Genomic DNA, 55,314 nt, shown 5'->3' on the forward strand with positions numbered 1-55,314 from the left:
TGTCGCCCCGCCACAGGGTGAAAAGCGCGGCCAGGTCGAGCACGCGGTTGAAGTCCACGGCCGGGTCGTGGCTGGCCAGCTCCAGGCTCAGGCGAAAGGGCTGGGACAGGCCTTCCTCGAGGCGGAACTCGACCACTTCGAAGGCGTCGCCCTGCAGGGGCTCGAAGGTGAAGCGCAGGTCGCTTTGGCGGGGCATGGGGGGCTCTCTTGACTAGACCGGCAGATGACGGGATGCCATGCGGGCAGCCCCGGGAAATCTAGGCAGGTGCTAGCTCACGCCTCAAGGGATGAGCTGCAATCAAGAGAGGTCCTACGGCGTCCTTCGCCTTTGTCTGTCAGATGTGTCGGACAGATACCGCTGATTCAGATCACCGGATCCCAGCGCTGAGACCAGTCGCTCTCACCGGCGACCACTTCGCGCAGTACCCTGAACGCCTGTTGCAGCGCCTCGCTGTCGCGCTCGCGGGCATACACCAGGTAGGTGGGGTAGGTGAACTCCGGTGCTTGCGGCACGCGTTCGAATACGCCGCTGTCCAGGTAGGCCTGCACCACGCGGGTACGGAAGTAGCCGCTGCCGCCGTGTTCAAGGATGTATTGCAGCGCCAGCGGCCCGAGGTTGAAGCTCAGCGCCGGGCGCGCGCATTCGGGCAGGGCGGCGTCGTGACGGCGGCGAAAGGCCTGGCCCCAGTCGATGTACACGTAAGGCTCGGGTTTGTCCTTGCGGCGGATGCGGATGAGCTTTTCTTCCATCAGTTGCTCCACCTGCAAGCCCGGGCCGTAGGTGGGCTGGTAGACCAGCACGGCGTCGAGCACGCCCATTTCCACCTTGTGCAGCAACGACTCGCCGTCGCTGACTTCGCTGCGAATGGCGTGGCCGGGCATTTCCCGGTGCAGGGCGCTGACCCAGCCAAGCACCATGGGGTTGCCGAGGCTGACTTCGCCGCCGATGTGCAGCACCTGGTGGCAGCCTTCGGGCAACGGCAGGTCGCGGCGTGCGGCCTCCCAGGTTTGCACCAGCTGGTTGGCGTACACCACGAAGGCCTCGCCGTCGGCGGTGAGGCTGGCGCCGCTGCGGCTGCGGATGAACAGCTGGCAGGCGAGTTGCTGTTCGAGCTTTTGCACCCGGGCGGTGATGGCCGTCTGGGTGACGTGCAGGCGCTCGGCGGCGGACACCAGGCTGCCGGTACGGACGATTTCCAGAAAGGTGCGGGCGAGCTCGATATCCATGGGGCAGCCTGGTGTTTGTGGTGGCCTATTCTAGTGGCTTTGCACGGGTTTGGGGCGTGGTTGTGGTGGCTTTTGTCCCGGATTGCGAGCCCTGTGGGCTCGATCGCTGGCAAGCCAGCTCCCACAGGTACTGTGTACATCTGACCTTGTGGGAGCTGGCTTTGCCAGCGATGGGCTGCACAGCAGCCCCGAAAAATCAGTCGTACAGCACCGGCTGGCGATCCCGGTGCACATTGTTCAAGGCACTGATGCGCTTGTCTCGCGCCTCGCTCAGGTCGAGGCGGGCGTGGATGATTTGCGTGCCGGCCGGCGCTTCATGCAGCGGCCCGGCCAGCGGGTAGCCGTTGGCATCGACAATCACCGAGCCACCGACCCAATCCACTTCGCGCTCATGGCCGTTGCGGTCACAGGCGGCGATGTACAAGCGGTTGACCGAAGCATTGGCCTGCACCCGTACCACTTCCGCGGGCCGCTCGCCGAGCGGTCGCGGGCCGTCCGGCCAGTTCACCGGCGCGCACAGCAGTTCGGCCCCGGCCAGCGCCGGCAAGCGCACCCACTCGGGGAACTCGAGGTCGTAGCAGATCATCACCGCAATGCGTCCGAAGCGCGTATCGATCACCGGCGGCGGTTGCCCACCGGCGCTGAAGATGCGCTTTTCGTCGTTCCACAAATGCGCCTTGCGGTACACCGCGCGCACGCCGTCGGCATCGACCAGGGCGGCGCTGTTGTACAACTCGTCGCGCTCGGTGCGCTCGCAAAAGCCGCCGACGATGACGATGTCCAGCTCCGCCCCCAGCGCTGCCCACTGGCGCAGGGTTTCGCCGTTGGGGGTTTCGGCCAGGCTCAGGGCTTCGTTGCGGTCGGCGAACACATAGCCGCTTTGCACCAGCTCCGGTAGCACCACCACCTGGGCGCCTTGCCCGGCGGCGCTGCGGACAGCCTGTAGGGCGCGCTCGCGGTTGTATTTAAGTTCGCCGACCTGCGGCGCCAGTTGGCAGCAGGCGACCTGGATCAGGGCTGGATTCATGCGTGGGCTTCCTCAAGCTGGCGCTCGCTGGCCGCCGCCAGGCGATGTTCGCCAGGCAGGTCGAGCGAGCGGCAGAGCAGGGCGTAGAGACTGCCGGTGACCAGCAGACCAATGACAAAAGCAATGTCGGCACCACCCAGCGCGGCGGCTGCGGGGCCGGTGTAAAAGCTCAAGGCCATGAACGGCACCATCGCCAGCAAACCCAGGCCGTAGGCGATCAGCCCGGGCTTGCCCCAGGCACCGTAGATGCCGTCGGGGTTGAAGATTTCGCTGATCACGTAGTGGCCCTTGCGCACGCAGTAAAAGTCCACCAGGTTGACCGCGGTCCACGGCACCAGGAAGTACAGCATCAGCAGCACGAAGGTGTTGAAGCTGCCCAGGTAGCTCTCGGGGATGGCCAGGGCGACGATAAAGACGATGGTGGCAATCACGCTGATGCCGGCCACGCGGATCTTCAGCGACGGCGTGACCTGCTTGAAGCAGTCGATGGCGCTGATGCTGGTGAGCATGGCGCCGTAGCAGTTGACCGCCATGATGCCCACCAGCGCCGGTACCGAGATCAGTACAGTGAAGGTGCCCAGGCCCGGCAGGAACTGGTTGCCCACTTCGCGCACACTGGCGATGGCGTCAGGCGCTGGCAAGGCCGAGGCGAGAAAGGCACCGAGGGACATCAGCCACAGGGCCGAGCCGGCCGCGCCCAGGTAGGTCCAGAACACCACTTTCGCCGTCGGCGTGTCGTGGGGCAGGTAGCGCGAGTAGTCGGAGACGTACACCGAATAGCTGATCTGGTAACCGGCGGCCGCCGACAGTTGCACCAGGAATGCGCCCCACGAGAACTGCGGATCCTGCAGGGCGGCGTCGGCCTGCAGGGTCAGCAGGGCGCTGACGGTGAGCACGCCGAACACCAGGATCATCACGTAGGTCAGCCAGCGCTGCACCGTGTGTAGCAAGTCGTGGCCGACCACCGCCAGCAGCACGGCGATGACAATCAGGCCCAAGTACCAGGGCGTGCGTTGGCCGGGCAGCACGGTGTTGATCGCATCGGTGGCGAGGATCACGTTGAAGACGTTGAAACCGATGTAGACGAAGACCACGGCGGCAAACGGCACGATGGCGCCCTTGAGGCCGAACTGGGCGCGCGACTGGATCATCTGCGGCAGGCCCATGCGCGGGCCCTGGTTGGCGTGAAAGGCCATGAAGAAGGTGCCAAAGCACACCCCGAGCACGATCGCCAGGATCGAGTACAGCGCCCCCAGGCCCAGGGCCGGGCCGGTGAAACCGGTGACCATGGTGGTGAGCACGAAGTTGCCGGTGAACCAGAACGGCGCCTGGTGCCAGACCTTGCCGTGGCGCTCGCTGCGCGGCACATAGTCGATTGAGCGAACCTCGATGCGCGGGCGTGCAGCCCCCGCCTTGTTGGCGTTGTCCACGGCAGTACCTAGTGTTGTTTTTATGGGGTAACTGGCCGATGGTCCGACAGACGGTGGGTGAGGGGAATCGTTGGTATCAAAAAATTACTTCATGGAATTCAGAAGTAATGGGCTGCGGCGCAGCCCATCGCGGGCAGTGTCAGTAGCGAATCATCACCGACTTCAGCTCGGTGTAATCCTCGATAAACGCCCCGCCAAATTCACGGCCTATGCCTGAAGCCTTTACCCCGCCAAACGGCACGGCCGGGTCGAGCAGGGTATGCATGTTCACCCACACCGTACCGGCCTGCACCTGCGGCACCAGGCGCAAGGCCTTGCTCAAGTCGTTGGTCCACAGGCTGGCGCTGAGGCCATAGGGGCTGGCGTTCATCAGCGCGATCAGTTGCTCTTCATCGTCATACGGCAAGAAGGTCGCCACCGGCCCGAAGGTTTCCTCGTTGAGCAGGCTGTCGTCCACCGAATTGGCCAGGATCACCGTCGGCTCGACGTAGCAGCCCGGGCCTTCGAGCAAACGCCCGCCATGGATGATCTGGCTGCCCTCGCTGCGCGCCTTGGCAAACAGCGCGCCGAGCCTGGCCTGGTGTTGCTTGTTGCTGACCGGGCCGAATTCGCTGGTTTCATCCAGCGGCGAGCCGATCTTCAGCTGTGCCAGGCGCTCGCTCAAGGCCCCGGTCACCGCCTCGATCTGCGAGCGATGCAGATAAAAGCGCTCGGCTGCTGCGCAGATCTGCCCGGCGTGTAAAAAGCCCGCTTCAATGATGCCGTCCACCGCCGTGTGCAGTGGTACGTCGCGCAGGAACCCGGCCGCATTCTTGCCGCCCAGCTCCAGGGTGGCGCGGGTCAGGTTGGCGGCCATGGCGCTTTGGCCGACGGCCAGACCTGTGGGTACGGAGCCGGTGAACGAGACCTTGTCGGTGCCCGGGTGCTCGATCAGCGCCTTGCCGGCCCGGCCGGCGCCGGTCACCACGTTCAGTGCCCCGGCGGGCAGGCCGGCGTCGATGGCAAGTTCGGCAATGCGCAGGATGGTCAGCGGGGTGAATTCGCTGGGCTTGATGATGATGCTGCAACCGGTCACCAGTGCCGAACCGAGCTTCCACAAGGCGATCATGGTCGAGAAATTCCACGGCACGATGCCCACCACCACGCCGACTGGCTCGCGCAGGGTAAAGGCGGTGTAGCGCTCGCCGTTGAACGAGGGCAGCGACGGGGTGAGGGTCTGGCCGCTGAGCTTGGTCGCCCAGCCGGCGTAGTAGCGCAAGAAATGCGCGGCCTGATCGACCTCGAAATTGCGCGAAAGGGTGATCAGCTTGCCCGACTGGCAGGTCTCCAGCTGCGCCAGTTCTTCGCGGTGTTGCTCGATCAGGTCGGCAAGCTTGAGCAGCACGCTGGCACGCACGGCGGGGGCGGTTTGTGACCATTGCGCAAAGCCACGGCGCGAGGAGGCGACGGCATCGTCGATGGTCTGCGCGGTGGCTTCGGCCACGCGGCTGATGACCTGGTCACTGGCCGGGTCGATCACCTCCAGGTAGCGGGCATCGGCCTGTGGCTGCTGGCGACCGTCGATAAAGCTGCTGTGCTCGCGTTGCAAAAAAACGCGCACCTGGGGCAAAAGGCTGATGTTGCTCATGGGACGAACCTCAAGGGAAAGCAAAGCCCCGACCCTAGCGCAGCGCCCCGGCAGTGGCTTGACTGAGCCTGCCGCCGGCCATGCACCGGCCTGCCAGGCGCTTTGTAATCTGCAAGGTTTGGCCTTAGGCTGCGGCATCCGCCTGTGCAGGAGCGCCCCTTGAACCCGATTTTCGCCTCCCTGAGCATCGCCCACCTGCGCGCGTTGCAGAGCATGCTGCAGCTGAAGAACCTCAGCCATGCCGCCGAGCGCCTGGGCAGCAGCCAGTCGGTGCTCAGCCGCCAGCTGGCACATATGCGCGAAGCCTTTGACGACCCGCTGCTGGTGCGCCAGGGCCGCGGCTATGTCTTGAGTGAACGCGGCGAAAGCCTGCTGCTGCCGCTGGGCCAGGTGCTGGCCGAGCTCGAGGCCTTGCGTCAACCGCAGGCCTTCGAGCCCAAGCGCTGCGAGCGGCGTTTTTGCCTGGCGGCCTCGGACTACATCGCCGAACACATGCTGCCGCTGCTGGTCAGCACCCTTGAGCGCGAAGCGCCGGGGGTGTCGATCGAGTACCGCACCTGGCAACCGGGGCAGTATGAACTGCTCGCCAGCGGCGAAGTCGACCTGGCTACCACGCTGTTCGACGATGCTCCGGCCAACCTGCATGGGCGCATGCTCGGTGAAGACCGCGCGGTGTGCCTGATGCACCGCGAGCACCCGTTGGCGGCAAAAACCGAACTGAGCCAGGACGATTACCGCGCCTGGAACCATGTGCGCATTTCCGGCGGTGGCGACAAGGACAGCTTTATCGACCGCCACCTGCGTGAGCAGGGCCTGAGCCGGCGCATCAGCCTGCAGGTGCCGTTCTACTCGGCGGCGGTGCAGGTGGTCGGCAGCAGCCAGGCGCTGGTCACCGTGCCCGAGCACATTGCCCGCCAGCTCAGCCGCCTGCATCCACTGACCTGGCGGCCGTTGGCGTTTGTCGAGCACAGCCAGCGCTACTGGGTGGTCTGGCACCAGCGCCTGCACGGCTCGGCCGAGCACCGCTGGTTGCGCAACCTGGTGTTCGAGCAGTGGCAGCAGTCGCAGTTCGGCGTGCACGGCGGCCATGCGCATTCGCCATAGCAGCTATGCGCGGGGCGGCGTTTTTTGGCGGTCAGCCAGGGCCTAGACTCAGGCCCACTTACCGCCAATAACAGGAGCCGCTGCATGAGCCCGGAAGAATTTCGCAAACATGGCCACCAACTGATCGACCTGATCGCCGACTACCGCCAGGGTGTCGGCGAACTGCCGGTGATGGCCCAGGTCGAGCCCGGTTACCTCAAGGCGGCCTTGCCCGGCTCGGCACCGGTTCAGGGCGAGCCGTTCGAGAACATTCTCAAGGACGTAGACCAGTTGCTGATGCCCGGCCTGTCGCACTGGCAGCACCCGGACTTTTTCGGCTACTTCCCCTCCAACGGCACCTTGTCGTCGGTGCTTGGCGATTTTCTCAGCACCGGCCTTGGCGTGCTCGGCCTGTCGTGGCAATCGAGCCCGGCCCTGAGCGAGCTGGAAGAAACCACCGTGGACTGGCTGCGGCAGATGGTCGGTTTGTCGGCGCAGTGGAGCGGGGTGATCCAGGACACCGCGTCCACCAGCACCCTGGTCGCCTTGATCAGCGCCCGCGAGCGCAGCAGCGACTACGCCCTGGCCAAGGGCGGCCTGCAGGGGCAGGGCAAGCCGCTGATGATCTACACCAGCGCCCAGGCCCACAGCTCGGTAGACAAGGCCGCGCTGCTGGCAGGCTTTGGCAAGGACAACATCCGCTACATCGACACCGACGACGACTTCGCCATGCGCCCGCAAGCGCTGGCCGCAGCCATCGAACAGGACCTGGCCGACGGCCTGCAACCCTGCGCGGTGGTGGCCACCACCGGCACCACGGCAACCACCGCCCTCGACCCGCTGCAACCGATCGGCCAGATCGCCCGCGAACATGGCTTGTGGTTGCACGTGGACTCGGCCATGGCCGGTTCGGCGATGATCCTGCCGGAATGCCGCTGGATGTGGGACGGCATCGAGCAGGCCGACTCGATTGTGGTCAATGCGCACAAATGGCTCGGTGTGGCTTTCGATTGCTCGCTGTACTTCGTGCGTGATCCGCAGCACCTGATCCGGGTCATGAGCACCAACCCCAGCTACCTGCAGTCGGCGGTCGACAGCAAGGTCAAGAACCTGCGCGACTGGGGTATCCCGCTGGGGCGGCGGTTCCGTGCCCTGAAGCTGTGGTTCATGCTGCGCAGCGAGGGCATCGAGAACCTGCAACAGCGCTTGCGCCGCGACCTGGACAACGCCCAGTGGCTGGCCGAGCAGGTGCGCGGGGCCGAGGGCTGGGAGTTGCTGGCGCCGGTACAGCTGCAGACCTTGTGCATTCGCCATCGAGGTGAGGGCCTGCAGGGTGAGGCGCTGGATGCACATACCCGGCGCTGGGCGGATCAGCTCAATGCCTCGGGGGTAGCCTACGTCACTCCGGCGACCTTGCATGGCCGCTGGATGGTGCGGGTGTCGGTGGGGGCGTTGCCGACCGAGCGTGAGCATGTGGCTGAGCTTTGGCGCAATTTGCAGAACGTCGTGGCGGGGTGAATTTATCGCGGGGCAAGCCCGCTCCCACAGAATTGATGGTGTTCGCTGTGGGAGCGGGCTTGACCCGCGATGCTTTTAACATCCTATGAAAAGTACAATCTTGCCTATGGAAGTTGCATTTTCCCCCTGAGCCAAGCCTCCCATACTGGCCCCTGCATCCGCCGCCACCTGCCACTTCGCAGGCCCTGGCGGACATCCAATAATAAGCAGGGCCCCTCATGAAAAAGCCAAACCCGCTGCTCGAATACCTTCGTTCGATTTTGCCTGCCATCGCCGCCAACGCCGCCCGTGCCGAGCAGGACCGCAAAGTCCCGGCCGAAAACATCGCCCTGCTGAAAAGCATTGGCCTGCACCGTGCCTTTTTGCCCAAGCCCTACGGTGGCCTGGAAATCTCCCTGCCGCAATTTGCCGACTGCATCGCCTTGCTTGCCGGCGCTTGCGCCAGCACCGCCTGGGCCATGAGCCTGCTGTGCACCCACAGCCATCAGTTGGCGATGTTCCCGGCCAAGCTGCAGGAGGAGATCTGGGGCGACAACCCCGACGCCACCGCCAGCAGCAGTATCGCCCCGTTCGGCAAGGTCGAGGAGGTCGAGGGCGGCTTGCTGTTCAGCGGCGAGATGGGCTGGAGCAGCGGCAGCGACCATGCCGAGTGGGCGATTGTCGGCTGCCGTCGGGCCAATGCCCAAGGCACCCAGGACTACTGCTTTGCCGTGCTGCCGCGCAGCGACTACGAGATTCGCGACGACTGGTTCGCCGCCGGCATGAGGGGTAGCGGCACCAAGACCCTGGTGATCGACAAGGTGTTCGTCCCCGAGCACCGCATCCAGAAAGCCAAGGACATGATGGAAGGCAAGTCGGCAGGCTTTGGCCTGTATCCGGACAGCAAGGTGTTCTACTCGCCGTACCGGCCATATTTCGCCAGCGGCTTCTCGACCGTCAGCCTCGGTATTGCCGAGCGCATGCTCGAAGCCTTCCGCGAAAAGACCAAGAACCGTGTGCGTGCCTATACCGGGGTCAATGTCGGCGCCGCCACACCCGCGCTGATGCGCCTGGCCGAGTCCACCCATCAGGTTGCCGCCGCTCGCGCATTTCTGGAAAAAACCTGGCAGGAACACGCCGAGCACAGCGAACGTCACCAGTACCCGATGCGCGAGACCCTGGCGTTCTGGCGCACCAACCAGGGCTACGCGGTGAAAATGTGCATCCAGGCGGTCGATCGTCTGTTCGAAGCCGCTGGCGGCACTGCCTGGTTCGACAGCAACGAAATGCAGCGGCTGTGGCGCGATGCGCACATGACCGGCGCCCATGCCTACACCGACTACGACGTTTGCGCGCAGATTCTCGGCCGCGAGCTGATGGGCCTGGAACCTGATCCAAGCATGGTCTGATAGGCCTCGCCAATAACAACAATGACGGCTGCCGCGCACGGCAGCCGGGGAGTCTTGCATGTCTACCGCAACCGCATCGGCCTTCGACAGCCGCGCCTTTCGCCGTGCCCTGGGCAACTTCGCCACCGGCGTCACCGTGGTCACTGCCGCCGACGCCCAGGGCAACCTGGTCGGCGTCACTGCCAATAGCTTCAACTCGGTATCCCTCGACCCGCCGCTGATTCTCTGGAGCCTGGACAAACGCTCGAGCAGCCTGGCGGTGTTCGAGGCGGCCAGCCATTTTGCCGTGAACATCCTCGCTGCCGACCAGATCGACCTGTCCAATAACTTCGCCAAGCCCAAGGATGACCGTTTTGCCGGGATCAGCTACCAGGCAGGCGAGGGCGGGGCGCCGATCCTCGCCGATTGCTCGGCGTGCTTTCAGTGCGAAACCCAGCAGCTACTCGACGGCGGCGATCACTGGATCATGCTCGGCAAGGTGGTGGCCTTCGATGACTGCGGCCGCTCGCCGTTGCTCTATCACCAGGGCGCCTATTCCATGGTGCTGCCACACACGCGCATGACCCGCCGCGAAGAAGGTCAGCCGCCGAGCAGCCACTTCCAGGGGCGCCTGAGCCATAACCTGTACTACCTGATGACCCAGGCCCTGCGTGCCTACCAGGGCAGCTATCAGCCACGGCAATTGTCCAGCGGCCTGCGAACCAGCGAGGCACGGATGCTTATGGTGCTGGAGAACGACGCCGGGCTGAACCTTGCCGACCTGCAGCGCGAAGTGGCGATGCCGGCGCGGGAAATCGACGAGGCAGTGGCCAACCTCAAGCGCAAGGGCCTGGTGTGCGACAGCGAAGCGGCCGGGCATGTGCGCCTGACCATTGCCGGTATCGACCAGACCGAAGGCCTGTGGAGCATCGCCCGCGAGCAGCAGGACAAGGTGTTCGGGCAATTCAGCGAAGAGCAGATCGCGTCCTTCAAGACCGTGTTGCAGGCGGTGATTCGTAGCTGTTGAGGGGTGATCGCGGGGCAAGCCCGCTCCTACAGGGGCTTGCGCTGTGCTGCTTTTATCTTTCTTCTTAAATTGTTATGTTATTACATAATTTTAAGGAGCCCTCATGAACTACCCCGTAGGAAGGTTATCCCTCGGCCTGTCTGCCTCGCTGCTCGCCCTGCCAGCTGCCGCTGCCGATACCGTGTTGCTCGACGCCCTCAACGTCAACGAACGCCACTATGAAGAAAGTGCAAGCGGCCCGGTGCAGGGCTATCGTGCAACCCGTTCGGGCACCGCGACCAAGACCGACACTGACATCCGCGACACCCCGCAAAGTATCGCCGTGGTGCCCAGCCAGGTGCTCGAGGACCTCAACAGCACGCGCATCGACCGCGCCCTGGATTTTGCCGGCGGGGTCAGCCGGCAGAACAACTTCGGCGGCCTGACCTTCCTCAACTACAGCGTGCGTGGCTTCACCACCGGCGAGCTGTACAAGAACGGCTTTGCCGTCAACCGCGGCAGCTACAGTGCCCCCGACACCTCCAACATCGAGCGCATCGAAGTGCTCAAGGGCCCGGCCGCCAGTCTGTACGGGCGCGGCGACCCCGGCGGGCTGGTGAACATCGTCACCAAGCGTCCGCAAGCCGAGGCCTTTACCCGGTTCAAGGCCAGCGCCGGCAGCTGGGACCGTTACCGCAGCAGCCTGGACGTCAACACGCCGCTCAGCGAAGACGGCCGGGTGTTGTCGCGGGTCAATATGGCGGTGGAGGACAACGGCAGCTTTCGCGATTACGTTGGCAGTGAGCGGCGCATTGTCAGCCCGTCGCTTAGCTGGCAGTTGAGCCCCGAGACCCTGCTGTCGATCGACACCGAGTTCTCACGTACCGAGTCGGTGTTCGACCGCGGCATCCCGGCGGTCAACAACGAACTGGGCTCGGTCAGCCGTTCGACCTTTCTCGGCGAGCCCAACGACGGGCGCATCCGCAATGACAACCAGACCCTCGACCTGACCCTGGAGCACCACCTCAACGACAGTTGGAAGCTGCGCCTGGCCAACCACTACACCCAGGGCCGGCTCAAGGGCAACAGCTCGGAACCGTCGCGAGTGGTCGGCACCAGCATCAGCCGCTTCTACCGCGAGCGCGATTTCGAGTGGAACGACAACATCACCCAGGCCGAACTGCACGGCCAGTTCCAGTTCGCCGGCTGGGAGCACCAGAGCCTGCTGGGCCTTGAGTACGAGAACTACCGCAACAGCCAGAAGTACCCGCAAAGCGCCACTTCGCTCGGCTATGGCCTGGACATCTACAACCCGGTGTATGGCCAGGCGAAACCGCCGTTGACCAATCCCAATGATTTTTTCGAGCGCACCGAAAGCTACGCGCTCAACCTGCAGGATCAGATCGCCTTTACCGAGCGTTTGCGCGGCCTGGTGGGCGTGCGCCTGGAGCATATCGAGCAGACCGCGCAGAACCGCAGTACGCGCGTCAGCAACACTCAGGAAAAGGACGTCGCCACCCCGCGCGTGGGGCTGCTGTACCAGCTCACACCCGAAGTCGGGGTGTTCGCCAATGCCTCGACCTCGTTCAAGCCCAACAGCATCGGCACCCAGGGCCAGATCTACAAACCGGAAAAGGGCCTGGGCTATGAAACCGGGCTCAAGCTGGACCTGTTCGACAGCCGCCTGGGGGCGACCATTGCGCTGTTCCAGATCGACAAGGAAAACGTCATCACCACCGATGCCTTCGGCGACAGCATCGCCGCCGGCAAGGCGCGCAGCCAGGGGCTCGACCTGCAGTTCAGCGGCCAGTTGAGCGAAGCGCTGCGGGTGATCGGTGCCTATGCCTATATCGATGCCGAAGTGACCAAGGGCGATGCCGCCTTGCCCAAGGGCAGCGACTTGCTGGGCATCCCGCAACATAGCGGCAGCCTGATGGCGGTGTATGAGTTTCAGAGCGGACCATTGCTTGGCTCGGACATTGGCGCTGCAGCCAACTACGTCGGCGAGCGTTCCGGCCAGGCCGGCAGCAGCTTTCGTTTACCCAGCTACAGCACGGTCGACCTGCTGGCCCATTACAAAGTCAGCGAACAGGCCACGGTGGGCCTGAACCTGAACAACCTGTTCGATCGCAAGTACTACGAGCGCGGCTACAACGCGGCGTGGAACATGCCGGGGGAGCCGCGCAACTTGATGGTCAGCCTGAGCCTGGCGCTGTAACGCCTGCGATCAGATGCCAACCGGCGTGCACAGCTCCACCAGGGTGCCATCGGGGCAGCGTACATACGACAGGGTTTGCCCCCAGGGCTTGGCTTCGGGGGCCTTCAGCGCCACCGCGCCCGCCGCCACGGCGCGGGCATGGGCGCTGGCAACGTCGTCGGTAACCAGGGCAATCTCCATACCCAATGGCTTTGTCGATTCGCTGGCCGCCAGCACGCCGCCGGCAAAGTGACTATTGCCCAGGGCCAATGACGCAAAGGCGAGGGTGGTGGCGCCGGTGTCCAGTTCGCCATAGTCGCCGGACTCATGGAGAAAGCGCCGGCTCAAGCCGAAGGCCTGCTCGAAGAAAGCCAGCGAGGCGGCGACATCGGGGACGTAGACGATGGTGTATCCGAGTTTCATCAATGCATCCTTGATTGAAGAGGGCGTGGGCGGTTTATACAGCACTTGCCCAGGCCTTGGGTACGCCGCTAAGGTTGCGGCTGCAAAGGAGCGCCAAGATGACCGACCCGATCGAACTCAACCGTCGCAACTGGGATGAGCGTGCGCCGCTGCATGCCGCCTCCGGCGACTATGAAGTGGAAACATTTTTCGCCGACCCCGCGCACCTGTCCGAAGTGGTGCGTTTCGACCTGCCGCGCCTGGGCGATATTCGCGGCCAGCGCGCGGTGCACCTGCAATGCCATATCGGTACCGACACCTTGTCGTTGTCGCGCTTGGGCGCCGAGGTCAGCGGGCTGGATTTTTCTGCGCAGTCCTTGGCCCAGGCGCGGGCCCTGGCGCAGCGTTGCGCAGCACGGATCGACTATGTCGAGGCGGATGTCTATGCCGCCGACCAGGTGCTGCCAGCCGCGGCCTTCGACCTGGTGTACACCGGTATCGGCGCGCTGATCTGGCTGCCGAGCATCGAGCGCTGGGCGCGTACCGTGGCGGCTTTGCTCAAGCCTGGTGGCCGACTGTTCCTGCGTGAAGGCCATCCAATGTTGCTGGCGGTGAACGAGGACCATCAGGACAAGCTGGTCATCGAGTACCCGTACTTCGAGCGCGAGGCGCCGACGGTGTGGGACAGTGGCGAGACCTATGTCGAAACCGACGGGGTGCTGAAGCAGACGGTAACCCACGAGTGGAACCATGGCCTGGGCGAGATCATCAGCGCCTTGCTCAAGCATGGGCTGCAGATTACCGCACTGGAAGAACATGACAGCATTCCCTGGGAGGCGCTGCCAGGGCAGATGAGCAAGGACGAAGGCGGCGAGTGGTCGCTGGACAAGGATCGCTGGCGCTTGCCGTTGAGTTATACCTTGCAGGCGGTCAAGCAGGGGTGGGGGTGTCGACCGTGAGGGCCTCTTCGCCGGCAAGGCCAGCAATCTCACTGCGCTTTTGCCTTCGGCTTGCGCGTTCGCTTGCCTGCCGCAGCGCTGCTCTTGCGCTTTTTCTTCCACGGCGTGCCACCGCGTCCGGCCGGGGGCGCCGGGCCGCTGATGGTCAGGCGCAGGCCGGCACAACGCTCCACCTGCTTGCTCATCCACGCTGATTGCTTGGCGACGAACTCTTCAAGGCTCATTTCGCCGCTTTGCACCATGTCCAGCGCCTGCTCCCAGATCGCCGTGGTGCCTGGGTCGGCAATTGCCCGCGGCACCGCATCGATCAGGCTGAAGGCTGCCGGGGTAGCGCTCAGGGCCTTGCCGTTCTTGACCAGGTAACCGCGATCGAGCAGGCCCTGGATGATTCCGGCACGGGTGGCCTCGGTGCCGATGCCGGTGGTGTCCTTGAGCTTTTGCTTGAGGCGCGGGTCGTCCACCAGCTTGGCGACGTTCTTCATGGCCTTGATCAGGTCGCCCTCGGTGAACGGCTTGGGCGGCTGGGTCCAGAGGTCCTTGAGGGTGACCGCGGCCACCGTGCAGTCCTGGCCTTCGCGCAGTAGCGGCAGTACCTGGGCCACCGGCGCCTCACGGCCTTTGGCCGGGGTCAGGGCCTCGGGTAGGGCGCGGCGCCAGCCCGGCTCGACAATCTGCTTGCCCACCGCGCGCAACGCCTGGCCTGCGCAATCGAACTCGGCCTGGGTACGGTCGTATTCGTGGTTGGGCAAAAACTGCGCCAGGTAGCGGGCGCGGATCAGGGTGTAGACCGCCTTGTGTTTGCCCGGCAGGCGCGACGGGTCGCTGGCGGCGGCGGTGGGGATGATGCCGTGGTGGGCACTGACCTTGGCATCGTTCCAGGCCCGTGAACGGCGCTGGGCCTGCAAGTGCGGCTGCAGCGGCGCAAGGCTGGCATCGGCGCGCTGCAAGGCGGCGAGAATGGCCGGCGCCTCGCTGTGCTGGCTTAACGGCAGGTAGCCGCAGTCGCTGCGCGGGTAGGTGATCAGCTTGTGGGTCTCGTACAGGGCCTGGGCGATGTCGAGGGTTTCCTGGGCGCCGAGGCCGAACTTCTTCGAGCACAGCTCCTGCAAGGTACCCAGGTCGAAGGGCAGCGGTGCGGCTTCGCGCACGCGCTCGGTGGCCACTTTGACCACCCGCGCACTGCTGGCCGCGCCGATGGCGGCGGCGGCCTGCCGGGCCAGGGCCTGGTTCAGGCAGCGGCCCTGGTCGTCACAGGCATCTTCGGCGGCGCGCCACTGCGCGGTGAATGGCTCGCCGGCGCTTTGCAGCTGCACGTCGATGGCCCAGTAGGCCACCGGCACGAAGTCAGCGATGCTGCGGTCGCGGTCGACCACCAGGCGCAAGGTCGGCGTTTGCACCCGACCCACAGGCAGTACGCCCTGATAGCCGGACTGGCGACCGAGCAGGGTGAACAGCCGGCTCATGTTCATGCCGATCAGCCAGTCGGCCCGCGAGCGGCCCAGGGCCGAATGGTAGAGGCTGAAGGTTTCGCTACCGGGCTTGAGCGCCGCCAGGGCCTTGCGGATGGAGGCGTCGTCCAGTGCCGACAGCCACAGGCGGTTGATCGGCCCGCGGTAGCGGCAATGCTCGACCAGCTCGCGGGCGATCATTTCGCCTTCGCGGTCGGCGTCGGTGGCGATCACCAGCTCGCGGGCCTCGCCGAGCAGGCGCTTGACCGCCTTGAACTGGCTGGCGGTCTTGGGCTTGACCAGCATCTTCCACTTTTCGGGCACGATCGGCAGGTCGGCCAGTACCCAGCGCTTGTAACGCGCGTCGTAGCTGTCGGGTGGAGCGGTCTCGAGCAAGTGGCCGATGCACCAGGTGACGGTAACCTCGGTGCCGACCCAGCAACCGTCGCCACGGCGGTTGGCGCCGAGAACCTTGGCGATGTCTTTGGCCTGGGAAGGCTTTTCGCAGAGAAACAGGCGCATGCCGTTCGATCTATGGTGGGTGAGGGCCATAGGATGCGCAGGATTGAGGGGCGTGGCAAGTTTTATCTGTATGGATATACAGCTTGATGTTGCCGGTGCTGACGAAGAATCCCCCGCGCTTTTGGCCAGCTTGCCATCGATGTTGCCATGGACGGGCCAATTGCCCCTGTGGCAGCGTTTGGGTTTGCCCACGGGTGTGTCAACGGACGATGTCGCCAGGGTTACCTGCCACCTGCACAAGGATGTATAGCCATGCCTGTTTTCGATTACCGCCACCTCGACAGCGCCGCTTCCAAAGCCCTCTACAGCGACGCCATGGCGCTGACTCTGTATGCCTACCACGGCATCGACAACGGCTTTGCCGTTGGCTACCAGCAGCACGGTTTTGGCCTCGGTTTACCGGCCACCTTGATCAAGGCGCTGATCGGCGGCACCGACAGCCAGGGCGCGATCCCTGGCATCCCCTGGAACCCCGACGCCGAAGCCCAGGCCCTGGCCGCGGTAAAGGCGGCAGGCTGGACGCCGATCAGCGCCAGCCAGCTGGGTTACCAGGGCACTACGGATTTTCGTGGCACCTTCCATGGTGAAACCCGCGGTTACACCAGTGCCCAGGTCGAGATACTTGGCAAGTACGACGCCGCCGGCCAGTTAAGCGGCCTGGGCATCGCCTTTCGCGGCACCAGCGGGCCGCGGGAAAACCTGATCGGCGACACCATCAGCGATGCCATCCACGACCTGATGGCGGCCTTTGGCCCGGCTGACTTTGCCAAGAACTACGCCGCCAATGCCTTCGGCCGGCTGTTCGATGATGTCGCCCGGTTCGCCCAGGCCAACGGCCTGAGCGGCAGCGACATCACCGTCAGTGGCCACAGCCTCGGTGGCCTTGGTGTCAACAGCCTGGCCGAGCTTAGCAACGACACCTGGGGCGGGTTCTATCAGGACGCCCGCTACGTTGCCTTTGCCTCACCCACCCAGGCCAGCGACAGCAGCAAGGTGCTGAACATCGGCTACGAGAACGACCCGGTGTTCCGCGCGCTCAATGGCTCGAAAACCGACTGGGCAACCTTCGGCGTGCACGATGCGGCCAAGCCTTCGAGCACCGACAACATCGTCAACTTCAACGACCACTATGCCTCCGATGCCTGGAACCTGCTGCCGTACTCGATCGGCAACATCGCCACCTGGCTCTCGCACTTGCCGAGCGCCTACGGCGACGGCCTGGGGCGGGTGCTGGACTCGGCATTCTATGAATGGACGGCCAAGGACTCGACCATTGTCGTCAGCAACCTGTCCGACGTTCGCCGTGGCTCGACCTGGGTCGAGGACCTGAACCGCAACGCCGAAGCGCACAAGGGCAGCACCTTTATCATCGGCTCCGACGCCGGCGACCTGATTCATGGCGGGCGCGGCAATGATTACCTGGAAGGGCGCGCCGGCAACGACACTTTCCGTGACGATGGCGGCTACAACCTGATCGACGGCGGCGCCGGCCACGACACCTTGAAGCTCGGCCAGGCGCTGGACAAATTTGATGTCGCCCGTGATGGCAACGGCACCCTGTACCTGCGTGACAGCAGCGGCGGCATTAGCCTGGTCAAGCAGGTCGAAACCCTGGTCAGCAAGGAATCGAGCCTGCTGTTCTTCAGCAAGCAAGTCAGCCACCAGATCGACCCGGCGGGGCTGCTGAGCAGCGGCAAGGTTCACGCCTACGCCGCCAGCCAGAACGGTACGCCAGGCAATGACAGCCTCAAGGCGGGCGCGCAAGGCCAATGGCTGTTTGGCCTGGACGGCAACGACCATCTGCAAGGTGGCCGTGGCAACGATGTGTTGGTCGGTGGCGCCGGCAATGACGTGCTGGTATCGGGCGGTGGCAGCGACACCTTCCTGTTCAGCGGCCACTTCGGCCAGGATCAGGTGCAGGGCTTCGACGCCAATGACCGACTGGTGTTCATCGGCGTCGAAGGTGGCACGGCGCAACCGGACATTCGCCAGCACCTGAGCCAGGTGGGCAGTGATGCGGTGCTGAGCTTCGGTAGCGATAGCGTGACCCTGGTCGGGGTGTCGGCAGATAGCCTGAGTGCGGCGCAGGTGGTGATCGCTTGAGTCCCCGCTGCGCCCGCTAGTCTCATCAGGCCGCGCTGATGTCGCCGGATGGCATCAGCCGCGGCTGGCCTCCAGCGCCTGGCTCAGGTCGGCAATGATGTCATCGCTGTGTTCGATGCCGATCGACAGGCGCACCATGTCCCGCGGCACGCCGGCGCGTTCGAGTTCTTCATCGTTGAGCTGGCGATGGGTGGTGGAGGCCGGGTGGCAGGCCAGGGATTTGGCATCGCCGATATTGACCAGGCGCACCACCAGCTGCAGCGCATCGATAAAGCGCGCACCGGCCTCCTGGCCGCCCTTGATCCCGAACGACAGGATCGAAGCCGGCTTGCCTTCAGTGTAGCGTTGGGCCAGTCCATGTTCAGGGTGATCAGGCAGACCGGCGTACTTCACCCAAGCGACCTGCTCATGGCCTTGCAGATAGTGGGCGACCTTAAGCGCGTTCTCGGTGTGCCGCTCCATGCGCAGGGCCAGGGTTTCCAGGCCTTGCAGAATGAGGAAAGCGTTGAATGGCGACAGCGCCGCGCCGGTGTTGCGCAGCGGCACCACCCGGCAGCGGCCGATAAAGGCCGCAGGGCCAAAGGCTTCGGTGTAGGTCACGCCGTGGTAGGACGGGTCGGGGGTGTTGAGCAGGGCGAAGCGCTCTTTGTTGTCGGCCCAGGGGAACTTGCCCGAGTCGATGACGATGCCACCGATGCTGGTGCCGTGGCCGCCGATGTACTTGGTCAGCGAGTGGACGACGATATCGGCGCCGTGCTCGAACGGCCGGCAGAGGATCGGCGTGGCCACGGTGTTGTCGACGATCAGCGGTACGCCATGGCGGTGGGCGGCATCGGCCAGGGCCTGGAGGTCGACGATATTGCCGGCCGGGTTGCCGATCGACTCGCAGAACACTGCCTTGGTGCGGCTGTCGATCAGCGCTTCGAGGGCGGCGATGTCGTCGTGGGCGGCAAAACGGGTCTGGATGCCGAAGCGCGGCAGGGTATGGGCCAGCAGGTTGTAGGTGCCGCCGTAGAGCTTGGCCACCGAGACGATGTTGTCACCGGCTTCGGCCACGGTCTGGATCGCGTAGGTGATCGCGGCCATGCCCGAGGCCACGGCCAGCGCACCGACGCCGCCTTCCAGCGCCGCCATGCGCTGTTCAAGCACGTCGTTGGTGGGGTTCATGATCCGGCTATAGATGTTGCCGGCGACTTTCAGGTCAAACAGGTCGGCACCGTGCTGGGTGTCGTCGAAGGCAAAAGAGGTGGTCTGGTAGATCGGTACCGCGACGGCCTTGGTGCTCGGGTCGGGGCTGAAGCCCGCGTGGATGGCCAGGGTTTCCAGCTTCATGCAATCGTTCCTTGAAAGTCGGGGGAAGGGGGCTAGAGCATGGAGCGGCCAGGGAGCGACGGTCAAGGCCTGCAGGCGCGGGCTTGCTACGCAATTTCGAGCTGCCTAGCCTGCCTTGCGCAAGGTCAGGTTGATCCGCCGGCTGCCCAGCACAGGGTGACTGCCCGGTTTGAGCGGCAGCACGCCATGAAAGCGCAGGCGGTCTGCGCCGCCCCAGACCATCACATCGCCATGGCGCAAGCCGATGCGCTGCGTGGCTTCGCTGCGGCTGTGGCCGCCGAACTGGAACACCGCCGGCAAACCCAGCGACACCGAAACAATCGGCTGGCTGTAATCGCGTTCATTGCGGTCCTGGTGCAGGCTCAGGCGGTTGCCCGGCTGGTAGCAGTTGACCAGGCAGGCATCGGGCTGAAAATCGGCAAAGCCTGCGGCTGCAGCGGCCAGCGCTGCCAGCTCGCTCAACGCCGCTGGCAGCGCTGGCCAGGGCTGCTGGCTGAGTGGGTCGACCGGGCTGTAGCGATAACCGCGGCGATCACTGACCCAGCCCAGCGCCCCGCAGTTGGTCAAACCTACCGCCATGTTCAGGCCACCGGGGGTGACCATGTGCCGAAACGGCGCGCAGGTGATGATCTTGCGCAACTCAGGCAGCAGCGCCTCGACCCAGGCCAGGGCAAAGCCGGGCAACACCACGGCCTGCTTGCCGATCCATTGCGGCTCGGCGGGGCTGGCGGGGTTGAACAGGTCCAGTTCGGTTTGCATCATAAGCAGCAATCTGGGCAGCGGATGGTGTGTAGAGCCTGTATAGTAACGCGCTTTGGCGCCTGTGCTGTCACCCTGTTACTTGCGCGCAAAGCCCGCACTGCAGGGCGCCCGAAGCCCCTCGAAGAAAAAAATAAAACTTTTTGAATTCAAGGGGTTGCCAGAGCAGGGGAATGAGTACATAATTGCGTCCATCGAAAACGAGGCACGAAAAAAGCCTAGCGTTTTCAAGGAGATAGCAGTTTTAGCAAGTTGTTTCCTTAAAGAGTTGTACATGTTTGAGATCGCAGTTTCAGGGTCTCGGGCATTTGAGGCCGAGTAGCAAAGTGGTTATGCTCCGGATTGCAAATCCGTCTACGCCGGTTCGATTCCGACCTCGGCCTCCATTATTGAAAGCCCCGCAGATTAACGTCTGCGGGGTTTTTCTTTGCGCGCAGAAAAGGAGTCAGGATGAGAGGTCTAGAGAAATTCGTATCGCTTCAATTCTTGCTTACAGTGGCTTTCATCGCGCTGGGTGGCTACCTACATGGCGCCGGCAAGGTCGGGTTTTGGGGCATGTTCACAATCATGATGTTGCCGAACATCGCTTTTGCTGTGCACCGGCGTGTCCAGCGCCGCAAGAGCGCTTGACGGCCCCGGCCTCTGCCAGGAGTGTCATGGCACAAGCGAGCCGATAATGCCGTCTCGCTCCAGCTCTTCTAAAGGGCAATGCAGTGGCTTACGGTGCGTGCCCGAATTTACCCCGCAGTTCATCCTCGATCTTCTGGCAGGCACTGCTGATTATGCTGCGCCCATTGGCAGGCCCCGTATAAGACGCTTCGCGTTCGCGGCAGAGGTCAATTGCAGCTTGCGCTTCGGACTGTTCCTTGCTTTCAGATGAGCTTGCGACATATGCGCCGAACCCAAGCAAAACAATGCCAAGGACAACAACCGTAATGCCTGTCTTGGCAAACACGCCTAGGGTTTTCTTGCTCAGGTCGGCATGGCAATGCCTGCAGCGTCGCGCTTGCGCCTTGATGGTTTCAGCGCAGAAGGGGCATTGTTTTTCGGATGGCTGCAATCTTGATCTCCTTGTCAGGGCGGCCATCCTACCCCCAGGCAGCCCCTGAATCAAAGCGCCGCATAGACCAGCGATGACAGCCGGCTAGGGCGCGGATCGATCATCGTATGACTGCCCGAGGTGGTGGTGACAAAACCAAAGCTCACTTGCCGTTCGGGGTCGGCGAAACTTATCGGGCCGCCAAGCCCGATATGGCCAAAAGTCTGCGGGCCCATGGCGTGGGAGGCCGTCGGGTCGCGTTGCTGCTCAAGCATACAGCCCAGCCCGTAACGCATTGGTCGCATCCAGACCCGATCCATGCCATGACTGTGTTCTCGCCGGAACTCATTGAGCAGTTCGCGCCCGATGAAGTTGCCTGCCAATAGTGCGCTGTAGAAACCGGCCAGGCCGTGCGCGGTGCCATGCCCGCACACACCCGGTTGCCGATAGGCCCACCAGCGCGGGTCGCTGGTGCGTTTAGGCACCATGCCGGGGTTGGTGAAGGCGAAGGTCGCGATGTGCGTTGGCTGGTTTTTCAGCACAGCGCGCAAGCCTTGCGAGTAAGGGTCACCGACCCGCCCCCTGGCGCTGTCGAAACGGGCGATACGGTGAAAGTGTTTTTCGTCGACGCCAAGGTGAACGTCCAGGCCATGGGGCTGCAGAATCTGTGCGTGGATAAAGTCGCAGGGGTCTCGTCCGTCCACCCGCCGAATCAACTCGCCGAGAATCCAGCCAAAGGTGGTGGTGCCGTAGCCCAGGTCGGTTCCCGCTTCCCACCAAAGCGGCTCGGCGGCCAGAACCCGGACCATATGCTCCCAGTCATACATCATGGCGTTATGGTCGGGGGCGCGTAGCGCCGGCAGGCCTGCGGTGTGGCTCATCACCTGGCGCAAGGTGACCTTTGCCTTGCCATTCTGGGCGAACTCAGGCCAGTAACGGGCAACCGGCGCATCGAGCTCCAGCTTGCCCTGTTCAACCAGCATCAATACCGCTACCGCGACATAGGGTTTCACCACGCAGAAGGTGTTGGCCAGCGTATCGCGGGTCCAGGGCCTGGTGCCTTCCTGGTCCGCCACGCCGGCCCACAGGTCGACAACCATCTCTCCGTCAATCTGCACGCAGAGCCCGGCACCGCGCTCCTGCGGATCATCAAACATGTCCTCGAAGGCCTGCCGGACCGCGTCGAACTGACTCGCACACATCCCTTGCGCTTTCATATTTCACACTCCTTGTAGCTGAACACCATTACCGAGGGCCAAAACATTGATGGCGCAGCGTCAGCCGCCACCCATCAACCCCGTGAGCGAGTTTGAACGTGGTTCATGGAAAAACGGTTGGCTCGTTTGTAAGTGCCGAAGTCATTGAAGCGCACACCCGCCTCGGCCATGACTTTATGCGCATACGGCGCGGTCATCTGGCGAAGATAAAATGGGTCTCTTACCACGAAATGGTGAATGCTGTGGGTGCTGCCGAAGTTGAAGCAGAACAACTGAAACGGCCACAGCCACCACGGGTTCATTACCTGGGTTTGTTGCAGCGCATTGCGCGGAGCGACATCGCCGTAATAGTGCATGTTTGAACTTATAAAGAATAGGCAAAACTGCCGTATCAGGTTCGGCGCGATAAGGATAACCACGACGCTATTAACGACATCCATCAGTGCCAGGGTTGCCGCAGAGCGGTGAACTTCGGCGCCGATGATTGACCCCAGCCACCCATACAGGTGATAGCCGAGAAATACGTACCAGCAGCCCCAGTACAAAAGCCCGAACGGTGTATTGAGGCGAATGATTTTGCCTAACAACCTTACCTTTTGTCGCCATCCCGGCGCGAAGATCGCATTTAAAAATCCAAATATAAATCCATCCATCAGTTTCAACAGCCGCAATACGCCCCACGGGTTGCCACTGGTGGTGATCCATGCTTCGACATCCGAATCCGTGCCGGACTCCTTGTGATGATGAAAATGCAGGCTGCGCCTTAGCCACGGGCTGGGCATTCCTGGCCGGGCCAGCCAGCACATGAACATCATGGCGTTATGGGCCAGCGGCTGCTTTCTGAAATAAAGGCGATGAATCAGATCATGTTCAATTTCGTGTATGAACGACGTCAACAGCGCGTTGATTAAAATACACGTCCATGCCGGGATAAAACCCTTCAGGTAGAGCCCGCCGGTAACCACCATTCCCACCAGGGAAAATACCATGACACTCGCGCCCAAGGCACTTTGATACTGCAAGATCGGATAACGCTGGCGCAGGTAATTACCATGCTCGGTAATGCGCCGGGTTACATGTTCAATTTTTTCCTGGTCGGTAATTGACTGGTCAGTTTCGACGGTGTTTTCCAAGGCATTCATCCCTGTATCCTCTGTTTACGTCGGGGAATTGCGTGTGCACGGTAAAACAGGCGCATTCGCACTCGCCGCGTGAATGGACGCGGCTCATTCAAGAACTGCGAAATCGACGGTGTGGCAAAAACTTGTTAGGATCATTTCAAGCTTCAAAATGATAAGGTAAGTTTAAGTCTTTGCAACTGTGTATTTTGGGTGGGCTAAGTGTGACAGGCGTTTGTGTAAGGATTTGATGATTTAGTTACAGTTTGTATAAGTTTTGAGTACGGCGTACAGCTAATGCCAAGGAGGCACCATGAGATTGCACCGCATCAAATATCTCCGGCTCTCTCTACAAGACGCCGAGGGCCGCGTAGAGAAAAGAACCAGCCATGATGTATTTGACGCCGTGTTTTGCGATGAACCTACGGACAATGCCGCCAATCGTGCAGGCCTTGAAAAGCTGTTTCGCTACCTACAGGGCGGGGATACTGTGGTAGTGGACAGCATGGCATCGCTCAGCTCCAGTACCGAGCAGCTGTGCACGCTGATTCGACAGTTGGTTGAAAAGCAGGTAACGCTGGAGTTTTTGAACGAAAGCCTGGTGTTCCGGCATGACGATCTGGAGGTTGTACGGCCTATTATTTCGGTAATGGAGGCACTTGCAGAGTTTGAACGCGTTGTGGCCAGGGAAAAACAGGCAGCCGGTATTGCCGCTGCCAAAAATCGTGGATCTTACAGTGGGCGCAAGAAGAAACTGTCTGACAATCAGGTTGTAAGTTTAATTGACCGCGCCGGTGCAGGAGAAAGTAAATCCAAATTGGCGCGTGATTTTGATATCAGCCGTCAGACACTTTATCGGTACTTGAAATCGACCTAGCGACTGTTCAGCGCCTGGTGTGCAGCGTTGTTCGCCGCTATATTTGCCGCAGCCAGTGCTCGACATCCACCTTGTCGATCTGCTCGGGCTGCAAGAACCGCTCGGCATACTGGCGATAGACCCCGCTGCTGAGGAACAGCCGCAACAGGTCGCCATCGATGTGCTTGTCGCGGGCCATGAACACCAGGATCTTCACCGACTCGGACAGGGTCTTGGGCGTCTTGTACGGCCGGTCTGCGGCGGTGAGCGCTTCGAAGATGTCGGCGATCGCCATCACCCGCTCGGCAATGCCCAACTGATCCTTGCCCAGCCGACGCGGATAACCACTGCCGTCCATTTTCTCGTGGTGGTTGCCGGCGATGACCGGCACGCGCTTGAGGTGGCGCGGGAACGGCAGGGCGTTGAGCATGACGATGGTCTGCACGATGTGCTCGTTGATCTTGAAGCGCTCTTCGTCGTTCAGCGTGCCACGCCGGATCGACAGGTTGTACAGCTCGCCCAGGTTGCTGGCGTTGGCCGGCAGGCGCATGTCGAAGCCCCAATGGTTGCGCGGGTCGTCCTTGAGCACCGGCGGCTTGCGCGCGCCCCAGGGCACCCGGTGCTCGGGACGGTCGGCCAGTAGCGGCTCGTCCACCGGCAGTTGCGCCGGCGGCACATCCTTGAAGCGTTCATCTTCCTCGCGGGAAATGCCCAGGCGGTTGTCGAAATGCCGCCACCAGCGGCGCTGGCCAATTTGCTGCAGTCGCTCGATGTCGGCTTCTTCCATGAACTCGCCACCGGCATTGGCCCTGGCGACGAAGGCGAAGTCTTCCTGTAATTGCGCCTGGCAGTGCGCCAGGGTTGCTTGCAGCCGCTGCTGCGGCTCACCGTTGGCCAGCCCTTGCCAGTAGGCAAGCTCGGCATCGCGCCAGAGCACCTCGAAGCGCATGCGTACCTCGTGGATTCGGTTGTACAGGGCCTCCAGCTTGGTCGCCTTGTCGACCACATGCTCGGGGCTGGTGATCTTGCCGCAATCGTGAAGCCAGGCGGCGACGCGAAACTCATAGCGCTCGGCCTCGGTCATGCTGAACTCGGCGTAGGGGCCGCTGTCAGCCAGCGCAACCTGGTCGAGCAGCATTTGCGCCAGTTGCGGTACCCGTTCGCAATGGCCGCCGGTGTAAGGACTCTTGGCGTCGATGGCATCGGCCAGCAGCTTGATCATGGCATCCAGCAACTGTTGCTGGGCCTCGACCAACTGGCGGGTTTCGATGGCCACGGCGGCCGCGCCGGACAATTCCTCGACAAAACGCCGGAACGGTTGGCCGACCTCATCGCCCGCCGGCTCATCTTGCAGTTGCAACAGCAAAATGCCGAGCAGCGCCTGGCTGCGGTCCCGGAGCACCACCGCATGGCTGCGTCGGCTCAGCTTCAGGGCGCGTGTCACAGTGCTTGGCAGATCCTCATGCTGGTTTTCGTCGACCGCAAGTTGCGCAGGGTAACCGCTGCCTCGGCAAGCGGCAGCCAGGCGCAGCAGGCCACGCTCGGCGTCGAACAGGTACACCGCGCCAGCGCTTGCCCTGGCGGCGTCCACCAGATGGCTGAGCACGCCGTCGAGCATGCGCTCCAGCTGGGTTTCGCGGCTGAGGGTGAGGGTGATGGCCTGGAAGTTGAGGATGGTTGCGGACATCTGGCTCAGCACCTGACTCAATTCCCGCACCTCGGACACCCGCGATTGCACCCCCACCTCGCGGCTGAAATCAAAACCGGCCAGGCCCCGTACTTGCTCGGCCAGCAGCCGCAGCGAGTGGCCAATGCGCTGGCCAAGCACGCCCCCCAGGAACAGCAGCACGACCATCAGCACCGCCGTCCACAGCACCTGTTCCCAGAGCACCTTGCGCGCGTCGGCAAGCAGTTCATTGCCAGGTACCGCGATCAGCACCTGTAGGTCTTGCCCGGCCAGGGTCGTCAGCGGTATGCGCATGCCGTACCAGGTCTTGCCTTGTACCTGGAACGGTTGCGGCCCAGGGCCCAGGGTCGGGCTGGCATAAAGGTGCTCAAGGCTGGGCACCCCCAGCTCGGCAACGTGTGACAGGCGCACCGCGTCACCTTCTTGCACGATCACCCGCTGCAGGTCCGGGTACGCCACCACGTTGCCCTGCTGGTCGATAACCACCGTCTCGGTGCCAGCGGTCATGCGCAGGTCGCGGCTCTCGCTGGCCAGGTCATCGACCGAGACGTCCATGCCGATCACCGCGGCGCCATCGATGCTGCGCTGGGCCAGGGTGATGCCGACCTCGCGGGTGGTGAAGAACACGTAGGGGCGGGTCAGCACGGTGCTGGATTGCCCGAAGGCCTCGACGAACCAGGGGCGCGGGCGGGGGTCGTAGTGATAGTCCGGCTTGGCTTGTGTTTGCAGCAGGGTCAGTTGCCGGTCGTAGAAGCGCCATTCGCCTTGCAGCACGCCGTCGTCGCCCTTGCTGATGCTCTGCACCAGGAAGCGGCTGCCGGCCGGTGCGCCGAAGTGCTGCATGAGCTGCGGGTCGCGTAGCCGGCGGACGAGGAGAAATTCGCCGCTGGAATAGCCGATGTAGGCGGCGCTGAGCATCTTGTTGGCGTTCAGGCTCTCGATCAGTTGCGGGACCTGCTCCAGGCGCTCGGCCAGAGTGCCTGCGCCAGGGTTGAACGCCAGCAACCGGATGCTGCTTTGCGCCGGATCGAGCAGGCGCCGCGCCCGTTCGTCGATGGTCTTGCCAAGCTGCAGGGCGGAATCGCCTGCGGCTGCCACCAGCGCCTTCTGGATTGCCCGATTACCCTGCCAGGCGAGCCCTGTGCCCAGCAGCAACAGGCCCAGCATGATGGCCAGCGCCACCATCCATTGCAGGGAGAAGCTGCGCCTGTGTTGATTCATGGCGGTTGACCTTGTGCGGTTGGCACTCATCGGCGGGTAGCAGGAACATGAAGCGCAATCGCGAAAAGCTTAGCTGCTAATCAGCAGGGGCTGGGGCCGGCGCCGGACAATTCGCTTCAGCAACCTGGTGGCTTACCTATAAAATGGATCAACGATGAGCTCACTTGCGCTACCTGCGAACCGACATCAGAGGCCGCTATTGGTCAGTGCTATCGGCATTCGCATAAACTGCAGCGTTTTTTTCATCTGCCGGAACCCCTGATGACTCAGCGACCCCCACGGAGCACACCGCGTAGTAAAGCGGCCAATACGCCACGAACCAAGCCGGCCGAGGTACGTCTGGAGGAATTGATGGCGGCGGCGCAACGTTTGTTTCTGGCCAAAGGCGTGGAAGCTACGACCATCAGTGACATCGTCGAGCAGGCACAGGTGGCCAAGGGCACCTTCTATCATTATTTCCCATCCAAGCAGGACATGCTGGTAGCCCTCGGCGAGCGCTACACCCAGGCCTTTCTCGAGCAACTCGAACAGTCGGTGGAGCAGTGCGCCGCTGATGACTGGACCGGCCGCCTGCGCGCCTGGGTGCATGCCAATATCGCTACTTACCTGAAAACCTTCGCGATACACGATATCGTCTACACCAACCATCACCACCATGACCGCAGCAACAAGGCCAGGAACGACATTCTCGACCAGTTGCAGGGCATTCTCGAAGGCGGGCGCGCCGCCGGTGCCTGGGCCTTGCCGCAGCCGCGCATCAGCGCCTTGATGATCTACGCCGCGGTGCATGGGGTCAGCGACGACGCCATCGTCGAGCGTCTCGACGACTGCACGGCGTTCGCCAAATCGGTTGCCGATGCCTGCCTGGCCATGCTCGGCGCTGCCGGCAACGCCTAACCCTGTGCTCTTTCGTTGGTCGCCGACGCGCTGGGCACCGGCAATTGCCGCTGCAGCAACACGGCGCATCCCAGGCTGCACAGTCCGGCAGCCAGCATTGCCAGGTTGAAGCCTGCGGCCATCGCCGTGGCGTAGGCCTGGGCGAACAACGGCGTGGCGCTGCTCAATGGGTGCTCGGCAACCGCTTGTTGCGCCAGGGCCGCCGCATCGTCGACGCCTGCAACCGTCAGCAAACGCGTCAGTTCGGCAGTGGCGCGCAAGCTCATCAGGCTGCCAAGCAGGGCGATGCCCAGGCTCATACCGGTCTGGCGCAGGGCGTTCATGGTTGCCGAAGCAATACCGGCGCGGCTGGCGGGAACCGCGTTCATCACTACCAGGCCGGTGGCGGGTACGGCCAGGCCCATGCCCAGGCCGAGGGTCACAAAGCACAGTAACAATGGCCAATAGGGCGTGTTGGCGCTGAGTAGCGCCATGGCGGTCATCGCCATGCCGATCAGCCCGTAACCCCAGGCCAGCAAGTGTTCCAGGGCGAAATGCCGTTGCAACCGACCGAACATCAACGATAACGCACCGCTGGCGATGAACGTCGGCATCATCCGCAAACCGCTTTCGGTGGCGCTCAGGGCTTGCGCCTGTTGCAGGAACAGTGAGAAGAAAAACAGGCTGCTGTAGCTGGAAAAGCCCAGCACCCATGACGCCAGGTTGCTGACGGCAAAGCGTCGGTCACGAAACAGGTCCAGGGGAACCAACGGCCGCGCTACGCGCTTTTCCACGGCGATCAAGGCCAGCAGCGCGATCAGCGCCAGGCCTATGGCAATGCTCGGTGCCGGTGCGGCAAAACCCGATTCGCCGGCGCGGATCAGGCCGTAGCTCAACGCGCCCAGGCAGCACACGCTGAGCAACTGGCCCCAGGGGTCGAGTGCGGCCTGTTGCGGGTGGGCTCGCTCGCTGATGCCCCAGGCGCCGAGTAACAGGGCCAGACCGCCCAGCGGCAGGTTGATCAGGAAGATGCTCTGCCAGCCGAAGTGCTGCAGCAGTACACCGCCAAGCAAAGGGCCGAGCACCAGGGCCAGGGCACTGAAGGCCGACCAGCCACCGATGGCGTGGGCGCGGGCCCTGGGCTCGGGGAAGGCATGGGTGATCAGCGGCATGGCTCCGGGAATCAGCAAAGCGCCGGCGATGCCTTGTACCGCCCGCCCGAACAGCAACATCGGCAGCGCCTCGGCCAGGGCACACAGCGCGGAGCCGGCAGTAAACAGTGCAACACCCGTCAGCCAGGCGCGTTTATGGCCGTAACGGTCTGCCACTGGGCCTGCCGACAGCATGAACGCAGAGAGCGCGACGGCGTAGATGCTGACCACCCATTGCAAGCCGCCAAGATCGGTGGCCAGGGCGTTTTGCAGCGAGGGCAGGGCGAGGTTGACGATGCTGATGTCCAGCGAGGCGAGAAAAGTGCCCAGGTAAGCGGCGGCGAGCACGGCGGGGCGCTTGTAGCGATGCATGCTTGAGGTCTCCAGAACCGTCGGAAAATAAACGGGGAAAGCAGACCATAGTTAATCGACTGACCGTCGGTCAATGGGCTGTTGGAAATATTCCGCCAGCGTAGAGGCGCCAGCCAGGCGTAACGCGAGTGTCATTTTCTCCCTGGGACAACAGTGAGAACCGCGTAAGCGTGCCCAGGCTCGGCACGCATGATGAAAAATTTTCTTGTCAATAATGCTGTATGGATATACAGTATTTTCACGCAGCCGAACGTGCCCCGGGTGGGGCGAACCACGGCCGATGCGTATTCATTTTCCATGTCAGCTAACAAGGAATGTCAGATGACAATTATCTACACCGCTGCAAATTCTCTTCCTTTTGCCGCGTTGCCCACTACCAACGGTGTGGTCCAGTATTTTCGCGCCAGCATGACCAACCCTGCCGATGCCACCTATGCCCCTGACGGGCTGGCGGCAGCACCGATCTACGGCCTGGGCGGGCACCTGTTGCAGGGTGACGAGATCGTTGCTGGCGGCAACGTCACGCTGGTTTCGCACATTGGTCCTTTGCTCAACGGCGGCGCGTTGTGCTGGGTATTGCTCAGCTGTGACGGCGGCGCGCAACAGGTCGCCAACGCAACCCGTAGCCATCACGCGGTAACCCTGGGGCAGATCTCCATTGCTTCGGGGGCTGCGCCGGGTGATGTGAAATATTCTGCGGCCAATGCCGTTCCTGCCGGTTGGCTCAAGGCCGATGGCGCAGCGGTATCGCGTTGCACCTATGCGGCGCTCTTTGCCGCAATCGGCACGACCTACGGGGAGGGCGATGGCACCTCTACCTTCACGCTGCCCGACTTGCGCGGCGAGTTCATCCGCGGCTTTGACGGCGGCAGGGGGGTGGACGCCGGTCGCGTGTTCGGCTCGCGCCAGAAGGGCACCCTGCAGACCTACGACACCACCGAGTACAACAAGGCCAATGGCGTCTGGAGTGCCTGCACCTCACTGAAAACCGGTGCGGCTTCGCAGGTGGCAATGGGCGTCGACCCCTACGAGGTCAACGACTACGCAACCGTCACCATTGGCGGCGCCGATGCGATCAACAACTTCCCGTTGCCTGGGGTGGGTCTGGACCGTGGCTACTCGGGTGTGACGCGCCCACGCAACATCGCAATGCTCGCACTTATCAAATACTGAATAGATTGCTCGGGTTGAGGCCTTGGCGCTGTTTCACGACGACGTAAAGGTACGCGCAAATGTTTGCAGCTCAACCCGATAGCGCATATTTCCATGGAGAAACATCATGAAGGGAAGTTTTACTCGTTTTGCACTGTTGTTCGGCCTTGCCACAGGCTCTGTTGGCGCGGCACACGCGGATAGCTCGCCTGCTGGCCTCTGGCGAGTGTCGACGTTCACCAGTCCAGGTGGGGCTGCTGCGACGGTCCAGACGGTCTGTCTCAAATCTGATCACACCTGGTACTCCACCAGTCAGCCGAACTGGAATGGCGGCTGGTTCCAGAATGAAAAACAGGTGCGCTGGTACGGCGGTATACCGATCTCTCACATTGGCAATGTCGCGAGCATGGCAATGGGTAACCTGGACAGTGCTACCACCATGACCGGCAACTACGCCGAATGGACAGCGCCGGGTACCGCCCCTTTTACGTTCGACAGGCATTTCACATATTCGATGGTTTTTCTGCAAGCGGACTGTCCGCCAGCGAAGCAATAATCACCAGCTATTGACCCTATGGCAGTGGCCCGGCCCGAGGAATGGCGGGGCCCAACTGTAGGCGGCGCGTCTGCCATTTTGACGACAAACGGTATTACGAAGCATTCTCAAACCTACTGTTCTCCTGTAATCTCGCCGCCGCTCAGGTGGCGACCCGGTCGCACACCTGTTTACAGTGCACTTGGGGGCGGGGATGGAGACGAACAAAGGGATGGCGGCGATTGTGGAATGGCGAGCCCGCTTCCTGGGGGAAGGCAGGTTGCAGGAAGCTGAATATCACCGGGCGTTGATGGCCGCGCAGCAGCTCGAACAGTCCGGCCGGGTCAGCCCGGGGGAGTGGGTGGCGATGGTGCGCCAGGCCAACGCGGCATTGCTGGGCCAACGCTGAGCAGCGCAAACATCAGGCAGGAGGCCCCATGGACACAATGCAGGATACGCCGTTGATTCGCCCGGCTACGTTTGAAGATGTGTGCGCAATGCTCGCGTTCGATGCCTACGCCAGCAGCCACCCTGAGCGTCAGTACTTCCTTGAAGAGTCCGTCGACAAGCAGCAGTGTTGGGTGGCGTTGCGCGCGGGCGCGGTGATCGGCTACGTGGTACTTACCTATCACTTCTTCGACCACGGCTTTGTCAGCCTGGTGGTCGTGGCGCCAGGTCATCAACGCCAGGGTGTCGCCTCCCGACTCCTGGCCGCCGCCGAAGCCGCCTGTACTACGGCAAAGCTGTTTGTCTCGACCAATCAATCCAACCTGGCTTCGCGCCGGCTCATTCTCAAGGCCGGCTTCGTGCCCAGCGGTGTCATCGAGAACCTCGACGAGCACGATCCGGAACTGGTGTATTTCAAGCGCATTCGCGCTTGAATGGCGGTCAGGGAACTCGCGCTCGCCTGATCGGTCTGAGCTGACTTTCAAGGCGCTCTTTTATGGACAACAGTGCAGCACGCAGTGTGCTTGACGCACTCCCCACCCTTATCCTCGGGCTCGCCCTGGTGCTGGTCGGCTGGCTGGTGTTTCGCGTCGTTGCAGTCGAGCTCGCCGATACCCTCAACGACGATTCCAGTGCCTATACCAGCGACCTTCAGGAGTGCTCGTCAGAGCCGCTGCAGATCCTCTTTGGCCAGGAAGTGGGCAAGGAGGTACTGCTGGTCGCCAAGGTGCTTTCGGGGGTGAGTTCGGTGCGCGTGTTGTCGACGCCTGGGCGCGACCTGAGCTACGTTCCCGACCGCCTGAACCTTGAGGTCAACGAGCAGCAGCGGATCTACGGGGCATTCTGCGGCTAGTGCCGCAGTGCCGGGTCACCACGGTCATGCAAGCGGCCGATTTCCTCGAATGTTCATTCGCTTTTTTGCACAGCGGCGCTAGGTGCGCGGGCCTGGGTGGTCTATGTTAAACGGCAAGCATTAACAGTCGGTCTGGAGGTGGTTTATCACTGGGGTGGGAGTTTCATGGAGCAGGGACCTGTATGCACCCATCCGATGACCTGAACGGGCAAGAAGCCGCCGAGTCGTTCTCGCCACGTGAAGGGCGTTCAGCGCCGCTGTTCCGTTTGATCCTGAGCTTCATGCTGGTGGTCGTGCTGCTGTTCGTCGCCATCGAGGGCTGGCGGATCTGGCGCGACTACCGGCACGCTTTCGCCAGCGCCCATGATTCGGTCACCAACCTTGCCAGCGCCACCGCCCAGCATGCCGAAGACGCGATCCGCCAGGTCGATGTGGTTACCGCGATGCTCGGTGAGCGGCTTGAAGGTGACGGTTTTACCCGAATGAACATCCCGCGGCTGCACCGGCTGCTCAAGCAGCAAGCCTTGTTGATGCCACAGTTGCACGGGTTGTTCGTGTATGGCGCGGACGGGCGCTGGATCGTCACCGACAAGAGCGATACACCGACCAATGCCAATAACGCCGATCGCGATTATTTCGACTATCACCGCACCCATACCGACCGCGGCGTCTACATCGGCGCGGTGGTCAAAAGCCGCTCGACCAGTGATCTGATCATTCCTATTTCCAGACGCCTGAACAACCCCGACGGCTCGTTCTTCGGCGTGCTGCTGGGGACTGTCAGGGTTGATTACTTCGTCGAGTTCTATGGCGCGTTCAAGATTGATGACCGCGGCGCCTTGGTACTGGCCAAGCGCGACGGCACCATCCTGGTTCGCCGGCCGTTTGTCGAGCGGGTAATCGGCGGCAGCCTGGCCGATAGCGAGATCTTCCAGGACTACCTGCCGCAGGCCCCCGAAGGCGTCGTCGAAACCACGGCCGTAGTCGATGGCACTCAACGCCTGTATGCCTACAAGGCCCTGGACGCCTACCCGCTGGTGGTGGAGGCCGGGCTGTCGAGGGCATCGATCATTGACCCTTGGCGAGAGGACCTGATCAAGACCGCCGTCGTGCTGCTGTTGCTGCTGGTCGGGTTGGGCGGCTTTGGCGCGTTGGTGCTGCGCCAATTGCGCGAGCGCATGGTGATGGAGGCTGCGCTGCGCCGTGCGCATCAAACAGTCCGCGACCTGGCCTTGAGCGACAGCCTCACGGGGCTGGGTAATCGACGCCGCCTTGATACGGCCCTGGCAGAAGAAATTCGCCGCGCCAAGCGCCAACGCTACCCGTTGGCGTTGGTAATGATGGACCTGGACTACTTCAAGCGCTTCAACGACAACTATGGCCATCCTGCCGGTGACGACTGCCTGCGTGCGGTGGGCGCGGCAATACAAAGCAGCCTCAAGCGACCGGGTGATCTGGCCGTGCGCTACGGCGGCGAGGAGTTCACCCTGCTGCTGCCCAACACCGATGCTGCCGGGGCCAGCAGGATTGTCGAAGACATTCTCCAGGCCATCCGCTCGCTGGCGATCGAGCATGTGCAAAGCCCGGCGGGGCGGGTCACGGCAAGTGCCGGGATTGCCCTGGGTTACCCGGTCAAGGAACCGGTAGCTGCCGACACCCTGATGGGCGCCGCCGACTCGGCGCTATACCAGGCCAAGGATAAAGGCCGCAATGGCTGGTGCCTGATCGATGGTTTGAGTGAGCGGCCAGCACCGTTAGCCCACGACTGAGCACTGCAGCCTGGTGACTAACCCACCAACATAAACCTCACGCCGCCTGCTTGGCCATGTCCTTGCGGTATTGGGCTTTCATCATTTCCATCTGCTCGCCCATGGCCTCGAGCACGTCCTTGCCAAGCAGCTTCTTGGCTTGCGGGAACATCTCGGTTTCTTCTTCCTCGATGTGGTGCTCGAGCAATTCCTTGAGCACTTTCACCCGCCCGGAAAACTCGGGCGTACCCGGGTCGGTGACTTTCAGGTCGGGCAGCACCAACGAGTCGACGGTGCGGTGTTCTTCCTTGGCCTCGTGGTACATGATCACCTGTTCTTTGGCCCCGGCTTTCTTGTAGGCAGGGTAGAGGATCTCCTCTTCAAGCCGGGTATGCACGGCCACTTCCATCTCCAGTTTGGCCAGCAGTTCCGAACGTTTTTTTATCCCGCGCTCGGTGGACTCGCTCAGTTGCGTTAAAAGGGCCTTGACGGTCTTGTGGTCAGCTTTAAGCAGGTCGATGGCATTCATGGTGGATCCTCGGCAAAGCGGATGGTTGAAAAGGGGCCTTGCGTTAGTAGTGACTCGGCCTGACGCCAGGGATTCAACCGGATTGCCCAACTGCTCATTAACCGCGGTTTCGCCAACGGGTATGATGCTCGGCCTATCTCAACCACGGACTGATCATGGACGACCCTTTCTTGCCACAGCGCTTTTTTGCCGGGGCGGCGATTGTTGTCGCGCTAATTGGCGGCGCTATTTTCGTATTTTTGCTGGCCAACCCCGGCGGCCAGTTCCCCGGCCTTAGTAGTGCGCTGGCAGTGTTTACCCTGGGCGTCACCAACGGCCTGTGCCTGGCGCTGGTCGGCACTTACTGGTATCTCGCCGGCAAGCCTGCAGGGGCCGGTACGCTGTTGATTTTGCAGGCGGTAGGGCTGCTTGCGTTTGGCGCCTGGTATGTCTCGCTGATGTGAAGCCCGCGCCGGATGCTTTATAGCCACTGGCGCTATTGCACCCTGTTTAACAGCCAATTGAGTTCTTCTGTTTCATACTTTTTTTATATATCTTTCGTGTGCTGCCGACTCACCAAGGAAAATAATAATGAGGTACAGAGGCGCGCACTACTGGGCTTGGGCAGACTGCCAACTGCACAGCCAGGAGCATGAAGAATCGCTGGAGTCCGGAATTACCCTTGATGTCAAGGCGCGGCTTTCGCGCAGTGGTTGTACGCAGTTGTTTCTCGGGGTTTATACCAGTGCCGGCTTACCGGTCGTCGAGGAGTATCACGACCGTCTCGATGAAGTTACGCTGACCCGGGCCATGGTCTGGGGGGTAAAACGCTGTCGGGCGATTGCCGCCGAAGTTATCGAGCTTCACGAACTGCCTTCCATGAATGCTTACGCCGGGTTGCGATCAATCAACTCGGCGCCCTGATTGCGCACATTGCCGACCGCCGCGCTGACCGGGTACCACTCGAACCGCGCCGCCGGCTCGCCCAGGCTCAAGGCCATCTGCTCGGCGTGCTCGCCTGCGGTGGCCGGGTCCAGCCATTGCCGGGCGACAGCCGGCGCCAGCACGATAGGCCGGCGGTCATGCACGTCGAGCAGGCCACCTTCACTGTCTGCGGTGAGGATCACGAACCCCGCATGCTCGCCACTGAACTGGCCGATGGCCGCGCACAGGGCAGGGCGGCCATCGCTGCGGCGAATCAAGTAAGGCTGTTTTTTCGCTGCGCCTTGGTCAACCCATTCGAACCAGTTGTCGATCGGCACGATGGCCCGCTGTGGCCAGATGGCGCGAAAGAACGCGCCGTGGGCGACTTTCTCCACGCGCGCATTGATCGGCGCTGCGCGGTCCCTGGCCCAGTGCGGGCGCCAGCCCCAGGGCAACAAGTCGGCCTGGAGGGTACCGGCCTGCAGGTGCAACAGCGCCACGCGGGTGCTCGGCGCCACATTGTAGTGACCCAGTGCCTGATCGCCGACGTTGTTGACCAGGGCGCCTGGCATGCTCAGGGCGTCGACGAAGTCGTGAATGCCACGGTATTGAGAAAGCCTGCCGCACATGGCGCGTTGCTCCGCGAGGGGCCTATCGCTGGAGGATAGACGCAATCGCCGGGCACGCTTGCGGCGCCGACGCTCAGCTCAACCACCAGGCCGCCAGCGACAGCAGCAGGGCCAGCAAGGTGCCCAGCCAGGCACTGGCCTCAAATTTCGAACGTTGCACGCTGGCGCGCACCTCGCGCAGGTACTGCGCCTTGGTCGGCGCCCGTTCGCGGTAGCGCAGGTTTTCGGCCAGGTCATGCAGCCGGGCCTCGATGATCGAGCCGACCACGAAGAATGTTGCGCCATAGCTGGCGATGACTATCAGCAGGTACTTCACTGTCGCTCCTTGGCAATACGCTTCCCTTTTCAGCACGGGTTGTCAGCACGGGCTGATATTGACGCCGTGGTGAGCTCGGCTTATACAGGCGCCCCCACGTTCCCGATGCTACAGGACCCCGAGATGAACGACGACGATCTGGACATTCACGAGCCCGAACATGATCACCTGCTTGACCATGAGTTTGCCGAGGACGAGTACGAGCCGCAGGACGAGGTCAATCCGCTGTTCGATCCGCAGGATGACGAAGACGAGGATGCCCGCGATTGTGCAGGCGATGACGAAGGATTCTGGGACGAGGGCGTCGACACCCTTGACGACCTCTAGGCACCAGCGCAGCCGCCGGCACCTGGAAGCAGGGCGTGTTTAGCGGCCGTCCAGCGAGAAGCGTCCGGCACCGGTGACCGAGAGCAACAGCAAGCCACCGACAATGCTCATGTTCTTGAAGAACTGCACGGTGTTGGCTGCTTTGGCCGGCTCGACCATGGTCCAGAACGGATGGCCGATCAGTGCCGTGCCGATCACGAACAGGGCAAACAGGAAGGCCAGCGGGCGGGTGTAGAAACCGAGGATGAGGATGATGGCGACGAAGAACTCCATGATCACCGCCACCGCGGCTGCCACTGTAGGCGCTGGCGCGCCGAGCGATGCCAGGTAGCCGACCGTGCCCTCGAAGCCGGTGAGCTTGCTCCAGCCGGACATGACGAAGAGGATCATCAGCAGAATCCGCGCCAGCAGGATGATAACGTCGCGCTGGTTGTCGAAGAGGGTGTAGCGCATGGCGGCCTTCCTTTGTTGTTGGGCAATTTTACCTTAGCAGTTGCCGGAAGGTTTTGCGGCCCGGCGTGCACAAAAAAGGCATAAGGGCAATTCTGGGTAAATCCCAGGCAGCAAAAAGGCGCCCTTAGGCGCCTTTTCAGAAGATGGTGCGAGTGGCGGGACTCGAACCCGCAAGGCTCACGCCGGCAGATTTTAAGTCTGCTGTGTATACCAATTCCACCACACTCGCACTGGCTCGAGGGAAATGCATTTGATCCCTCAATCAAGCGAGCTTTATAACCCATCGTTATATTCGAGTCAACCGCGTGCAAGGCTCTGGACGGCGCCCCAGGCTAACTCCAGAGCATGCTCAGCAGCACCAGGGCGAGTAGCCCGAGATAGACCTGCGCATGCTTACGATCGTCGATTCTGCCGATCCAGCGCGCCGCCAGCCGGGTGCCGAGCCAGGCGCCGAAGGCCAGCAGGGCAAACGCCGACAGATCGACATAACCGACAAACCGTGGCCCGAAATCGCTACTGGCGGTAATCAGGTAGGTCGCCGTCGCCGCCAGCGCTACCGGCAAGGTCAGCGGGCTGGCCATGGCGGTGGCCTGGGTCATGCCCAGCCCGCGGCGGCGCAGCAACGGCACGCTCATGACGCTGCCCCCAACCCCCAGCACGCTGGCAATGCTGCCGATCAGCACACCGCAAGTGGCGGTTCTCACGGGCCCGAGCGGGCGCGCTGAAGCCTGGCCGTGGACAAAGCCTTCGCGCAGCAGGCAGTCGAGCAGGGTAAATGCCAGGTAGAGGATGAACGCCCAGCGCAGCCATTCACTGGCCAGGGCGCCCACCAGGGCGGCGCCGATCACCGCGCCGAGGGCGATGTACGCTGCCAATGGCCACAGGAATTCACGGTTGAGGTTGCCAGCACGCCAATGCTTGAGGGTGGCCAGTGCGGCGCTGACAATCATCACGCAGGTGGAGGTAGCCACGGCAATCTGCATGGCCGAGCCGGTGGTGGCCGGGTTCATGCGCAGCAGGTGATACAACAGCGGCACGACGACGAAGCCGCCGCCAAAGCCGAACAGCACCGTGGTGATGCCGCTCAGGCAACCGAACAGGGCCAGGAGTACAAGAAGCATGGAGGGTCGTCCTTTTGCGGGTCAGGAGCGACAGGTTAACCAGCAGTGATTTGGCCGGCTTGAGCAAAACGGTCAATAATGATCGCCAATCGGCCACGGACTTGCCCCATGTACAATGTCTCGATCAATCTGCTCGATGCTACGCCCCGCGCCGTGGTTGCCATTGGCACTGATTATCCCGACGGCTTCCTGCTGGCGCGCCATCGCCATCGTCGCGCGCAACTGCTCTATGGTGCCACCGGAGTGATGCAGGTGCGCACGCCGGCCGGCGACTGGGTCGTGCCGCCGCAACGGGCGGTGTGGATTGCCCCGGGGGTGGAGCATGAGGTGCTGATGCTCGGCGTCAGTACCCGCAGCCTGTACATCGAAGCCGATGCGCTGATGTTGACGGGCGAGTGCCAGGTGCTGGAGGTTTCAGCGCTGATGCGCCAGTTGTTGCTGGCGGCGGTGGAGATGGACCTGGAGTACGACCAGCAGGGCAGGGACGGGGCGCTGGTCAACCTGCTGCTGCATGAGCTGAGGGCCGCGGCCAGCTTGCCGTTCCACATACCGCTGCCGCGTGACCCGGCGCTGCTCATGCGTTGCCAGGCTTTTTTGCGCACGCCTGATGCGCACCAATCACCCGCGCATTGGGCGGGTGAACTGCATGTTAGCCTGCGCACTTTCGGGCGCTGGTTTCGCGCCGAAACCGGGATGAGCTTCAGCCAGTGGCGCCAGCGTGCCTGTGTGCTGCTGGCCCTGGCGCGGCTGGCCCAGGGCGAAGCGATCACGCGAATTGCCCTGGACCTTGGCTACGACAGCCCGGCGGCGTTTTCCAGCATGTTCCGCCGCACCCTCGGGCAGACGCCGCGCAGCCTGCGCGATCAGTAGTGGATGCTATCGGCGACGCCGCGCAAGTCATCCACCGAAGTCTTCAGGCCGGCAATCCTGCCCAGCACTTCAACGGCATCGGCCTGGTGGACGGAGTGCTGCAGGTACAACACATGCCCGCGCAGGTCGCGTGAGACCCGCTCAAGATCGGCGGCGGTCGCTTGCAAATCGTCGTGTATGGCTTTCATTCGTAAGTCTGCGGCCACGCGTCGTTCCCTCGAGGTAGGTGGCAGGTCTTAAGTGCGGGGCGACTATAGAGCAATTGACTCCTTGCTGTCATTGCGCCACTGTGGGTTTCATGTTGGATCCAATAGAGGCAAGGGAACGTGGCCAAGCACGCCGCAGCTGAAACCGTCACCGGCAAACCGCGCGTCAAATGGTACTGGCGCGTGCTGTTCGCCAAGGTCTGGCTGGCTGCCGCGTTTTTGTTCCTGAGCCTGCTGGGGGCGGGGGTATTGCTGCTGATAACCAGCGCCGACAGCAGCCTTGATGCCAGCCAGCGCTGGCTGGCGCTGACTGCCGGTATCGGTGTACTGGCGACCTGTACCTACCTGGGCCAGCTGGCGTTGCCGCGTCGGCGGTTGGCAGTGGCGCAAGATTCCGACTAAGTTTTAGACCAGCGCAGGGAATCGCTTGCAGCGTATGCTGTCATATCCAGACAAGCCATCTACGGCTTCGTGGGGCAGCCATGGTCTCATCCGACTCCGAACTTCATGTGATGCACGCCAGTCGCTTCGAGCAACTGGTGCAAACAGTGGTTGACTACGCCATCTACATGCTCGACCTCGAAGGCCATGTGGTGTCCTGGAACGCAGGCGCCCAGCGGATCAAGGGCTACCGCGCCGAAGAAGTCATCGGCAAGCATTTCTCGATGTTCTTCACCCCCGAAGATTGTGCCGATGGCAAGCCGGCCCGGCTGCTTGAACGGGCTTTGAGCACCGGTGGCGCCCAGGATGAAGGCTGGCGCCAGCGCAAGGATGGCACGCTGTTCTGGGCGCTGGTGGCGCTGGATGTGATCAAGTCGCCGGACGGCGAGGTGGTCGGGCTGGCGAAGATCACCCGCGACATCACCGACCGCCGTGACGCGGCGCTGCAACTCGATGAGGTCCGTGCCCAGCTGTTCCAGTCGCAAAAGCTCGAAGCCCTCGGCCAGTTGACCGGGGGCATGGCCCACGACTTCAACAACCTTTTGACCATCATCATCGGCTCGGCGCGCCTGGCCCTCAACAGCCGCGACCCGCAGCGCACCCGGCGCTTGCTCGAGCACATCCTCGACGCTGGCGAGCGTGGCAGCCAGATGACCCAGCAGCTGCTCAGTTTCGCCCGTCACAAGGCGTTGAAGTTCGGCCGCATCAAGGTACCGGACCTGGTCGAATCGACACGTCTGCTGCTTGGCCAGACCTTGCCTGTCTCGGTGGAGTTGCAGGTGCTGCTGGCCGATGAACTGTGGGATGTCGAAGTCGACGCCGGGCAGTTGCAGATGGTCTTGCTCAACCTGATCTTCAATGCCCGCGATGCCATCGACGGCGAGGGGACGATCACCATGCAGGCGCGCAACTGCGAGCTGCAGGGGCGTCCCGACGGCTTGCTCGGGCGCTTTGTCTGCATCAGTGTCAGCGACACCGGCCGGGGTATCGACAGCAAGATACTGCCGCGCATCTTCGAGCCTTTTTTCACCACCAAGAGTTTTGGCAAGGGCACCGGCCTGGGCCTGAGCCAGGTCTATGGTTTTGCCAAGCAGAGCAACGGCACGGTCAGCGTCAGCAGTGAAGCGGGCAAGGGCACCTGCATGAGTGTCTACCTGCCGGTCTACACCGCCAACCCCGACCCTGAACGCGGAGGTGCATAGCATCGTGGAACAACTCAAACGCCTGGCCACCGGTATTCCTGGTCTCGACGAACTGCTCAAGGGTGGGCTGGTGGTCGGTGCTTCCTACATCGTCCAGGGCCGGCCTGGCTCGGGCAAGACCATCCTCGCCAACCAGCTGGCCTTCAATCACGTCAGCCAGGGTGGGCGCGTGCTGGTGGCGACGCTACTGAGCGAATCCCACGAGCGTTTGTTCCAGTATCTGTCTACCTTGAGCTTTTTCGACCCCGGCAAAATCGGCGCGCAGCTGCAGTTCGTCAGCGCCTTCGACACCCTCGAGCAAGAGGGCCTGGATGAAGTGGTAAAACTGCTGCGCGGCGAGATCAGCCGCCACCAGGCCAGCCTGCTGATCGTCGACGGCCTGCTCAATGCCCGATCGCGCGCGGAAACGCCGCTGGACACCAAGAAATTCATCGCCGAGCTGCATGGTCATGCCGCCTTCGCCGGTTGCACCGTGCTGTTCTTGACCAGCTCGCGGCTGGAGGACGGCAGCCCCGAACACACCATGGTCGACGGCGTCATCGAGCTGGGTGACGAGCTGCTGGGCAGCCGCTCGGTGCGCCGGATCCAGCTGCGCAAGACCCGCGGCAGTGGTGCATTGTCGGGTATTCACGAATGCGAAATCACCGAACACGGCCTGCAGGTTTACCCGCGCCTGGAATCACTGTACAGCCACCCCAGCGGGCACGGCATGGGCGAACTGATGCGCATTCCCAGCGGCGTGCCGGTGTTCGACCGCCTGCTCGGCGGCGGCCTGCCGGCCGCCTCGGTGACCCTGGTGATGGGCCCCTCGGGCATCGGCAAGACTTCACTGGGCGTGAGCTTTCTCGGTGCGGCAACAGCGGCAGAACCCGGCCTGCATTTCGGCTTTTATGAAACCCCGCAGCGCCTGCGTCTCAAGGCCGGCGCCCTGGGCTACGACTTCGCCGCCATGGAGCGCGCCGAGGCCTTGCACATTGCCTGGCAACCGACCACCGAAGGCGTGCTCGATGATGTCGGCATGCGCTTGTTGCGCCTGGTCGAGCAGCACAGCATCAAACGCGTGCTGATCGACAGCCTCGGCGCGTTCACCCGCCTGGCCAGCAACCCGACGCGCCTGAATGAATTCTTCCGCGCCCTGACCGGCGAGCTGCGGGCCCGTGACGTCAGCGTCCTGGCCACTTGGGAGATGCGCGATATCTTCGGCTCGGAAATCAACGCGCCGGCACCGGACCTTTCGAGCATTGTCGACAACCTGCTGTTGATGCGCTTTGTCGAGATGGACTCGGAGCTCAAGCGCTTGCTGTCGATCCTCAAGGTGCGCGACAGCTATTACGACCCGGCCCTGCTGGAGCTGATCATCAGCGACCATGGCATCGACCTGCAAAAAGCCTTTACCCAGGCCACGGGGGTGATGTCCGGCACGCCTTCGCAGGTGCCTGGATCATGAGGCCGGGGGTGGCAACGGCATGAGCACCATTCTGGTCGTCGACGACGAGTACCTGATCGCCAATATCCTCGGCTGGGCCCTGGAAGACGAAGGTTTCGACGTGGAGCTGGCCGGCAATGGGCAGAAGGCCCTGGACGTATTGAAAGGCAAGCGGGTGGAGTTGGTGATCACCGATTACATGATGCCGGTGATGGATGGCGAGGCGTTGGCCGTCAGTATTCGTGCAGAGCCACTCTTGCAAGGCTTGCCGATCATACTGATGAGCGGGGCGCAGGCTCACAAGGGGCGGGACAATCCCGGGCTGTTCGCCGCCGTGTTCGACAAACCCTTCGACATCGAGCAACTGATTGCCAAAGTGAAGGAACTGGTCGATACGCCCGAGGCGCCTTGAGGCCTGTGACTGCAACCGGGCGGGTTGCCAGTGTCAGGATCAAGCGCATCCGTGCGGCTTGAGTCGGTTGGGGGCTGCTTAGTGCTCGTCGCCTCCTTTTTCCGGTGCCGGGCTACCGGCCTGAATGCGTTTGAAAATCTCTTCGCGGTGCACCTGAACATCTTTCGGTGCATCGATGCCGATCCTCACTTGCATCCCTTTGACGCCCAGAATGGTGACTTTGATGTCATCGTTGATGACGATGCTTTCGCCAACCTTGCGGGTGAGTATCAGCATGTATATCTCCTTGGTAACGTAAGTTGCCTTGCGGGCGCGGCCCGCAGAAGCCGGGATCACACAGGGGTGCATCCCTCTTTCCCTTCATTAAAGACGCTTTCGGCGGATATTAATTCCCCCGAACACAGATTCTGTAGTGAGTCTTTAGTCGCAGGTGCCGATTGGCTGGATGAGCACTCCGAAGCAGCGAGTGCTGCCCGTACCCGCAAGCATAGGGGGGTTGAAGGAATATGGGAAATTTCTCTGCATGATACCCAAGGTGGGTTTCGCTGAATGGCTTTTCAAGGGGCCGCCAGGTTTTGCAGAAACAGCGCCAGGGCCACTTCCTCGGCCTCCAGCCCCTTGCGCGTGCGCGCCCGTGGCAGCTTGGCCAGCTCGCCGAGGGTGAAATGCTCGAACAGCGCCGGGTGGATGTAGCAGCGCCGGCACACCGCCGGGGTGTTGCCCAGGCGGCTGGCGACCTGCCTGACGGTCTCGACGATCTGACGTTTGGCCTCCTGCTCCGGTTGCCATTCAAGCTGGCGCAACAAGCTCAGGGCCAGGGCGCTGCCGGCCCAGGTGCGGTAGTCCTTGGCGGTGAAGTCGCTGCCGGTCAGCTCCTGCAGGTAGGCGTTGACGTCGGCTGAACCGACGCTGTGGCGCTGGCCCTGGTCATCCTGGTACTGGAACAGGTCCTGGCCGGGCAGGTCCATGCAGCGTTTGATCAGGTTGGCCAGGCGCCGGTTCTTCACCGTCACCTGATGCTCGATACCGCTCTTGCCGCGAAACTGAAAGCGGATGGCGCTGCCGTCGACCTTGACGTGACGGGTGCGCAGGGTGGTCAGCCCGTAAGACTTGTTGTCGCGGGCGTACTGGCGGTTGCCGATGCGGATCAAGGTGCTGTCGAGCAGGCTTACCACCAGGGCCATGACCTTTTGCCGATCAAGCCCCGGCCGCGCCAGGTGGCTGTCCAGTTGCCGGCGCAGCTTGGGCAGCAGGCTGGCAAAGGCCAGCATGCGTGCGTACTTGTGGCTGTCGCGGTAACTGCGCCAGTCGGCATGGTAGCGGTACTGCTTGCGTCCGCGGGCGTCACGACCGGTCGCTTGCAGGTGGCCTTGCGGGTCGGCGCAGATCCACACATCGGTATAGGCCGGGGGGATCACCAGGGCCTTGATCCGCTCAAGGGTGGCCGGATCCTTGACCCGCTCGCCTTGCTCATCGAAGTAGGCGAACTTGCCGCGCAGGCTTTTGCGCCGCAGGCCGGGCTGGCTGTCATCAACATAATGCAAGGCGCTTGGCAGGGCGGTGTCGGGCATGGCGCAGGTCCGGTTGCGGGGTTTGTACTATGGACCGCACGCTCAACCCAACAGTGCCACCGACTTTATCTGTGCCCACAGCGACTGGCCGGCGTGCAGCTGCAGCTGGTCGGCGGAGTAGCGGGTGATGCGCGCCAGCAAGGTGGTGCCGGCGGCGTCCAGGCTGACCAGCACGTGGGCACTGTTGTCGGCCGGGCGATGGCCGCTGACGGTCACCGGCAGGCGATTGAGGATGCTCGATTGCTGGTCGGCACCAAGGCTCAGGCTGACGTCCCGCGCCTGCACCTTCAAGCGCAGCGGCATGCCCACGGCCAGCGGTTCGTGGGCCACGCGCAATTGCAGGTGGCTGTGCGGCAGTTGCAGGCTGAGCAACTGATAGTCGCTGCTGTAGGCGCTGACCTGGCCTTCGATGATCACCCCGGCGTCGTCGCCCTGGGCCAGCGGCAGGTCGAGGCGCGCGAGGGTGGCGGCAATCGGCCCGCTGGCCTGGACCTTGCCCTGCTCAAGCAGCACCAGGTGATCGGCCAGCCGTGCCACTTCATCCTGGGCGTGGCTGACGTAGACCAGCGGAATCTCCAGCTCGCTGTGCAGGCGCTCGAGGTAGGGCAGGATCTCGCGCTTGCGCGGGCCGTCGAGGGCTGCCAGCGGCTCGTCCATCAACAGCAGTTGCGGGCTGCTCAGCAGCGCCCGGGCAATGCCCACGCGCTGGGCTTCGCCGCCGGACAGGGTGGCTGGCTTGCGCTGCAGCAGGTGCTCGATGCCGAGCAGTTCGCAGGCCTGTTCGAGGCTGACCTTGCGCTGCTGGGTGGGGATGCGCTTGTAGCCGAAGGTCAGGTTGGCGCGCACCGACAGGTGCGCGAACAGGCTGGCCTCCTGGAACACGTAACCGATCGGGCGCTGGTGCGGGGCAATGAAATGTTCGCGGCGCGAGTCCTGCCAGATCTCGCCATTGACCTCGATGTAGGCTTCGGGGGCCCGTTCCAGCCCGGCCAGGCAGCGCAGGCAGGTGGTCTTGCCGGAGCCTGAATGGCCGAACAGCGCACTGATGCCGCGCCCGGGCAGTTGCAGGTCGACATCCAGGCTGAAGTCGCCGCGGTCCAGTTTCAATCGGGCGTGAATCATCGCCGCCATGCTCAGCTCCAGGCCGATTTGCCCCGGCGGCTGGAGTACAGCGCCAGCAGCACGAGGAAAGAGAATACCAGCATGGCCCCGGCCAGCCAGTGGGCCTGCAGGTACTCCATGGCTTCGACGTGGTCGAAGATCTGCACCGAGACCACCCGGGTCTTGTCGGGAATATTGCCGCCGATCATCAGCACCACGCCGAACTCACCGACGGTATGGGCAAAGCCGAGGATGCTGGCAGTGATAAAGCCTGGTCGGGCCAGGGGCAATACCACATGGACGAAGGTGTCCCAGGGGCTGGCACGCAGGGTCGCGGCCACTTCCAGCGGGCGCTCACCGATGGCGCTGAAGGCGTTTTGCAGCGGCTGTACGACGAAGGGCATCGAATACACCACCGAACCGATCACCAGGCCGCTGAAGCTGAACACCACGGTGCCCAGCCCCAGCGCCTGGGTAGTCTGGCCAATCCAGCCGTTGGGCCCCAATGCCAGCAACAGGTAAAAGCCGATCACCGTCGGTGGCAGCACCAGGGGCAGGGCCACCACCGCGCCCACCGGCCCGCGCAGCCATGAGCGCGTGCGCGCCAGCCACCAGGCGATAGGGGTACCGATCAGCAACAGGATCAGCGTGGTCAGGCTGGCCAGTTTAAAGGTCAGCCAGATGGCACCCAGGTCACTGGCATCCAGTGGCATCAGATTTCGTAACCGTAGGATTTGATCACGGCTGCGGCTTTCGGGCCCTTGAGGTATTCAACCAGGGCTTTGGCCGCGGCGTTGTCCTTGCCTTTGTTGAGAATCACCGCGTCCTGTTTGATCGGTTCGTGCAGGTTCGACGGCACGATCCAGGCCGAGCCGCTGCTGACCTTGCCGTCCTTGTAGATCTGTGACAGGGCGACGAAGCCCAGTTCGGCATTACCGGTGGAGACGAACTGGTACGCCTGGGTAATGTTCTGGCCTTCGACGATCTTGCCCTTGGTGGCCTCGGTCAGCTGCAGCTTGTCCAGTACCTGGGTAGCGGCCAGGCCGTAGGGCGCAGCTTTCGGGTTGGCGATCGACAGGTGCTTGAACTCATTCTTTTTCAGCACGTCACCCTTGCCATCGACATAGCCGTCCTTGGCCGACCACAGTGCCAGGGTGCCGATGGCGTAGGTAAAGCGCGAGCCCTTGACGGTGTCGCCTTCTTTCTCGAGTTTTTCCGGGGTGCTGTCGTCGGCGGCAAGGAATACTTCGAACGGCGCGCCGTTCTTGATCTGCGCGTAGAACTGGCCGGTGGCGCCGTAGGCGGCCACCAGCTTGTGGCCGGTGTCCTTCTCGAAGTCCTTGGCAATCGCCTGGATCGGCGCGGTGAAGTTGGCGGCGACGGCTACCTGTACCTCATCGGCCCAGGCGCTGTTGCAGGTCATGAAGGTGGCCAGGGCGGCCAGGGCAAAACGAGGTGCGCACTTACTCATGAAAAACAGCTCCACAGGCTGAGGGGTAGTCGTTATATAGGTGAATATATAGCGAATACCCGATCAACGGGAAGTACTGCTTCAGCGTTTGAGCTGGGCGAGGGCGTTTTGTGCCAGTGTGCGGGTCAGTTCACCGGCCGCCAGGGCCTGGCCCAGACGCAGCGCCTGGCCTGCCCAGAGGTTGCTGAAATCGCTGTTGCCCTTTGGCTCGCTGATGGCCCGTAGCGGCATCAGCGCACCCCCGGCCAGGGGGAAGCGCGGTGCCAGCTCGCTCATCGGCCCCAGCTCGCGCATGATGCGCGTGTTGATACCACGCGCCGGGCGCCCGGTGAACAGGTTGGTCAGCGCCGTGTCGCTTTCCTTGGCGCTGTGCAGCGCCTGACGATGAGCCGCCGAGACCTTGGCCTCAGGGCAGAACAGGTAAGCGGTGCCCAGTTGCACCGCCGAAGCGCCCAGCGCCAGTGCGGCGACGATGCCGCGGTGGTCGCCAATGCCGCCCGCGGCAATCACCGGCACCTTCACAGCATCGACAATCTGCGGCACCAGCGCCAGGGTGCCGACCTGGGTAGTGAGGTTGCTGCTGAGGAACATCCCGCGGTGGCCACCGGCTTCATAGCCCATGGCGATGATTGCGTCGCAGCCGTGATCTTCCAGCCACAGCGCTTCATCCACGGTGGTGGCACTGGACAGCACCTTGGCGCCCGTGGCCTTGACCCGCTTGAGCAGGCTGGCTTCGGGCAGGCCGAAGTGGAAGCTGACCACGGCCGGCTTGTAGTGCTCGACCAGCTGGCAGCTGGCGTCGTCGAAGGGCGCGCGGTTGGACACCGGTGTTGGCGCATCGAAGTCGGCGCCCAGCTCCAGGTAATACGGCTTGAGCGCCTGCTTCCAGGCCGCATCGCGCTCAGGGTCCGGCTGCGGCGGCTGGTGGCAGAAGAAGTTGAGGTTGAGCGGGCCGTTGCTGGCCTCGCTGAAGGCCTGCAGCTCGGCGCGGATCTGATCCAGGCTCAAGGTGGCACATGGCAGCGAACCCAGGCCGCCGGCGTTGCTTACGGCAATGGCCATGGCCGAGCCGGTGGAGCCGGCCATTGGCGCCTGAAGGATCGGCAGCTCGATGCCGAGCAGATCGAGGAGACGGGTGTCCGGCCATTGGCGCATGCCTGGGGTTCCTTGTGCTGAGGAGGGTGTTACAGCGCTTTGCTCACCTTGATATCAGTGATTTTCCTGGCGTCTTCGCCGTGCAATTGTTGCAGCGCTGCCTGCACGTGCTCGGGCGCATCGCTGATCATCTGGGCGAAGTCGAATCGTTGCTCGCCATCGATCTTGTACTTGATCACGAACTTGGTGGTCTGGCTCATGGGCTTATCTCAGCTTCGACGACGAACGGCGAATGAACTTGATGGTATGGGTGAAGGTTGGCTTGGTCACGGCCGACAGGGCGCGCGGGCCGACGGTGTCGATGGTGATGTTCCAGAAGCCGGTGCTGGGCACGGTGATCTTCGCCGGGAAGTCGACAAAGGCGCCGCCGTGGTAGGTGTGACGGCCGCCGTTCTTGAAGCTGCGGAAGTTGGCGTCGTTCATCAGGCGGATATTGCAGCGCTGGGAGCAATGAATGACCACGATGTCATCCTCGTTGAGGTGCTCGCGCTGGTGTACGAATTTCATGTTGCACTCCGCATTGGATCTGTCAGCAAATCAAAACGATACCATGATGTCGGTTACACTGTCGGCCTTCGTGCCAGGCCCAGGATAAAACTGCCAATCAAGGGAGCAAAATGGTCTGCGCGTGGTCTTACTCTTTTTCCGTGGTGGAGGTGTACTTGATGAAGTGGGTCGTAGCAGCGTTGGCAGTAACGCTGGGTGGCTGTGTGAGTGTGTCGGAGCTGGAGCACAGCCCGGAAACCCTCAATGTGATTTCTGGCAAGAAACCCCAGGAATACGCGGACTGCGTGCAGCAGCAACTGACTGAAACCCGTGGGCAACTGACCGTGGAAGAACGCCACGACGGTCTGCGCCTGGTGGTGCCGCAAAAGGTCGGCGGCGGCCCGGCGGCGCTGGTGGATATCGACAAGCGCGGTAGCGGTAGCAGCATCAAGCTGTATGAGCGCCTGAACAACTTCCCGCTGCGCCTGGGTGATGTGAAGACGGCAGCGACGCGCTGCATCTCGGGCTAAATCCTTTTTCGGCTAATCGATTCAGCTGGCATCTAGCCATCTTTCTGCGTTGTAGCTTGTGGCGTATAGGCCTACTATTCATAGGCTTATACTTATTAAGCCTAAGCTTATAACAAGAAAATGGAGTCCGTGATGATCCCACTGGATCGCATCCTGATCAGCAGCCTGCTGCTGTTTTCATTGCCTGCCGCACACGCCGTCGATGGCCAGAAAATCTTCACCCAGGGTGGCCAGAACCCGGCCGCCATGGCCTGCCTGGGTTGCCATGGTGCCGACGCCAAGGGCATTGCGCCTGCCGGCTTTCCGCGCCTGGCCGGCTTGCCTGCGGCGTACCTGAGCAAGCAACTGCACGACTTTCAAAACGGCAGCCGCAAGCACCCGATCATGGAGCCGCTGGCCAAGGCCCTCAGCGCCGAGGAAATCCAGGCGGTGACCACGACCCTGGCGGCCATGCCCAGCGAGCCTGCCAGCGATATCCACCGCCAGCAGATGGCTGCCGACCCGGTGCAGAAGCTGGCGCTGTACGGCGACTGGAACCGCAAGATCCCCGGCTGTGTGCAGTGCCACGGCCCGGGCGGCGCCGGTGTTGGTGAGCATTTTCCGCCACTGGCCCATCAACCGGCCACCTATCTGGTTGCCCAGCTCAACGCCTGGCGCGACGGCAGCCGCAGCAACGACCCCAACCAGTTGATGGTCGGTGTGGCCAAGGCCATGACCGATGACGAAATAAAGGCCGTGGCCAACTACTTCGCCAACCCTGTCAGCCCGGAGGTCAAGCCATGAAGCCGATGATTCTCGCTGCCCTGACCCTGGCCTTTGGCAGTGTCCATGCTGCGCCGATTGCCATGGAAGACCAGTCGCAACTCAAGACCCCGCCAGCTGCCGCGCCTGGCTTTACCCCGCCGGCAGAAAGCGAGCTGCCCGACAACGCCTACGGCAAGATGGTCCGCGATGGCTACGCCTTGTTTGTCGACACACGCCGGCTGATGCCTGACAACGTTGGCAACGGTCTCAACTGCAGCAACTGTCACCTCGACCAGGGCCGCCTGGGCAACTCGGCGCCGCTGTGGGGCGCGTATCCCATGTACCCGGCCTATCGCAAGAAAAACGACAAGGTCAACACCTTCGCCGAGCGCATCCAGGGCTGCTTTCAGTTCAGCATGAACGGCAAGCCGCCAGCGGCCGACAGCCCGCAGATGACAGCCTTGTCGGTCTATGCCTACTGGCTGGCGAGCAAGGCGCCGATTGGCGTCGAGAGTGCTGGCCGCGGCTACCCGGAGGTGGCGCAATCGGCGCAAGGTTACGACTTCAAACGCGGTGAGCAGGTGTACCAGGCCCAGTGCTCCATTTGCCACGGCGCCAGTGGCGAAGGGCAGAAGGTAGCCGGCAACTACGTGATGCCGCCATTGTGGGGCAAGGACTCCTACAACTGGGGCGCCGGGATGCACCGGATCAATACCGCCGCGTCCTTCATCAAGCACAATATGCCCTTGGGCAAGCCCGGCAGCCTGAGCGACCAGCAGGCCTGGGACGTGGCCGCTTACATCAACCGCCACGAACGGCCGCAGGATCCGCGCCTGGTCGACGGCTCGATCGAGAAGACCCGGCTGAAGTTCCACGCCAATGATGGCGTCAACCTCTATGGCCAAAAGGTCGATGGGGTGCTGGTCGGGCAGGGCATGTAGGCATCGGCTGTTTAACTGCCGGTGGTCAGCCACCGGCGCATTATTTATGCTCCCGGGGAACTATCCCCCCCGGGATTTCATCTATGATGGCATCGGCCAGCGTGGTGGGGCATTGTAAGGTGACCGCCGCCTGATTAGACTGCGCCGAATTTCGTACGCAAAGCCCTTGTTAAGGACGTATATGATCAAGAAATGCTTGTTCCCGGCAGCCGGTTACGGCACTCGCTTCCTGCCCGCTACCAAAGCCATGCCCAAGGAAATGCTGCCGGTGGTGAACAAGCCACTGATCCAGTACGGCGTTGAAGAAGCGCTGGAAGCTGGATTGAACGAAATTGCCATCGTCACCGGTCGTGGCAAGCGCGCCCTGGAAGACCACTTCGACATCAGCTATGAGCTGGAAAACCAGATCAAGGGCACCGACAAGGAAAAATACCTGGTCGGCATCCGTCGTCTGCTCGACGAGTGTTCGTTCTCCTACACCCGCCAGACCGAAATGAAAGGCCTGGGCCACGCGATCCTCACCGGTCGCCCGCTGATCGGCGACGAGCCGTTCGCCGTGGTACTGGCGGACGACCTGTGCGTCAACCTCGAAGGCGACAGCGTGCTCAAGCAGATGGTCAAGCTGTACAAACAGTACCGCTGCACCATCGTTGCCATCATGGAAGTCGACCCGCAGGAAACCAGCAAGTACGGGGTGATCGCCGGTGACCTGATCGGTGACGACCTGTACCGCGTGCGCAACATGGTCGAGAAGCCAAAGCCTGAAGATGCTCCGTCGAACCTGGCGATCATCGGCCGCTACATCATGACCCCGGACATCTTCAAACTGATCGAAGAAACCGAGCCGGGCAAAGGCGGTGAAATCCAGATCACCGACGCCCTGATGAAGCAGGCCCAGGACGGCTGCGTTATTGCCTACAAGTTCAAGGGCAAGCGTTTCGACTGCGGTGGTGCCGAAGGCTACATCGAAGCGACCAACTTCTGCTTCGAGAACTTCTACAAAACCGGCAAAGCGTACTGAGCCTGGTAGCTAGCGGTTTGATAAAGCCACCTTCGGGTGGCTTTTTCTTGTAGCTTGTAGCTTGATACTTGCAGCTTGAGACCCTCGAGATGACCTACGATTTTGATCTGTTCGTGATTGGTGCCGGGTCTGGCGGTGTGCGCGCTGCGCGCTTTGCCGCAGGCTTCGGTGCAAAAGTGGCGGTTGCCGAAAGCCGCTACCTGGGTGGTACCTGCGTCAACGTTGGCTGCGTGCCGAAAAAGCTGCTGGTCTACGGCGCGCATTTTGCCGATGACTTCGAGCAGGCCGCAGGCTTTGGCTGGTCGCTGGAAGATGCCCAGTTCGATTGGGGCCAGTTGATCGCCAACAAGAACCGCGAAATCGAGCGGCTCAACGGTATCTACCGCAACCTGCTGGTCAACAGCGGCGTGACCTTGCTGGAAGGCCACGCCAAACTGACGGGTGCCCATGAGGTGGAAGTCGATGGCCAGCGCTATAGCGCCGAGCACATCCTCATTGCCACTGGCGGCTGGCCGCAGATCCCGGATATTCCGGGCAAGGAGCTGGCGATCAGCTCCAACGAGGCGTTCTACCTAAAAGACCTGCCCAAGCGCGTGCTGGTGGTTGGCGGCGGTTACATCGCCGTGGAATTTGCCGGGATCTTCCAGGGCCTGGGGGCAAAAACCTCGCTGCTGTACCGCGGCGACCTGTTCCTGCGCGGCTTTGACGGCAGTGTGCGCGAGCACCTCAAGGAGGAGCTGGAAAAACGCGGCATGGACCTGCAGTTCAACAGCGATATCCAGCGTATCGAGCGCCAGGACGACGGCAGCCTCAAGGCTACCCTCAAGGATGGTCGCGAACTGGTGGCCGACTGCGTATTCTATGCCACTGGCCGGCGACCGATGCTCGACAACCTGGGCCTGGAAAACACCGGCGTCGAACTCGACCCGCGTGGTTTTATCCGCGTCGACGACCTGTACCAGACCACCGCGCCGTCGATCCTGGCGATTGGCGATGTGATCGGCCGTGTGCAACTGACCCCGGTGGCCCTGGCCGAAGGCATGGCTGTGGCCCGGCGCCTGTTCAAGCCCGAGCAGTACCGCCCGGTGGATTACCAGAACATCCCTACCGCCGTGTTCAGCCAGCCACCGATTGGTACCGTTGGCTTGACCGAAGAACAGGCGCTGGAGCAGGGCCACAAGGTGCAGATCTTCGAAAGCCGCTTCCGGCCGATGAAGCTGACCCTCACCGAGGTGCAGGAAAAGACCCTGATGAAGCTGGTGGTCGATGCCGACACCGACCGCGTGCTGGGTTGCCATATGGTCGGCCCGGACGCCGGCGAAATCATCCAGGGCCTGGGCATTGCCCTCAAGGCCGGGGCGACCAAGCAGCAGTTCGACGAGACCATTGGCGTGCATCCTACGGCGGCGGAAGAGTTCGTCACCTTGCGTACGCCATCGCGTTAAACGGCGTACGCCAATCGCGGGGCAAGCCCGCTCCTACTGGCCGGTAGGAGCGGGCTTGCCCCGCGATAGCTTCAAACCCTCTATTAATAGCCCCGCCTTATAGCCAAAACCAATCAACAACATGAGCTTTGCCAATGAGCATTAATCCAATGCATTGGCTACGATTCTCCCATCAGTTTTTTCAACCCCCTGAAGGAGCGTCACCCATGCCTATCATCAACAGCCAGGTTAAACCGTTTAAAGCTACCGCTTACCACCAGGGCAAGTTTGTCGAAGTCTCGGATGCCGATCTGAAAGGCAAATGGTCGGTAGTGTTCTTCTACCCGGCCGACTTCACCTTCGTCTGCCCGACCGAGCTGGGCGACCTGGCCGACAACTACGCGCAGTTCAAAGACCTGGGCGTGGAAATCTACGGCGTGTCCACCGATACCCACTTCACCCACAAAGCCTGGCACGACACTTCGGACACCATCGGCAAGATCCAGTACCCGCTGATCGGTGACCCGACCCACGTCATCTCGCGCAACTTCGACGTGCTGATCGAAGAAGCCGGCATCGCTGACCGTGGCACCTTCGTGATCAACCCAGAAGGCCAGATCAAGATCGTCGAGCTCAACGACGGTGGTGTCGGCCGTGACGCCAGCGAGCTGCTGCGCAAGGTCAAGGCTGCCCAGTACGTTGCCGCCCACCCAGGCGAAGTCTGCCCGGCCAAGTGGAAAGAAGGCGAAGCGACCCTGGCGCCATCGCTGGACCTGGTCGGCAAGATCTAAGACCGTGAGCCAGCCGAGGGCGGTGGTCTACCGCACCTGACGTTGTCACCGCCCCGCAAAACGCCCGGGCGCTTTCGCCCGGGCGTTGTTATTTCTACCGTTTGAAAAAGGAATCGCCCGTATGTTGGACGCCACGCTTAAAACTCAGTTGAAAGCCTACCTGGAACGGGTCACTCAGCCGATCGAGATCGTTGCTTCCCTCGATGACGGCGCGAAGTCCCGCGAACTGCGCGACCTGCTGGTGGAAATCGCCGGCCTGTCGAACCTGATTACCCTGCGTGAAGATGGCAGCGACGCCCGTCGCCCGTCGTTCTCGCTCAATCGCCCTGGCGCTGACATCAGCCTGCGCTTTGCCGGCATCCCCATGGGCCACGAGTTCACCTCGCTGGTGCTCGCCCTGCTGCAGGTCGGCGGTCATCCGTCCAAGGCCAGCCTGGAGGTGATCGAGCAGATCAGCGCGCTCAATGGTGAGTTCAACTTTGAAACCTACTTCTCGCTGTCGTGCCAGAACTGCCCGGACGTGGTCCAGGCGCTGAACCTGATGGCGGTGCTCAACCCCAATATTCGCCACGTCGCCATCGACGGTGCGCTGTTCCAGGCCGAAGTCGAGCGCCGCAAGGTCATGGCCGTGCCCAGCGTCTACCTCAACGGCGAAGTGTTTGGCCAGGGCCGCATGGGCCTGGAAGAAATCCTCGCCAAGCTCGACACCAGCGCCGGCGAGCGTCAGGCCGAGAAGATCAACGCCAAGGATGCCTTTGACGTGCTGGTGGTCGGTGGCGGCCCGGCGGGCGCCGCCGCGGCGATCTATGCCGCGCGCAAAGGCATTCGCACCGGCGTTGCCGCCGAGCGTTTCGGCGGCCAGGTACTCGACACCATGGCCATCGAGAACTTCATCTCGGTGCAGGAAACCGAAGGACCGAAGCTGGCCATGGCCCTGGAAGAACACGTCAAGCAGTACGACGTCG

58 protein-coding genes and 2 tRNA genes (1 of these 60 only partly in view) are annotated in these 55,314 nt (G+C 62.6%); 31 read left to right on the forward strand and 29 right to left on the reverse strand.

Features of this window, described 5'->3' with window-relative positions; all coding sequences use genetic code 11:
* From UB48_RS10395 to UB48_RS10415, 5 genes are all read right to left on the reverse strand, one after another.
* On the reverse strand, positions 1–196 hold a 196-nt coding region (locus UB48_RS10395; RefSeq protein WP_045196623.1), incomplete at its 3' end, for a hypothetical protein.
* Between the two features lie 167 nt (positions 197–363).
* Positions 364–1,227 carry a LysR family transcriptional regulator gene (locus UB48_RS10400; RefSeq protein ID WP_045196624.1) on the reverse strand — a complete coding sequence of 288 codons (864 nt, stop codon included), beginning with the start codon at positions 1,225–1,227 and terminating at the stop codon, positions 364–366.
* 196 nt (positions 1,228–1,423) lie between these two features.
* Positions 1,424–2,254, reverse strand: coding sequence for a nitrilase family protein (locus UB48_RS10405; RefSeq protein WP_045196625.1), 831 nt, complete (start codon positions 2,252–2,254; stop codon positions 1,424–1,426).
* The gene (locus UB48_RS10410; RefSeq protein ID WP_156160189.1) at positions 2,251–3,684 is read right to left on the reverse strand and encodes a cytosine permease; all 1,434 of its coding nucleotides are present in this window, start codon (positions 3,682–3,684) and stop codon (positions 2,251–2,253) included. The genes UB48_RS10405 and UB48_RS10410 overlap by 4 nt, the downstream gene beginning before the upstream one ends.
* 139 nt (positions 3,685–3,823) lie before the next feature.
* A complete protein-coding gene (locus UB48_RS10415) occupies positions 3,824–5,311 on the reverse strand; it encodes an aldehyde dehydrogenase family protein (protein ID WP_045196632.1) in 1,488 nt (495 codons plus the stop codon).
* Between the two features lie 159 nt (positions 5,312–5,470).
* Between UB48_RS10415 and UB48_RS10420 the strand changes: the two genes are divergently transcribed.
* The 5 genes from UB48_RS10420 (at position 5,471) to UB48_RS10440 (ending at position 12,503) form a co-directional block, all read left to right on the forward strand.
* The gene (locus tag UB48_RS10420) at positions 5,471–6,415 is read left to right on the forward strand and encodes a LysR family transcriptional regulator (RefSeq protein WP_045196636.1); all 945 of its coding nucleotides are present in this window, start codon (positions 5,471–5,473) and stop codon (positions 6,413–6,415) included.
* Between the two features lie 84 nt (positions 6,416–6,499).
* Positions 6,500–7,912, forward strand: coding sequence for a DOPA decarboxylase (locus UB48_RS10425; RefSeq protein WP_045196638.1), 1,413 nt, complete (start codon positions 6,500–6,502; stop codon positions 7,910–7,912).
* A gap of 218 nt (positions 7,913–8,130) precedes the next feature.
* Entirely contained in the window at positions 8,131–9,300 is a 1,170-nt protein-coding gene (locus UB48_RS10430) for a p-hydroxyphenylacetate 3-hydroxylase oxygenase component (protein WP_045196640.1), read from the forward strand.
* A 58-nt stretch (positions 9,301–9,358) separates the two neighbouring features.
* Complete coding sequence (locus tag UB48_RS10435; protein ID WP_045196643.1) at positions 9,359–10,306, forward strand: p-hydroxyphenylacetate 3-hydroxylase reductase component; 948 nt, start codon at positions 9,359–9,361, stop codon at positions 10,304–10,306.
* 103 nt (positions 10,307–10,409) lie between these two features.
* The gene (locus UB48_RS10440) at positions 10,410–12,503 is read left to right on the forward strand and encodes a TonB-dependent siderophore receptor (protein ID WP_045196647.1); all 2,094 of its coding nucleotides are present in this window, start codon (positions 10,410–10,412) and stop codon (positions 12,501–12,503) included.
* A 9-nt stretch (positions 12,504–12,512) separates the two neighbouring features.
* Here UB48_RS10440 and UB48_RS10445 read toward each other — a convergent pair whose 3' ends face one another.
* A complete protein-coding gene (locus tag UB48_RS10445) occupies positions 12,513–12,905 on the reverse strand; it encodes a VOC family protein (protein WP_045196649.1) in 393 nt (130 codons plus the stop codon).
* A gap of 98 nt (positions 12,906–13,003) precedes the next feature.
* On the opposite strand from UB48_RS10445, the gene UB48_RS10450 reads away from it, so the two are divergent.
* Positions 13,004–13,843, forward strand: coding sequence for a bifunctional 2-polyprenyl-6-hydroxyphenol methylase/3-demethylubiquinol 3-O-methyltransferase UbiG (locus UB48_RS10450; protein ID WP_045196651.1), 840 nt, complete (start codon positions 13,004–13,006; stop codon positions 13,841–13,843).
* Between the two features lie 29 nt (positions 13,844–13,872).
* Here the strand turns inward: UB48_RS10450 and UB48_RS10455 are convergent, their stop codons facing one another.
* The gene (locus UB48_RS10455; RefSeq protein ID WP_045196653.1) at positions 13,873–15,813 is read right to left on the reverse strand and encodes a DNA topoisomerase III; all 1,941 of its coding nucleotides are present in this window, start codon (positions 15,811–15,813) and stop codon (positions 13,873–13,875) included.
* Between the two features lie 252 nt (positions 15,814–16,065).
* Here UB48_RS10455 and UB48_RS10465 point away from each other — a divergent pair, with 252 nt between their 5' ends.
* A complete protein-coding gene (locus tag UB48_RS10465; RefSeq protein WP_045196657.1) occupies positions 16,066–17,916 on the forward strand; it encodes a polyurethanase in 1,851 nt (616 codons plus the stop codon).
* A 54-nt stretch (positions 17,917–17,970) separates the two neighbouring features.
* Here UB48_RS10465 and UB48_RS10470 read toward each other — a convergent pair whose 3' ends face one another.
* Both UB48_RS10470 and alkB read right to left on the reverse strand, forming a co-directional pair.
* Positions 17,971–19,248 carry a bifunctional O-acetylhomoserine aminocarboxypropyltransferase/cysteine synthase gene (locus UB48_RS10470; RefSeq protein WP_045196659.1) on the reverse strand — a complete coding sequence of 426 codons (1,278 nt, stop codon included), beginning with the start codon at positions 19,246–19,248 and terminating at the stop codon, positions 17,971–17,973.
* A 105-nt stretch (positions 19,249–19,353) separates the two neighbouring features.
* Positions 19,354–20,010 (reverse strand): DNA oxidative demethylase AlkB, encoded by a 657-nt coding sequence (alkB, locus tag UB48_RS10475; protein WP_045196661.1) that lies wholly within the window; start codon positions 20,008–20,010, stop codon positions 19,354–19,356.
* Positions 20,011–20,319: 309 nt separating this feature from the next.
* Here alkB and UB48_RS10480 point away from each other — a divergent pair.
* Positions 20,320–20,393, forward strand: a tRNA-Cys gene (locus UB48_RS10480).
* Positions 20,394–20,725: 332 nt separating this feature from the next.
* Here UB48_RS10480 and UB48_RS10490 read toward each other — a convergent pair.
* From UB48_RS10490 to UB48_RS10500, 3 genes are all read right to left on the reverse strand, one after another.
* Positions 20,726–21,067 carry a hypothetical protein gene (locus UB48_RS10490; protein WP_052676510.1) on the reverse strand — a complete coding sequence of 114 codons (342 nt, stop codon included), beginning with the start codon at positions 21,065–21,067 and terminating at the stop codon, positions 20,726–20,728.
* Positions 21,068–21,117: 50 nt separating this feature from the next.
* Positions 21,118–22,263 carry an EstA family serine hydrolase gene (locus tag UB48_RS10495; RefSeq protein WP_045196665.1) on the reverse strand — a complete coding sequence of 382 codons (1,146 nt, stop codon included), beginning with the start codon at positions 22,261–22,263 and terminating at the stop codon, positions 21,118–21,120.
* A 74-nt stretch (positions 22,264–22,337) separates the two neighbouring features.
* Positions 22,338–23,405, reverse strand: a complete 1,068-nt coding sequence (locus UB48_RS10500; RefSeq protein WP_045196666.1) for a fatty acid desaturase — start codon at positions 23,403–23,405, stop codon at positions 22,338–22,340.
* Positions 23,406–23,694: 289 nt separating this feature from the next.
* Between UB48_RS10500 and UB48_RS10505 the strand changes: the two genes are divergently transcribed.
* A complete protein-coding gene (locus tag UB48_RS10505) occupies positions 23,695–24,258 on the forward strand; it encodes a recombinase family protein (protein ID WP_045196667.1) in 564 nt (187 codons plus the stop codon).
* Between the two features lie 37 nt (positions 24,259–24,295).
* Here UB48_RS10505 and UB48_RS10510 read toward each other — a convergent pair whose 3' ends face one another.
* Positions 24,296–27,145, reverse strand: a complete 2,850-nt coding sequence (locus UB48_RS10510) for an HD domain-containing phosphohydrolase (RefSeq protein WP_045196668.1) — start codon at positions 27,143–27,145, stop codon at positions 24,296–24,298.
* Between the two features lie 261 nt (positions 27,146–27,406).
* On the opposite strand from UB48_RS10510, the gene UB48_RS10515 reads away from it, so the two are divergent.
* Positions 27,407–28,042, forward strand: a complete 636-nt coding sequence (locus UB48_RS10515) for a TetR/AcrR family transcriptional regulator (protein ID WP_045196670.1) — start codon at positions 27,407–27,409, stop codon at positions 28,040–28,042.
* Here the strand turns inward: UB48_RS10515 and UB48_RS10520 are convergent.
* The gene (locus tag UB48_RS10520; protein WP_045196672.1) at positions 28,039–29,544 is read right to left on the reverse strand and encodes an MFS transporter; all 1,506 of its coding nucleotides are present in this window, start codon (positions 29,542–29,544) and stop codon (positions 28,039–28,041) included. The two genes, UB48_RS10515 and UB48_RS10520, sit on opposite strands and share 4 nt — an antisense overlap.
* Positions 29,545–29,865: 321 nt before the next feature.
* On the opposite strand from UB48_RS10520, the gene UB48_RS27090 reads away from it, so the two are divergent.
* The 6 genes from UB48_RS27090 (at position 29,866) to UB48_RS10550 (ending at position 34,300) form a co-directional block, all read left to right on the forward strand.
* Positions 29,866–30,717: a phage tail protein gene (locus UB48_RS27090; RefSeq protein WP_052676511.1), complete on the forward strand. Its 852-nt coding sequence runs from the start codon at positions 29,866–29,868 to the stop codon at positions 30,715–30,717.
* Between the two features lie 106 nt (positions 30,718–30,823).
* Complete coding sequence (locus UB48_RS10530; RefSeq protein ID WP_045196679.1) at positions 30,824–31,252, forward strand: hypothetical protein; 429 nt, start codon at positions 30,824–30,826, stop codon at positions 31,250–31,252.
* A gap of 259 nt (positions 31,253–31,511) precedes the next feature.
* Positions 31,512–31,640, forward strand: a complete 129-nt coding sequence (locus UB48_RS10535) for a hypothetical protein (RefSeq protein ID WP_306764665.1) — start codon at positions 31,512–31,514, stop codon at positions 31,638–31,640.
* Between the two features lie 28 nt (positions 31,641–31,668).
* Entirely contained in the window at positions 31,669–32,112 is a 444-nt protein-coding gene (locus UB48_RS10540; protein WP_045196683.1) for a GNAT family N-acetyltransferase, read from the forward strand.
* Between the two features lie 62 nt (positions 32,113–32,174).
* Positions 32,175–32,531 carry an I78 family peptidase inhibitor gene (locus tag UB48_RS10545; protein WP_045196686.1) on the forward strand — a complete coding sequence of 119 codons (357 nt, stop codon included), beginning with the start codon at positions 32,175–32,177 and terminating at the stop codon, positions 32,529–32,531.
* Positions 32,532–32,713: 182 nt separating this feature from the next.
* The gene (locus tag UB48_RS10550; protein WP_045196687.1) at positions 32,714–34,300 is read left to right on the forward strand and encodes a sensor domain-containing diguanylate cyclase; all 1,587 of its coding nucleotides are present in this window, start codon (positions 32,714–32,716) and stop codon (positions 34,298–34,300) included.
* A gap of 37 nt (positions 34,301–34,337) precedes the next feature.
* Here the strand turns inward: UB48_RS10550 and UB48_RS10555 are convergent, their stop codons facing one another.
* The gene (locus tag UB48_RS10555) at positions 34,338–34,808 is read right to left on the reverse strand and encodes a hemerythrin domain-containing protein (protein ID WP_045196688.1); all 471 of its coding nucleotides are present in this window, start codon (positions 34,806–34,808) and stop codon (positions 34,338–34,340) included.
* Positions 34,809–34,963: 155 nt separating this feature from the next.
* Between UB48_RS10555 and UB48_RS10560 the strand changes: the two genes are divergently transcribed.
* Positions 34,964–35,251, forward strand: coding sequence for a hypothetical protein (locus UB48_RS10560; RefSeq protein WP_045196690.1), 288 nt, complete (start codon positions 34,964–34,966; stop codon positions 35,249–35,251).
* A 127-nt stretch (positions 35,252–35,378) separates the two neighbouring features.
* Positions 35,379–35,711, forward strand: a complete 333-nt coding sequence (locus UB48_RS10565) for a hypothetical protein (protein WP_045196693.1) — start codon at positions 35,379–35,381, stop codon at positions 35,709–35,711.
* Here the strand turns inward: UB48_RS10565 and UB48_RS10570 are convergent.
* Positions 35,675–36,340, reverse strand: a complete 666-nt coding sequence (locus UB48_RS10570; protein WP_045196695.1) for an SOS response-associated peptidase family protein — start codon at positions 36,338–36,340, stop codon at positions 35,675–35,677. The genes UB48_RS10565 and UB48_RS10570 overlap by 37 nt on opposite strands.
* A 73-nt stretch (positions 36,341–36,413) precedes the next feature.
* Positions 36,414–36,656: a hypothetical protein gene (locus UB48_RS10575; RefSeq protein ID WP_045196697.1), complete on the reverse strand. Its 243-nt coding sequence runs from the start codon at positions 36,654–36,656 to the stop codon at positions 36,414–36,416.
* Between the two features lie 123 nt (positions 36,657–36,779).
* Between UB48_RS10575 and UB48_RS10580 the strand changes: the two genes are divergently transcribed.
* Complete coding sequence (locus UB48_RS10580) at positions 36,780–36,983, forward strand: hypothetical protein (RefSeq protein ID WP_045196699.1); 204 nt, start codon at positions 36,780–36,782, stop codon at positions 36,981–36,983.
* Between the two features lie 39 nt (positions 36,984–37,022).
* Here UB48_RS10580 and UB48_RS10585 read toward each other — a convergent pair whose 3' ends face one another.
* The 3 genes from UB48_RS10585 to UB48_RS10595 all read right to left on the reverse strand — a co-directional run bounded on the left by UB48_RS10585 (position 37,023) and on the right by UB48_RS10595 (position 38,557).
* Entirely contained in the window at positions 37,023–37,436 is a 414-nt protein-coding gene (locus tag UB48_RS10585) for a DoxX family protein (RefSeq protein WP_045196701.1), read from the reverse strand.
* Between the two features lie 144 nt (positions 37,437–37,580).
* Positions 37,581–37,665 (reverse strand) — tRNA-Leu (locus UB48_RS10590).
* A gap of 103 nt (positions 37,666–37,768) precedes the next feature.
* The gene (locus tag UB48_RS10595) at positions 37,769–38,557 is read right to left on the reverse strand and encodes a sulfite exporter TauE/SafE family protein (RefSeq protein WP_045196703.1); all 789 of its coding nucleotides are present in this window, start codon (positions 38,555–38,557) and stop codon (positions 37,769–37,771) included.
* A gap of 108 nt (positions 38,558–38,665) precedes the next feature.
* On the opposite strand from UB48_RS10595, the gene UB48_RS10600 reads away from it, so the two are divergent.
* A complete protein-coding gene (locus UB48_RS10600) occupies positions 38,666–39,427 on the forward strand; it encodes a helix-turn-helix transcriptional regulator (RefSeq protein ID WP_045196705.1) in 762 nt (253 codons plus the stop codon).
* On the opposite strand, the gene UB48_RS10605 is transcribed toward UB48_RS10600, so the two are convergent.
* Positions 39,421–39,615, reverse strand: a complete 195-nt coding sequence (locus UB48_RS10605) for a hypothetical protein (RefSeq protein ID WP_045196707.1) — start codon at positions 39,613–39,615, stop codon at positions 39,421–39,423. The genes UB48_RS10600 and UB48_RS10605 overlap by 7 nt on opposite strands.
* Positions 39,616–39,753: 138 nt before the next feature.
* On the opposite strand from UB48_RS10605, the gene UB48_RS10610 reads away from it, so the two are divergent.
* The 4 genes from UB48_RS10610 (at position 39,754) to UB48_RS10625 (ending at position 43,114) form a co-directional block, all read left to right on the forward strand.
* A complete protein-coding gene (locus UB48_RS10610; RefSeq protein WP_045196710.1) occupies positions 39,754–40,035 on the forward strand; it encodes a hypothetical protein in 282 nt (93 codons plus the stop codon).
* 80 nt (positions 40,036–40,115) lie between these two features.
* The gene (locus UB48_RS10615) at positions 40,116–41,276 is read left to right on the forward strand and encodes a nitrogen regulation protein NR(II) (protein ID WP_045196712.1); all 1,161 of its coding nucleotides are present in this window, start codon (positions 40,116–40,118) and stop codon (positions 41,274–41,276) included.
* 1 nt (position 41,277) lies between these two features.
* Positions 41,278–42,723 (forward strand): ATPase domain-containing protein, encoded by a 1,446-nt coding sequence (locus tag UB48_RS10620; RefSeq protein ID WP_045196853.1) that lies wholly within the window; start codon positions 41,278–41,280, stop codon positions 42,721–42,723.
* 19 nt (positions 42,724–42,742) lie between these two features.
* The gene (locus UB48_RS10625) at positions 42,743–43,114 is read left to right on the forward strand and encodes a response regulator (protein WP_045196714.1); all 372 of its coding nucleotides are present in this window, start codon (positions 42,743–42,745) and stop codon (positions 43,112–43,114) included.
* A gap of 78 nt (positions 43,115–43,192) precedes the next feature.
* Here the strand turns inward: UB48_RS10625 and csrA are convergent, their stop codons facing one another.
* From csrA to UB48_RS10660, 8 genes are all read right to left on the reverse strand, one after another.
* Positions 43,193–43,390 carry a carbon storage regulator CsrA gene (gene csrA / locus UB48_RS10630; RefSeq protein ID WP_010223936.1) on the reverse strand — a complete coding sequence of 66 codons (198 nt, stop codon included), beginning with the start codon at positions 43,388–43,390 and terminating at the stop codon, positions 43,193–43,195.
* A gap of 281 nt (positions 43,391–43,671) precedes the next feature.
* On the reverse strand, positions 43,672–44,685 hold the full coding sequence (locus UB48_RS10635; protein ID WP_045196716.1) for a DNA topoisomerase IB: 1,014 nt from the start codon (positions 44,683–44,685) through the stop codon (positions 43,672–43,674).
* Between the two features lie 42 nt (positions 44,686–44,727).
* Positions 44,728–45,816, reverse strand: a complete 1,089-nt coding sequence (modC, locus tag UB48_RS10640; RefSeq protein WP_045196718.1) for a molybdenum ABC transporter ATP-binding protein — start codon at positions 45,814–45,816, stop codon at positions 44,728–44,730.
* A 2-nt stretch (positions 45,817–45,818) separates the two neighbouring features.
* Entirely contained in the window at positions 45,819–46,499 is a 681-nt protein-coding gene (gene modB, locus UB48_RS10645) for a molybdate ABC transporter permease subunit (protein ID WP_045196720.1), read from the reverse strand.
* A complete protein-coding gene (gene modA / locus UB48_RS10650) occupies positions 46,499–47,257 on the reverse strand; it encodes a molybdate ABC transporter substrate-binding protein (protein ID WP_045196722.1) in 759 nt (252 codons plus the stop codon). Before modA ends, modB begins: the two co-directional genes overlap by 1 nt.
* 81 nt (positions 47,258–47,338) lie before the next feature.
* Complete coding sequence (locus UB48_RS10655; protein WP_045196724.1) at positions 47,339–48,412, reverse strand: nitronate monooxygenase family protein; 1,074 nt, start codon at positions 48,410–48,412, stop codon at positions 47,339–47,341.
* Between the two features lie 29 nt (positions 48,413–48,441).
* Complete coding sequence (locus UB48_RS27965; protein ID WP_177329152.1) at positions 48,442–48,612, reverse strand: hypothetical protein; 171 nt, start codon at positions 48,610–48,612, stop codon at positions 48,442–48,444.
* A gap of 4 nt (positions 48,613–48,616) precedes the next feature.
* Positions 48,617–48,919, reverse strand: a complete 303-nt coding sequence (locus UB48_RS10660; protein WP_038995738.1) for a DUF1883 domain-containing protein — start codon at positions 48,917–48,919, stop codon at positions 48,617–48,619.
* A gap of 158 nt (positions 48,920–49,077) precedes the next feature.
* Between UB48_RS10660 and UB48_RS10665 the strand changes: the two genes are divergently transcribed.
* The 7 genes from UB48_RS10665 to ahpF all read left to right on the forward strand — a co-directional run.
* Complete coding sequence (locus UB48_RS10665; RefSeq protein ID WP_045196729.1) at positions 49,078–49,428, forward strand: hypothetical protein; 351 nt, start codon at positions 49,078–49,080, stop codon at positions 49,426–49,428.
* 132 nt (positions 49,429–49,560) lie between these two features.
* Positions 49,561–50,211: a cytochrome c gene (locus tag UB48_RS10670; protein WP_045196731.1), complete on the forward strand. Its 651-nt coding sequence runs from the start codon at positions 49,561–49,563 to the stop codon at positions 50,209–50,211.
* Positions 50,208–51,113: a c-type cytochrome gene (locus tag UB48_RS10675; RefSeq protein ID WP_045196733.1), complete on the forward strand. Its 906-nt coding sequence runs from the start codon at positions 50,208–50,210 to the stop codon at positions 51,111–51,113. Before UB48_RS10670 ends, UB48_RS10675 begins: the two co-directional genes overlap by 4 nt.
* 181 nt (positions 51,114–51,294) lie before the next feature.
* Positions 51,295–52,134, forward strand: a complete 840-nt coding sequence (gene galU / locus UB48_RS10680) for a UTP--glucose-1-phosphate uridylyltransferase GalU (RefSeq protein WP_045196734.1) — start codon at positions 51,295–51,297, stop codon at positions 52,132–52,134.
* Between the two features lie 89 nt (positions 52,135–52,223).
* On the forward strand, positions 52,224–53,579 hold the full coding sequence (gene gorA, locus UB48_RS10685; RefSeq protein ID WP_045196735.1) for a glutathione-disulfide reductase: 1,356 nt from the start codon (positions 52,224–52,226) through the stop codon (positions 53,577–53,579).
* A 206-nt stretch (positions 53,580–53,785) separates the two neighbouring features.
* Positions 53,786–54,349, forward strand: a complete 564-nt coding sequence (ahpC, locus tag UB48_RS10690; RefSeq protein WP_010223911.1) for an alkyl hydroperoxide reductase subunit C — start codon at positions 53,786–53,788, stop codon at positions 54,347–54,349.
* A 121-nt stretch (positions 54,350–54,470) separates the two neighbouring features.
* On the forward strand, positions 54,471–55,314 hold the 5' portion of the coding sequence (ahpF, locus tag UB48_RS10695; protein ID WP_045196736.1) for an alkyl hydroperoxide reductase subunit F. It continues 719 nt past the right edge of the window; 844 of the gene's 1,563 nt are visible here — the first part of the coding sequence; the start codon lies at positions 54,471–54,473; the stop codon falls past the right edge of the window.

This window comes from Pseudomonas sp. 2(2015), assembly GCF_000955865.1.
Classification (GTDB): Bacteria; Pseudomonadota; Gammaproteobacteria; order Pseudomonadales; family Pseudomonadaceae; genus Aquipseudomonas.

Excerpts from the sequence above, each read along its gene's own strand:
- UB48_RS10400 (WP_045196624.1), bottom strand. The coding sequence starts at position 1,227 with ATGGATATCGAGCTCGCCCGCACCTTTCTGGAAATCGTCCGTACCGGC.
- UB48_RS10405 (WP_045196625.1), bottom strand. The coding sequence starts at position 2,254 with ATGAATCCAGCCCTGATCCAGGTCGCCTGCTGCCAACTGGCGCCGCAG.
- UB48_RS10415 (WP_045196632.1), bottom strand. The coding sequence starts at position 5,311 with ATGAGCAACATCAGCCTTTTGCCCCAGGTGCGCGTTTTTTTGCAACGC.
- UB48_RS10425 (WP_045196638.1), top strand. The coding sequence starts at position 6,500 with ATGAGCCCGGAAGAATTTCGCAAACATGGCCACCAACTGATCGACCTG.
- UB48_RS10430 (WP_045196640.1), top strand. The coding sequence starts at position 8,131 with ATGAAAAAGCCAAACCCGCTGCTCGAATACCTTCGTTCGATTTTGCCT.
- UB48_RS10435 (WP_045196643.1), top strand. The coding sequence starts at position 9,359 with ATGTCTACCGCAACCGCATCGGCCTTCGACAGCCGCGCCTTTCGCCGT.
- UB48_RS10440 (WP_045196647.1), top strand. The coding sequence starts at position 10,410 with ATGAACTACCCCGTAGGAAGGTTATCCCTCGGCCTGTCTGCCTCGCTG.
- UB48_RS10445 (WP_045196649.1), bottom strand. The coding sequence starts at position 12,905 with ATGAAACTCGGATACACCATCGTCTACGTCCCCGATGTCGCCGCCTCG.
- UB48_RS10450 (WP_045196651.1), top strand. The coding sequence starts at position 13,004 with ATGACCGACCCGATCGAACTCAACCGTCGCAACTGGGATGAGCGTGCG.
- UB48_RS10455 (WP_045196653.1), bottom strand. The coding sequence starts at position 15,813 with ATGCGCCTGTTTCTCTGCGAAAAGCCTTCCCAGGCCAAAGACATCGCC.
- UB48_RS10465 (WP_045196657.1), top strand. The coding sequence starts at position 16,066 with ATGCCTGTTTTCGATTACCGCCACCTCGACAGCGCCGCTTCCAAAGCC.
- UB48_RS10470 (WP_045196659.1), bottom strand. The coding sequence starts at position 19,248 with ATGAAGCTGGAAACCCTGGCCATCCACGCGGGCTTCAGCCCCGACCCG.
- alkB (WP_045196661.1), bottom strand. The coding sequence starts at position 20,010 with ATGATGCAAACCGAACTGGACCTGTTCAACCCCGCCAGCCCCGCCGAG.
- UB48_RS10495 (WP_045196665.1), bottom strand. The coding sequence starts at position 22,263 with ATGAAAGCGCAAGGGATGTGTGCGAGTCAGTTCGACGCGGTCCGGCAG.
- UB48_RS10500 (WP_045196666.1), bottom strand. The coding sequence starts at position 23,405 with ATGAATGCCTTGGAAAACACCGTCGAAACTGACCAGTCAATTACCGAC.
- UB48_RS10505 (WP_045196667.1), top strand. The coding sequence starts at position 23,695 with ATGAGATTGCACCGCATCAAATATCTCCGGCTCTCTCTACAAGACGCC.
- UB48_RS10510 (WP_045196668.1), bottom strand. The coding sequence starts at position 27,145 with ATGAATCAACACAGGCGCAGCTTCTCCCTGCAATGGATGGTGGCGCTG.
- UB48_RS10515 (WP_045196670.1), top strand. The coding sequence starts at position 27,407 with ATGACTCAGCGACCCCCACGGAGCACACCGCGTAGTAAAGCGGCCAAT.
- UB48_RS10520 (WP_045196672.1), bottom strand. The coding sequence starts at position 29,544 with ATGCATCGCTACAAGCGCCCCGCCGTGCTCGCCGCCGCTTACCTGGGC.
- UB48_RS27090 (WP_052676511.1), top strand. The coding sequence starts at position 29,866 with ATGACAATTATCTACACCGCTGCAAATTCTCTTCCTTTTGCCGCGTTG.
- UB48_RS10530 (WP_045196679.1), top strand. The coding sequence starts at position 30,824 with ATGAAGGGAAGTTTTACTCGTTTTGCACTGTTGTTCGGCCTTGCCACA.
- UB48_RS10540 (WP_045196683.1), top strand. The coding sequence starts at position 31,669 with ATGGACACAATGCAGGATACGCCGTTGATTCGCCCGGCTACGTTTGAA.
- UB48_RS10545 (WP_045196686.1), top strand. The coding sequence starts at position 32,175 with ATGGACAACAGTGCAGCACGCAGTGTGCTTGACGCACTCCCCACCCTT.
- UB48_RS10550 (WP_045196687.1), top strand. The coding sequence starts at position 32,714 with ATGCACCCATCCGATGACCTGAACGGGCAAGAAGCCGCCGAGTCGTTC.
- UB48_RS10555 (WP_045196688.1), bottom strand. The coding sequence starts at position 34,808 with ATGAATGCCATCGACCTGCTTAAAGCTGACCACAAGACCGTCAAGGCC.
- UB48_RS10560 (WP_045196690.1), top strand. The coding sequence starts at position 34,964 with ATGGACGACCCTTTCTTGCCACAGCGCTTTTTTGCCGGGGCGGCGATT.
- UB48_RS10565 (WP_045196693.1), top strand. The coding sequence starts at position 35,379 with ATGAGGTACAGAGGCGCGCACTACTGGGCTTGGGCAGACTGCCAACTG.
- UB48_RS10570 (WP_045196695.1), bottom strand. The coding sequence starts at position 36,340 with ATGTGCGGCAGGCTTTCTCAATACCGTGGCATTCACGACTTCGTCGAC.
- UB48_RS10580 (WP_045196699.1), top strand. The coding sequence starts at position 36,780 with ATGAACGACGACGATCTGGACATTCACGAGCCCGAACATGATCACCTG.
- UB48_RS10585 (WP_045196701.1), bottom strand. The coding sequence starts at position 37,436 with ATGCGCTACACCCTCTTCGACAACCAGCGCGACGTTATCATCCTGCTG.
- UB48_RS10595 (WP_045196703.1), bottom strand. The coding sequence starts at position 38,557 with ATGCTTCTTGTACTCCTGGCCCTGTTCGGTTGCCTGAGCGGCATCACC.
- UB48_RS10600 (WP_045196705.1), top strand. The coding sequence starts at position 38,666 with ATGTACAATGTCTCGATCAATCTGCTCGATGCTACGCCCCGCGCCGTG.
- UB48_RS10605 (WP_045196707.1), bottom strand. The coding sequence starts at position 39,615 with ATGAAAGCCATACACGACGATTTGCAAGCGACCGCCGCCGATCTTGAG.
- UB48_RS10615 (WP_045196712.1), top strand. The coding sequence starts at position 40,116 with ATGGTCTCATCCGACTCCGAACTTCATGTGATGCACGCCAGTCGCTTC.
- UB48_RS10625 (WP_045196714.1), top strand. The coding sequence starts at position 42,743 with ATGAGCACCATTCTGGTCGTCGACGACGAGTACCTGATCGCCAATATC.
- csrA (WP_010223936.1), bottom strand. The coding sequence starts at position 43,390 with ATGCTGATACTCACCCGCAAGGTTGGCGAAAGCATCGTCATCAACGAT.
- UB48_RS10635 (WP_045196716.1), bottom strand. The coding sequence starts at position 44,685 with ATGCCCGACACCGCCCTGCCAAGCGCCTTGCATTATGTTGATGACAGC.
- modC (WP_045196718.1), bottom strand. The coding sequence starts at position 45,816 with ATGGCGGCGATGATTCACGCCCGATTGAAACTGGACCGCGGCGACTTC.
- modB (WP_045196720.1), bottom strand. The coding sequence starts at position 46,499 with ATGCCACTGGATGCCAGTGACCTGGGTGCCATCTGGCTGACCTTTAAA.
- modA (WP_045196722.1), bottom strand. The coding sequence starts at position 47,257 with ATGAGTAAGTGCGCACCTCGTTTTGCCCTGGCCGCCCTGGCCACCTTC.
- UB48_RS10655 (WP_045196724.1), bottom strand. The coding sequence starts at position 48,412 with ATGCGCCAATGGCCGGACACCCGTCTCCTCGATCTGCTCGGCATCGAG.
- UB48_RS27965 (WP_177329152.1), bottom strand. The coding sequence starts at position 48,612 with ATGAGCCAGACCACCAAGTTCGTGATCAAGTACAAGATCGATGGCGAG.
- UB48_RS10660 (WP_038995738.1), bottom strand. The coding sequence starts at position 48,919 with ATGAAATTCGTACACCAGCGCGAGCACCTCAACGAGGATGACATCGTG.
- UB48_RS10665 (WP_045196729.1), top strand. The coding sequence starts at position 49,078 with ATGAAGTGGGTCGTAGCAGCGTTGGCAGTAACGCTGGGTGGCTGTGTG.
- UB48_RS10670 (WP_045196731.1), top strand. The coding sequence starts at position 49,561 with ATGATCCCACTGGATCGCATCCTGATCAGCAGCCTGCTGCTGTTTTCA.
- UB48_RS10675 (WP_045196733.1), top strand. The coding sequence starts at position 50,208 with ATGAAGCCGATGATTCTCGCTGCCCTGACCCTGGCCTTTGGCAGTGTC.
- galU (WP_045196734.1), top strand. The coding sequence starts at position 51,295 with ATGATCAAGAAATGCTTGTTCCCGGCAGCCGGTTACGGCACTCGCTTC.
- gorA (WP_045196735.1), top strand. The coding sequence starts at position 52,224 with ATGACCTACGATTTTGATCTGTTCGTGATTGGTGCCGGGTCTGGCGGT.
- ahpC (WP_010223911.1), top strand. The coding sequence starts at position 53,786 with ATGCCTATCATCAACAGCCAGGTTAAACCGTTTAAAGCTACCGCTTAC.